We start from the raw sequence: 57,671 nt of genomic DNA on the forward strand, positions 1-57,671 counted from the left end.
ACTCAATTTTTTTAGCAACAGGCAAGATGCCTGTTCCACAATCACTCAATTTTTTTAGCAACAGGCAAGATGCCTGTTCCACAATCACTCAATTTTTTTAGCAACAGGCAAGATGCCTGTACTTAACCTTGGTGCAACACCAAACTATTAGCAGAAGGGCACAAATCTGCAAGTTCGCAAATATTGCAAGCCGGATTTCTCGCATTACAAACTGCCCTGCCGTGATAAACCAACCGAATCGACCAATTTTCCCAATCCGGCTGCGGCAACAATATCATCAAATCCCGCTCGATCCTTATAGGATCGGTATGTTCGGTCAATCCCAAACGCTGAGTCAAACGTTTGACGTGAGTGTCTACCGTCACGCCCATATTAATACCAAAAGCGTGAGCGAGAACAACATTAGCGGTTTTGCGGGCAACTCCGGGCAATTCTAGTAGCAGTTCCATCCGCTGCGGCACTTGATTGTTAAATTTATTGACGATCGCCTGACAAGCACCTTTAATATTTTTAGACTTATTCCGGTAGAAACCAGTCGATCGCACCAGACTTTCCAATTCTTCTAAATCAGCATTTGCCAAAGCCACCGCATCGGGAAAACGCTCAAACAAAGCCGGCGTTACCAAATTTACTCGATCGTCCGTACACTGAGCCGAGAGAATCGTCGCCACCAGCAACTGCACGGGAGTTTCGTAGTTGAGAGTGCAAGGAGCTTCTGGATAGAGGCGTTTGAGGCGAATCAGAATTTCGAGCGATCGTTGTTTTAAACTTAACTTTTTAGTCATTAGTCATTAGTCATTAGTCATTAGTCATTAGTCATTAGTCATTAGTCATTAGTCATTAGTCATTTGTTATTTGTTTTTAACTTCCAGGCTCTGCCCGGGAATCGATATCCAGAGGCTCTGCCTCACTTGCGGAGGAAAAAAAGGAGAGGGAAAAACAGGAAAATAGGAAAAGGGAAAAGTAGGGATAATTCTTCCTTCTTCCTTCTTCCTGAAATCCGTTACATCCGTTACATCCGTCGAGCGAATCCGTTGCCGAACTTCCTTCTTCCTGAAATCCGTTACATCCGTTACATCCGTCGAGCGAATCCGTTGCCGAACTTCCTTCTTCCCTCTTCCTTCATTTACTATTGCATGAAATTTCGCAAATCAAACCCAGCCAAATTAGCAGTATCGCGAATAATCAAGAAAACTCCCAAACCCAGCAACAACACCAAACCAGTCTGCATGACATTTTCCTGAATGCGGTTCGGCAGAGGCTTGCCCCGCAGTCCTTCTATTAACAGAAAAGCTAGCTGACCGCCGTCCAAAGCAGGTAAAGGCAAGATATTAATCACAGCCAAATTGACGCTAATTAACACCGCATACTGAAACAAACTCGCAGCATCCGATTTCGCAATCCCTGCACCAATCGCCACAATCGCCACAGGCCCGGACAACTTGTCGGCAGTCTGGCTGAAATTGCTAAGTAACTGCCCGAAACCTTGAACCGTCAGCACCACAATCCGCTCAAATTCTTTGGCGGCCTTGCTAAACGCCTCTACAAATCCGGCCCTCTGCCGCACCACAGTGCCGTTAGAAGTTAGCTGCACGCCAATGCGACCTTTGCCGTCGGGCGACTCTTCAGGAGTTACTGTCACCACAAATTTTTGTTCTTGGCGCTGAATTTCCAACGCTAGGGGTTGGTTGGGATGATCTTGGATTGCTGCGACCAATAATTTGACTGCTTCGCCGGAAGCGCCCAATTCCTTGCCGTCAACAGACAGAACAACGTCGCCCGATCGAATTCCCGCTTGTTTGGCGGCCGAACTGACTTCCGCAGCGACTTCCGGGACTTTAACTCCCGGTAGGTAGTTCATTTCTGCCGCGCCGACAGTACCCAATTGCACCACCAACAGGAAGTAAGCAAAAATTAAGTTGGCAATTACCCCTGCGCTAATGACGATCGCCCGATCGAGCACAGGGCGATTTTTGAGCAAATTCGGGTCATTTGGGGGAATTGTACTGTCGGGATCGTCGTCCGGGAAACCCACGAAACCTCCCAGGGGAAAGGCGCGGAGGGCGTATTCAGTTTCCGGGCCTTGGTACTTCCAGAGGATGGGCCCGAAACCAATAGAGAACCGGTTGACGTGGATGTGTTGAAGTCTCGCCGCCAAGAAGTGGCCGAGTTCGTGAACGACAATCAAGATACCTAAAACTGCGATCGCTGCCAAAACTGACATGAAGGATTCCACTAACACTTTTACTGGACTTTGATTTATTTTAATATCTTTTTAATATCGGTGGCTTCGGAGCGGCAATTTTCAGTCAAACTGGAAGATGGAGTTTTTGTCGGAAGTCCCGGCTGCTGCGATCGACCCGACGCTGCCAAACCGATCGCGCGATCGTACCTGAGTTTACCTCTAAAACCCATTCCCATTACCAATTCCCTATTACAAATTACCCATTACCAATTCCCAGTTACCCATTCGCCATTATGAAAGACACTTCTTTGAATATTATCGCTATTTCTATTTTTGCCATCACCGTTTCAATATTGTTGGGGCCCCTATTCAACTTGCCAGAAGCCGTACCTGCGATCGCCACTTTTTGCCTGTTGGGGCTAGCCACCCTCGACAGTTTCCAGTGGCAAGGTCAAGGCGGTACTATTTTATTAGATTGGCTGGGGGGAACTTCCAAACAAAAGCGCGATCGTATCCTTCACCACGAAGCCGGACACTTCCTAGTCGCCCACCTGTTGGGAATTCCAGTAACCAGCTACGCCCTCAACGCTTGGGAAGCATTTAAACAAGGCCAAACAGCCCAAGGCGGCGTCCGATTTGAAGACGAACAATTAGCATCTCAACTCCAAAGCGGCACTCTTTCTGCCCAACTTTTAGACCAATATTGTACCGTGTGGATGGCCGGAATAGTCGCCGAAAAATTTGTTTACGGCAGCGCACAAGGAGGAGCAGAAGACCGCACCAAAATTAGTGCAATTTTAACACAACTGCGCCGTCCAAGTTCCGAGATTCAACTTAAACAAAACTGGGGTTTGCTGCGAGCAAAAAACCTGCTAGAAAGCCACAAGTCAGCTTACGAAGCCCTAGTAGCAGCAATGGAACAAAGAGCAACTGTTGCCGAATGCTACGCCATAATCCAGCAAAATTTATAGGAAAAAGATTACGCACTCTTGCCTTATAAACCCGGTTTATATCTAGATTTCTCACAAATACAGGACTTACGCACCGCCTCAATATATAGTGTTTTGTAGGGGCAAACCCCCCGTGGTTGCCCCCATACCTGGAATGATTGCGTAAGTCCTAAAAGACAAAAAATTTGCGTAGAAACCGAGTTTAACAGCCTATTATAGGGATTAAACATTCATGTCAGAACCAAATATTTTCCCAACAACACTGCAAACAGCAAACCCAAATACAGAAAAATTGTTGTGGCTGTTCGGTTTGCGGATCGACCCCGGCACCGAAATACCAAATCTATATACTCTAATTGTCTATGGAGAACAAGAGCCGCCCTTAGTAGCCGGCGGTCAACTTGTATTTTTTACCCGTCCAGAACTAGCGATTAACGCTCTCCAATTGTGCAATATCGATGTCAGCGAACTGGGAAAGCCCCCCACACAAATAGACGCTATTTGCGACATTGCAGAAACGCTATACTTGCTCGATGCCGAAGATTTTGACGAGTCAGCTACTATCCTCAACTGTTTGAACGCGCTTTTCGATTTAGTGAAAGCTACTTTAATACCGATGCCAACTGAATACAAGCGCATACTTTATGATTTTGCCGACCATTTGAATATTGAGGAAGAGTTTGCAAGTTTTTTAGACACAGAAGATATTCAGCGCTCGGAAATTGTCAATGCTATTTTGTGGTGTGTGGGAGCAATTACAGCTAAATCTAGATTGCTGACCTAGCAATTTAAGATTTTATATTTTAGATTGTAGATTGGATATTTTGAATTTAAAGTAGTCCGGGAATATACCAAAGAAACCGGGTTTTTTACCATTGTTAAATTCTCTCATCCAGTATTTTGATAAAAAACCCGGTTTCTGCCTCTAGGATAATAGATAATATAGCAAAAGGAAATTGTGCCATGACTGTAACAGATGTACGCTTGTGGACTGTAGCCGAATACCGCCGGATGACCGAAACTGGCATTCTCAATCCCGATGAACGAGTCGAATTAATTGACGGGCAAATTATTTCAATGAGTGCAAAAAATCCTCCCCACGCAGCAACTAATCTCTGTGCAGCCGACTATCTGAGAAATCTGCTGGCAGGACTTGCTTTAATTCGCATTCAAGACCCGGTTACTCTAAGTATAAATTCAGAACCAGAACCCGATATTGCTGTAGTGCAAATCGACCCTCGGCTGTACCAAGATTTTCATCCCGCACCCGACAATATTTTATTATTAATAGAAATAGCTGACACGACTTTAGAAACAGACCGCAAGCGGAAAGCACCGGCTTATGCTAAGGCGGGAATTAGTGATTATTGGATACTTGATGTTAACACGCGGCAAGTTTATGTTTTTCGCGAACCGGGCGAGGCCAACTACCGACAAGAAACAGTATTTAATGAAGATGATGTTTTGTCAATGCTGGCCTTTCCAGAAATAGAAGTTCAGATTTCGCAACTGTTTCCTTAAGTCTGTGGGCTGCGGGTTTATCGATATCTTTAGCTACCGATCGATATTTCGGGTAAAACGCGCCCCTTGTATGGTGCGTAGCTGCTACGGTATCTACGAGTATTGTGTATATTGATATCGCTCGAATTACCAAAACGTTGTAGGGGCGGGTTCACAAACCATACATAACAATGACCGACAATTCATATAAACCCGCCGCCACCCCACCGTAAATCTGAACGTACATTTGGCTTGGAAAGTTGGGTGGGGGCGGGTTTTTGAGATTGTTTGTTTTGGGGCGATTATTGTTGGTGAACCCGCCCCAACAAATCTATCAATTACCAATTATCAATTACCAATTATTCAGAATAATCCCGATCGCTACAAAAAACTTAGTATTAGGGCGTAGCGTGAGTTATACTCCTACTGGAAAGACTGTGACTGTCAAAAAATCTCGAAATCAAAGTTTATGAGCAACACTTCCCCCCCTCAACCAGCAGCCAAAAACCCCGCAACACAAAAACTCAGTTTCTCAACAAAATTAGCTTACGGTGCCGGCGACCTCGGCCCGGCAATTACCGCTAATGTTTTGGCATTTTACCTTTTAATTTTCTTTACCAATGTCGCTGGTTTACCTGCCGGCTTAGCCAGCAATATTTTGGTAGTTGGCAAGGTTTGGGATGCCATAAATGACCCGATTGTGGGGGTTTTGAGCGATCGCACTTCTCATCCTTGGGGCCGCCGATATCCTTGGATAATATATGGTGGCATTCCCTTCGGCATATTCTTCTTATTGCAGTGGATTGTACCTAGCACTGATCACACAGTGTTATTTTGGTACTATGTTGCGATCAGCATTTTGTTCAACACCGCCTACACGGCTGTCAATCTTCCCTACACTGCCCTGACTCCAGAACTTACTCAAGACTACAACGAACGCACTAGCCTTAATAGTTTTCGATTTGCTTTCTCCATTGGCGGCAGCATCCTTTCATTAATCTTAGCCCTAATTATCTTTCGTGTATTTGAAAAGGACCCGAATCAACAATATTTAGTATTAGGTGCAATCTGTGCAGTTATCTCTGTCTTGCCTTTGTACTGGTGCGTTTTGGGAACTCGCAAGCACGTCGCAGCCCAACTATTAGAAAACGCAGAACTAGATAATTCTACATCCTTGCCACTGAAAGAACAGTTGCAGATTGCATTTAGCAATCGCCCTTTTTTGTACGTCATTGGAATTTATCTTTTTTCTTGGCTGGGAGTGCAGTTGACGGCTACTATTATTCCCTACTTTGTTGTTAACTGGATGCAACAGCCGCAGTACGTTTTTAGCTTGGTGGCGATCGCAGTTCAAGGCACTGCATTAATCATGCTATTTGTTTGGAGTAAAGTCAGCGAGAGATACGGCAAAAAAGCCGTATATTTTATGGGCATGAGTTTGTGGATTATTGCCCAAGCTGGACTGTTTTTCCTCCAACCAGGACAAGTATTGCAGATGTACTTATTAGCAGTCATGGCAGGTATCGGAGTTTCCACGGCTTATCTAATACCTTGGTCGATGATACCGGATGTGATCGAACTCGACGAACTGCAAACAGGAGAAAGACGCGAAGGCGTTTTCTATTCGTTTATGGTACTGCTGCAAAAAATCGGATTGGCAGGGGGTTTGTGGTTGGTAGGCCAAGCATTAGAAGGAGCTGGATTTCTATCTACAGTTCCGGGACAGCCTGCACCCGTACAGCCAGAGTCTGCACTGTTTGCGATTCGAGTTGCGATCGGGCCGCTGCCCACAATTGCTTTAATTGCTGGCATGATTCTCACATACTTTTATCCCATAACCCGCGAAGTTCATGCAGAAATATTGTTGAAGCTGCGAGAAAGAAAAGCACAAAATCAGTAAGCCTTAATAAGGAGTAGTTGGTAATTAGTCAAATCTAAAAATAACCAGTACCAATAGCTGATTCCAGCGAGATCAATAGCAATCCTCCCATCTTGTGCAAACTCTTTTTGTATTTAACAATGTGTCATCTTCTTATTGCATCGGTTAATTCAAAAAAAGTCCGTTGCGCGTTTACCGAAAGGATTGCTATAGCTTGCTCGGAGCGCGAATAAAAGCGATAGTTTTAGTAATAGCCCCGGAACCCATAAACCTAGTTTTTTTATGAAAATACATAAATCGCCCAGCGCCATCCGCCTCGGTAGAAAAACCGCGAAGGCTTGAGTTGTTCGAGATGTCGATCGAGCTTGAGAACACAAATCATTAAATTTTATGTCGGTAACGCACTATAGAGATGAGTTGGTGATATAATTTGCACGGTTAGTTAAGTCTATATACTTAATCAGTCATCCAGCTCCTCAAAAAGTTTATAATTAAAAGAAGAAACAGATTTTTATCGGAAATTGATTCGATTAGTTGCCGTTACAAAAAATCTGCTGAATGTGGCTAATTATATCTACATGGGAAATGCAAAACTTTTTAGCCGGTCAGTTAGCGTGTAAGTTAACAAGTGCTTCTGCCGTGGACTGCGAACCGAAAAATGGCATAGAGGGCAAACCAATACCAGCCCCAGCCGCGGCTGAGGTGTTCCGGTCAATTGTAAAAGTTTGGTAAAGTTATTGAACCCCCTGTCGCGAAGCTGAGCGACACCTGAAAAACTTTGCTTCGCCGCCCGGAAACCCCACATACAAGCACAAGGCAGCAGGCCCCAAAAGCAGTCTTATATAACTCTCCAGCAGTTGTAAAAGAACTTTTGGCGCTGGCATAGCATAGGGATTTAGTTATTTTTGTATACTATGTGAAAGTAGTGAGAACTATTAGAAGGAAGTGGGCTCGACCAACCAATAATTTCGTGTGATATCCTTAAGCCAATGCTCAAAGTATCAACCCGAAGGCTCGCAGAAGAAAGCTGATTTTACCCACAAAATATCCAAGAGGTCAACATGGAAAGAGAACAGGACGCTCATATCGTACCCATTAGCAACCAGAGCCGACAGGTGCAGCAATTTTCCGTTGACGAGGGAGAAGAGTTAAGCGCGCAGCCTCAGAAAGGATTGAATCTAAAGCCGTTGTTGAGGACTTTTCAGCGACAAGCCCTAATCATTATTGGGATTATATGTCTAGTAGGTGGTGCAGCTTATTATCAGATCAAGGGAGGCAAGAAAACATATCAAGGCGATTTTCGGCTGCTAGTGGAACCCGTGACAACGGAGGCCAGAATTGCTGATCCCTCTGCCCTCGCCAATCGCGCCGAGGGGGGGGCAGTGCCTAATCGAGATTTTTTTAGTTTGGACTACGCAACTCAACTTCAAATTCTCCAGAGTCCTCAGATGCTGTCGGCTATTGTTAAACAAGTCCAAAAACGATATCCAGAAGTTACCGAGGAAATTCTTCAAAAAGGATTAGTCGTTTTGCGGCTGGGAGAAAATCAGATGACGCTGACTAAAATTTTGGAAGTTCGCTTCATGGGGGCTGATCCTAAATTAGTTGAGTTCGTTTTACAAGAAACTAAAAAGAAATATTTAAAGTACAGTCTTGATGAACGCAAGACTCGCATTGGTGAAGGTGTAAAATTTATTGAAGACCAGCTTCCGGGACTCAATAAGCGCGTAAACAGCCTGAAATCGGAGTTACAGGTGATACAGGAGAAGCAAAAGATTACCAATCCTCAAGAACAAGGCGCGCAATTAATCCAGCAAGTTCGTACCGTAGAAACTTTAGAGTTAGAAACTCAAAGGCTACTGCAAGAACAGAAAACGCTGTACGCTAACTTGCAAAAACAATTAGATTTTACACCAAATGAAGCTATTGCCGCTTCAGCTTTAAGCGAAGAACCTCAATATAAAGAGTTGTTGACCAAGGTTAAGGAAGTAGAAGGTCAGATTGCTGTAGAAACAGCTCGTTTTAAATCAGCTAACCCTATAGTGGAAGCTTTAGAGCGCAAGCGGGCAAATTTAGTAGCTTTGCTCAACCAGCAAACTGATCGAATTTTGGGGCAAAATTTAGTAGGCACCCAAGCCAATTCTAAAGTTCAGAATTTTCAAAATTCTATTCGCATAGGCTTGATTAAACAATTGGTTGATACTGCTAACCAAGTTGAAGTCTTAGAAGCTCGCCGTCAGGCTATCAGCCAAACTAAAAACAATTTAAACCGACAAGCAACAGAATTCCCCACCATAGCCCGCCGCTACAACGAACTGCAACAGCAATTAGAAGTAGCCGCCCGCACCCGCGATCAACTTTTAAGCCAGCGGGAAACTCTGCGCGTCCAAGCAGCTCAAAGCCAAGTACCTTGGGAAATAATTTCTGAACCACGGATACCGCGAGATCCTAAGGGCAACATGATTCCAGTTGCCACGAAAGCTAAAAACAAATTGGTGATGGCAGTTGTTGGGGCGCTAGTTTTGGGTCTGGGAGCTGCTATCCTCATTGAAAAGTTCCGCAATATTTTCTACTGTGCTGATGACGTTAAAGATGGGGTTGAAGCGCCTTTATTGGGAGCAATTCCTCTTGACAAAAATGCTAGAAAATTGCAGCCTTCTATTGCTAATGCCTATGCTTATCTGGAAGGAAAAGAGGGTAATAAGAAAAATGCTGCGGAATTTATAGAAGCTTTTGACTCTCTTTATACTAATATCCGCTTTCTTTCTTCAAATCGAACGATTAGCTCTTTGGCAATTGGTTCGGCTACAGTTGGCGAAGGCAAATCTACCGTTGCTTTAAACTTAGCTCACGTGGCCGCGCTGGCGGGTCAGCGAGTGCTGTTAGTAGACGCGAATTTGCATTCGCCCAGCCTGCACTTGCTGTTGGAACTGCCTAATGTCAAGGGATTGAGCAACTTGCTCGACCATAAAAACGAACCAAATGAAATTATCCAGCGATCGCATCTAGTAGATAATCTTTTTGTATTAACTGCTGGTCTCCCTGTTCCCGGTACTGCCAGACGGCTGGCATCATCTGGGATGCAGTATGTAATGGAAGAACTTCAGGCAAAATTTGACTTAGTTATCTACGATACGCCGCCGCTGGCGGACAGTAAAGATGCGAATTTTTTAGCGGCGCGCACCGATGGCATACTGATGGTTGTAGCAATTCGCCAGGTTCCCTTTTCTTTAGTCCAAAAAGTTTTCAGTCAATTAGAAAATTTTGGCATACCATGCTTGGGCACAGTTGCGAATCATGCCCCTAAACGCAAGAAGTATCCAGCATCAAGATCATCAGTTGTTGAAGATAAAAATGAATATTTGAATTTGACACCAGCACCGTCTCGTATCCGCAAACTAGCTCCCAAAAAAGAGTGACACCCAACAAAGCTGAGGGAGCATCTCAATGAAAGCACCCAAGCTAGAAATTGCAGACAGGAGACAGGAGATAGGAGCCAGGAGCCAGGAGCCAGGAGGAAAGAGTCAGAAGGAAAGAGCAAGAAGAAGTGTTTTTACAAATATGAGATGCTCCCAAAGCTGACCCCCAAAAAAAGGATACAAGCCTCCGACAGGAGTCATGGAACTCCCAAAATTTTAGACTCTTGTTCAATCTCCCAGATTCGTCTGTGGAGTAAATCGAAAATCTCAAATCGTTCGACGCTCGCGCGACTTGACGCTCGCGCTCGCCGAACCTCTTAGGCCGAAGTCTAAAATCTAAAATCTAAAATCTAAAATTGACTGAGGGCGGGCTAATTTCCATCCGGGTTGGTAGGAAATGTGACTATAAAATTAGTCCAGCCATTCCTGCTTTCAACCTCAATTTTTCCCTGCAACTGTTCCACAAGTTTTTGAACCAAAGCTAAACCCAAACCTGTACCTCCTTGTTTCCAAGGATCGGCGTTGGGAACTCGATAAAATTTCTCAAAAATTCGAGGCAATTCCTCTATGGAAATCGACGATTGATTGCTGAGTGTAAATTGGATTTCTGAAGCCACAGCACTTGCTTGTCGCGAATTTGTCCTTTGTCCTCCTTGTTCGCCATCGCCGTTTTTGCACTCGACTTTCAGAGAAATTTCGCCGTCATTAGCCGTATATTTGCAGGCATTGTTGAGGAGTTCGGCTAAAATTCGTCCCAAACTAGCGCGGTTGGAACTGATCGTGGGGAGATGCCGGTCGCACTCTACTCGCAAATCCTGGTGGCGGTCGTGGGCCCGGGTGTAAAACGGGTCGATAATAGTAGGCAGCCAGACTTCTAAGTTTACTGGTTCGAGGTCGATCGGACAAGTTGCGGCTTCGAGCCGCTGCAAATCTAGCAAAGCATTAATCAAATCTGTTTCTCTAGTACATTCTGTTTCTAAAATTTCTAGATAAATCTGGCGTCGCTCTAGTGTGGGAGAAATTCTCAACATATGAATAGCCATTTTTATATTAGCTAAAGGCGTCCGCAGTTCGTGAGAAACTGTGCTGAGAAATTCATCTTTGAGGACGTTTAAATGCTGGAGTTCGTGAACTTTTTGCTGCAACTCGGCCGTGCGTTCTTGGACTTGGCGTTCGAGGTCGGTGTTGAGATTTTGGACTTGCTGATAGAGTTGGGCTTGCTGAATGGCGATCGCGATTTGAGTTGCCAGTTGCAGCAGCAAATCCACTTCCGAAGGTTGCCACTGACGGGATTGGGAACACTGATGGACACACATCATCCCCCACAAATTGCCGTCTTGCAAAATTGGTACAATCAAATAAGCTTTGATTTGCGCTTGCTGGAACCGCGCATATTTTTCGGCGAGCAAACAGGCTTGGTCGATGTCGGGGACGGCATAAATTTCCTGTTCTATCACCGAAGCAGATTCTTGCCAAATATTATCCGGCATGATTTCTCCTAAGATTGAAGGCCAATTTTCGGCAACGGATTCTGCCACTATAATGCCGTAATTGCTGGACTCTAAATGCAGGATTGCTACTCGGTCAGCTTGCAAAACTTGGCGAACTTCATCGACACTGGCGTTGAGAATTTCTTCCAGGTTTAATGATTGGTGAATCCGCAAGGAAATGTGATTTAACAGCCGATCGCGCTGCAATTGTTCGTGGAGTTTTGCAGTCCGTTCCCGCACCTGCTGTTCCAGTTTGGCGTTGCGGCTTTGCAGCAGTTCCACTTTTTCGGCTTGCAGTTGATAAACCGACTGCTGCAACTGTTTGACAACTCGGTACATTTCGGTGGGGTCGAGGACTCTGAGCAAGCTGGTCTGAGTAATAATTCCCAACAGTTCTCCCCGCCCCCCGCACACGACCAACCGCTGCACTTGTTGCTGCTGCATTTCTTTGTGCGCCGTCCATAGGGAATCGGAAGGTTGAAGAAATTGCAGGGGAGTTCTCATGACTTTTTGAGCTGGGGTTTGCTGGAAATTTAGTTCGAGAAACTGTGCCTGCACCAGGTCATATTCGGTAATTATTCCCAGGGGTTGGTGAAAGGAATAGTGAAAAATGGAGGTATAGTCATCTTTGGGCTTCTCCATTGTTAATTCTTTGTTTTTTGTAATCACTACGCAACTGACTTGATGCTCTGACATCAGTTCGGTTATGCTCAGCAGCGAGGCGGTGTGAGGCGCTGTAATTGGCGTAGTCATTAATTCTGCTACCCGCCGCAATTTAAGAATGTTTGAAGGCTGCAATACTTGGCGAATTCTTTCCCGTGTCAGCACTCCTAGCAAGTGGCGAAATTGATTGACGATCGGCAAATAGCGAATCTTGTGCTGGCGAAATAAGGATAAGGCGGTAAACACGTCTTGGTCATCGGATTCTGTGAGGGAAACCGACACCGGGGACATCACTTCGGAAATTGGTATTTTGTGCAGGGCTACTTTGTGCTGGTTGTCTATTGTGCCAGAAGCTATCAGCCTCACTAGGTCGGCGGGAGTTAATATGCCGATTAACAGTCCGCGGCTGGGGTTGTCGGATAAGTTGCCTGTGGTAATAGTCTGCTGGTTCTGCACGACGAACACGCAGCGGGCCCGCACCTTTTCCGGCGTGGATGTTTCGGTCATCCCCCCCCGGTCTGAGGGTACAGGTGTTTTGACGAGGGGACAACTGTTTTGCAACTGACTCATCAGGGCGATCGCCACTGCTAAGGAAGTTTCTGGCCCGGCAGTGAGGGGGTAGCGATCGATCGCTTGTTCTAAGGCTGAGGAGTAAAAGGGCGGGTGGTAGAACGGCATAGTGGATGGCAGGTTGTCAGAGGGCGGCTAACTATCGGGCAAAGCCTTAGGGAACGGCAGAAACACCTCGCCTGTGCTTGGGATTTAAATAATAAACTTTCTCATTGATTATTTCCACGCAATCTGAGCTTTAGATTAATCGTCTCACTAATCCGCAATCTTACTCATCTCAAATTCGCAGGGCGGTTTTTACTGCCTGCTTTTCCCCTGAGACTCCCCTATAATCAAAATAACCCGAATGTAAAGTTTTACTACAAGATTTATCCATAATGACAACTTTAAGCTTAGAGCAAATTGCAGCCAAGTTAGAAAGCCAAAATTCAGCCGATCGAATGGTGGCTTTGGCCAACTTGCGGAACGTGCCTGCTGCAGAGGCGGTGCCTTTGATTAAAAAGGTGTTGAACGACGAAAGTTTGCAGGTGCGATCGATGGCTGTGTTTGCTCTCGGGGTCAAACCGACAGCAGAGTGCTATCCTATTCTAGTCAAATTGCTAGAAACTGACCCGGATTACGGCATTCGCGCTGACGCTGCGGGTGCTTTGGGCTATCTCGAAGATATCAGAGCTTTTGATGCTTTGGTGCGGGCTTTTTACGAAGATACTCAATGGCTGGTGCGCTTCAGTGCTGCTGTTTCTCTGGGAAATCTCAAAGATCCCCGGGCCCGCGATGTGCTGCTAAAAGCTCTCGACAGCGAGCAAGTGGTGATCCAGCAGGCGGCAATTTCGGCTTTGGGGGAAATTAAAGATCTTGGGGCGATCGATCGCATCCTCAATTTTGCTCAGTCGGAAGATTGGCTGATTCGCCAGAGGCTGGCTGAAGCTTTGGGCAATTTGCCGAGTGTTAAGAGCGTTTCGGCTTTGAAATATTTAGAAAAAGATAGCAATTCTCAAGTATCTCAAGCGGCAACAATTTCTCTCGATCGCTTGTCGAAAGCAGAAGCGTGACATAAAACTTTTAGTATGTTAAAAAACCCGGTTTATTCAATAAACCGGGTTAATCCGTATGTTAGCAATCTTAATAAAATTTATAGAGTATTCAGTAAAACCCGAATGTATTATTTAAGCTGCGAGGCTAAATCGCAAGTTAAAATAGTTGTCGATCTCCTTTAACCCAAACTAACCATGAATCAAGCGCCCAATCCCTTTAACTCAAATCCCTCCAATCCGCTAGACCCCTTGGAGCAAGAAGTTGACGATCAAGGTGAAGCATTGCCGAGACAGTACCACCCGGCCACTAAAAAAACTCTGCAAAAAGTCTTTATCATTCTGGTAGTTGTCGGGGCAATTATTGGGGGAATTTTATCGATAGGGGTGATTTCGCTGATGCAAAAAGCCGGACTCACTGATGTGCCGGCCCGGGTACAGACTCCGAAGTAATCAAGTCCGAAGGATCTGTCGATTCTGAATGCACTGATTTTCTGGGATGAAGCTTGAGAAACTATGATGTTTTGTATGGATGTTTTCTAAATAATTGATGCTTAAAAATTCTACGGCTGCGCCCGATCGCATTTCACAGCGACAGATTTCGGAAAAACTTGTCTCTGCAGGCTTTCACGCTCTTTCTGACCCCCTGCGGATTCAGATTCTGGAGTTGCTGCGGGAACAGGAGTTGTGCGTTTGCGAATTGTGCGATCGACTTTCTGTCCCTCAGCCTAAACTCTCTTTCCACCTCAAAACCCTAAAAGAAGCCGGTTTAGTTCGCAGCCGCCAAGAAGGGCGCTGGATCTACTACAGCCTCAATTTAGCTCAGTTTATCGCCCTCGAACAGTACCTCGCCGAATACCGCCGTTTCAGCCAGATCCTGCCGGCGCGCCCCTGTTCGGACGCAGATTAACCCATCAACATTTCTTAATGTGTTTATGGGCTATTTGTCTTCCCTCATACTTGACATATCAAATTTTATTGATATGATTCCAGTGTACCCCTTAGTTATGGCATTGGGTGAGGTCAATGAACCCAGCAGAAAAGCCCAAGGTTTTCGCACTAAGTATAATTGCTTTGACCATAGGTGCGATCGGGCTTCTCAACTCCTGCGGACAAGTCCAGTCGCCAGAATCGCAAAGCATTAAAATAGACGGTTCCAGCACTGTGTATCCAATTACGGATGCGATCGCGAAAGAATATCAAAATACCAATCCCAAAAAAGCATCAATTACTGTTGAATTCTCCGGTACAGGTGGAGGATTTAGAAAGTTTTGTGCTGGCGAAACTGACATCAGCAACGCCTCGCGCCCCATCAGCCAAGGGGAAATGGAAGCCTGCAACAAAGCAGGCATCCGCTACTACGAATTACCTGTCGCATTTGACGCGCTCACAGTAGTAGTCAATCCCAAAAATAACTGGATAAAAGACATTACTGTAGCCGAACTAAAAAAACTTTGGGAACCCGCCGCCCAAGGAAAAATTACCCGATGGAATCAGATTAGACCTAATTGGCCAAATCGACCTATAACCCTTTACGGTGCAGGCAAAGATTCCGGTACATTTGACTACTTCACAGAGGCAACAGTAGGTACTGCGAAAGCCAGCCGCACCGACTATACAGCTAGTGAAGATGATAATGTTTTAGCGCAAGGAGTTATTAAAGACGAAAATGCTTTAGGTTACTTTGGATTGTCGTATTACGAAGACAACCAAAGTCAATTGAAAGCTGTAGGTATTGACCGAGGCAAAGGAGCAGTGTTGCCATCCCGCGAAACTGTAGAAAAAGCTCAGTATCAGCCCCTGGCACGACCTCTATTTATCTATGTCAACTACAACTCGGCTCAAAATAAAGTAGAACTACGCAACTTTGTAGAATTCTACATGAAGAAAGCTCCGACCTTAGTTAGTTCTGTGGGTTATATTCCTTTACCAAAAGAAGGATATCAACTAATTTATCAGCACTTTTACAATGGGAAGGTGGGCACAGTTTTTGGTGGTCAAGCTCAGCTTGACTTGACTATTGGCGAGTTATTGCGACAGCAGGCTAAATTTTAATTTTTTCTCATGAATTTTCACTTACCAGTTAACTAAAATGAACCATCCTCAAGCAACGAACTCACCTGTCCAAGCAGGAAGCAAGCTCAGTTTTTTTGAAAGATACCTCACCCTTTGGGTATTCCTTTGCATTTTAGGCGGTATTATTCTCGGTAGACTATTCCCCAGCGTCGCCGTCACCCTTGATGCTCTCAGCTTTTATCAGGTGTCAATTCCGACTGCCATTTGTCTATTTTTTATGATGTATCCCATCATGGTAAAAATTGACTTTACCCAGGCGGCTCATGCAGCGCGAACGCCCAAACCAGTGATCTTAACATTAGTCGTCAACTGGATCATCGCGCCATTAACAATGGTAGTATTTTCTCAGTTTTTCTTAGGTTGGCTATTTCGCCCCCTCATTACAGGCACCGAAATAATTCGTGGCAGTGAAGTTTCCATCGCTAGTTCCTACATTGCGGGTACAATATTATTAGGAATAGCCCCCTGTACCGCGATGGTTTTAATGTGGGGATATCTCTCCTACGGCAATCAAGGACATACCCTCGTTATGGTTGCTGTTAATTCCCTAACCATGCTGTTTTTATATGCACCACTAGGCAGATGGCTGTTAGCAGCAAATGATTTAGTGGTTCCTTGGCAGACAATAGTATTGTCTGTATTCATTTATGTCGGTTTGCCCTTAGCCGCCGGAATGTATAGCCGTTTCTGGATTTTAAAACATAAAGGGCGAGAATGGTTTGAACGAGAGTTTATGCAATATCTGAGTCCAGTTGCTACGGCTGCACTTTTGATTACGCTAATTCTTTTGTTTGCCTTCAAAGGAGAGTTGATTGTTAACAATCCTCTGCACATTCTTTTAATTGCTGTGCCTTTGTTTATCCAGACTAATTTCATTTTCCTAATCTCCTATGTAGCCGCTTTGAAACTCAATCTTTGCTACGAAGATTCAGCACCGTCAGCCCTGATTGGAGCCAGTAATAATTTTGAAGTAGCAATTGCTACGGCTGTGATGCTGTTTGGCTTAAACTCAGGTGCAGCCTTGGCTACAGTTGTCGGTGTTTTAATTGAGGTTCCAGTGATGTTAATGTTGGTAGAAGTCTGCAAGCGAACAGCATTTTGGTTTCCCCGAAAACCAGAAACAGCATCGCTGCGAGACCCTCGTTGTCTTCCCAATTCCCATTGCTAGAATCTCATGAACAAATTTACTCATACACCTCGAATTCTCTTTTTATACGGCTCGTTAAGAGAGCGTTCTTACAGCCGCTTGTTGGCGGAAGAATCGGCTCGAATTATTGAAGGTTTCGGTGCCGAAGTTAGGTTCTTTAATCCTCTAGAATTGCCGATTTATGGTAGCGTTCCCGATACGCATCCGAAGGTTCAAGAATTACGGGAATTGAGCCTATGGTCGGAGGGTCAAGTGTGGTCGAGTCCAGAAATGCACGGGAATATTACTGGCATTATGAAAAACCAAATTGACTGGATTCCTTTAAGTATTGGGGCCGTCAGACCAACTCAAGGCAGGACTTTGGCGGTGATGCAAGTCAGCGGCGGTTCCCAGTCTTTTAATGCTGTGAATACTTTGAGAATTTTGGGTCGCTGGATGCGGATGTTTACGATTCCGAATCAGTCTTCGGTTGCGAAAGCTTATCAGGAATTTAATGAAGATGGGACGATGAAGGATTCGCCTTATCGCGATCGCGCGATCGACGTAATGGAGGAACTGTACAAGTTTACCTTGCTGTTGCGGGAGCAAGCCGACTATTTGACCGATCGCTACAGCGAACGCAAGGAACAAGCAGCTAAAGAGGCGATCGCACTAGCAAATCGCGCCCTTGAAACATCTAACTAACAACCACCAACTAACAACTAACAACCAACAAAAACCATGAAAAAAGTAATGTTTGTTTGCAAAAGAAACTCCTGCAGATCGCAAATGGCAGAAGGATTCGCTAAAACCATCGGAGCCGGCAAGATTGGAGTCACCAGTTCCGGTTTAGAATCAAGCAGAGTTCATCCGACAGCAATTCAAGTCATGTCAGAAATCGGCATTGATATCACCGATCAAACATCCAACCCATTAAACGAATTCAATGCAGAAGACTACGATGCAGTAATTTCTTTGTGCGGCTGCGGCGTTAATTTACCCGAAGCGTGGGTATTGCGAGAAGTGTTTGAAGATTGGCAACTCGACGATCCCGACGGACAACCCATCGAAACTTTTCACCGCGTTCGAGATGAAATTAAAGCACGAGTTGAAACATTAGTTGACTCTCTAAAGTAAGATTAGTGTCAAAATTAGAATTCTTGCCTTGTCGGTTTTAACTCAGCTCTTGCAGTATTGTCAATAAGCCTTTTCTGAACAGGCAAGATGCCTGTTCCACAACAACAAAATTCCTCTTTTGTGGAACAGGCATCTTGCCTGTTATTGAGAATGGTGTAAGATGTCAGCTTTAACTGAGTTGTAGTATTGTCAATAAGGCTTTTCTGAACAGGCAAGATGCCTGTTCCACAAGAAAATTAATCTCCTGTGGAACAGGCATCTTGCCTGTTTCTAAGAATGGTGCAAGATGTGAGTTTCAATTAACTTTGTAGCGACCCGTTAAAATTTGTCGCTTTCGCATCCAAAGAATTAGTGCTAAATTATGAGAGGCGTTCCGCCGGAACGCCTCTAAATCCGTTGCGAGCAGAGACTAAAAAGTTTAGCACATGATTCAGACAGCAGTCACGCCTTTCAAAAACAAAATTCACTCAGCTTTAACTAAAAAGCAGATTACAGTTTTACAAATAAATCTCGGCAAACGCTGCAACCTCGCTTGCACTCACTGCCACGTTGAAGCTAGCCCAACACGAACAGAAGAACTTTCCCCGGAAATTTGCGACCAATTAATTGAAATCATTCGCCGCTTTCCTCAAATTGAAACTGTTGACCTCACCGGCGGTGCTCCCGAAATGCTTTACGGTTTTAAGCCGCTAGCGGAAGCTGCCAGGGGGGCAGGTAAAGAGGTAATTGTTCGTTCTAACTTGACGATTTACTTTGAAAAAGGTTTTGAAGATATTCCCGAATATTGCGCGCAGCACCAACTCAGAATTGTGGCGTCGCTTCCCTGCTACCAAGCTGACAATGTGGACAAAATGCGCGGCAACGGTGTTTTTGACAGTTCGATTCGGGCGCTGCAAAGGCTAAATCAGTTGGGATACGGGAAAAACTCAAATTTAATTCTGGATTTGGTGTACAATCCACAAGTGCCGGCAACAGACAAGTTTTCGCTAACACCGGAACAAGGCAAGTTAGAGCAAGATTACAAGGTTTATTTAGCCGAACATTTTGGGATTTGTTTTAATCAATTGTTCGCGATTACTAATTTGCCGGTGGGACGGACTAAGTTTCATTTGGAACATAAGAAACTTCACAAGCCTTATCTGGGGTTTTTGGAGGATAATTTTAATCCCGGTACTCTGGAACATTTAATGTGCCGCAACGAATTGTCGATCGACTATTTGGGCAATGTCTACGACTGCGATTTTAACCAAATGGAAAATCTGCCGGCGAAAACTGGCAGCGGGGAAAAGATAACTGTTGCTAAATTGCTCGAATCTGGCAGTTTAGATGTGATTCAAGAGGTGCAAACTGCTGCTTATTGTTACGGCTGTACGGCAGGTTGCGGTTCTAGCTGTGGCGGTACTTTGATTTGAGAAGGAAGAAGGAAGTTCGGCAACGGATTCGCTCGACGGATGTAACGGATGTCAGTCCGATGTCCGTCGGAAGAAAGAAGAAGGAAGAAGGAAGAAGGAAGAAACTATGCTCTTGGGCCCGATTCCCGATTCCCGATTCCCGATTCCCCATGCTTTTGGGCCCAATGCCCCATGCCCATATTATTGAGAGTGGAGAGTTTAGGTAATGAATGACTCGCGATCGCCCGATGAAAATCCGCCGCCATCAAATAGGTGGAAACTGATTTTAGGGATTGGTTTAGCTGTGGCTTTGATTGTGGCGACCAGGTTTTTCAACTTTCAAGGAATTCTGAAAAATGCCCTGGAGTCGATCGCGAGTCTCGGCCCTTGGGGCCCGGCAGCTTTTATTCTAATTTACATTGTCGCAACGGTTCTATTTATCCCCGGTTCTTTGCTGACTCTTGGTTCTGGCGTTTTGTTTGGAGTCGTTGGCGGTTCGGTTTGTGTTTCCATCGGATCGGTTTTAGGCGCAACTTGCGCTTTTTTGGTAGGGCGGTATTTAACTCGCGACTGGGTTTCCAAACAGATAGAGGGCAATCAAAAATTTAAGGCGATCGACTCCGCAGTTGCCTCTGAAGGATGGAAAATAGTGCTTTTGACGCGACTGTCTCCCATTTTTCCGTTTAATTTGCTTAACTACGCTTTTGGAGTCACGCAGGTATCTCTAAAAGATTATTTTTTGGCATCTTGGATCGGCATGATTCCCGGAACAGTCATGTATGTTTATATCGGTTCCCTGGCCGGGAGTTTGGCTGCACTCGGATCTAGCGGGCGATCGCGCACTGCTGCTGAGTGGACTCTCTACGGCATTGGTTTGCTAGCAACGATCGCCCTCACCGTTTATGCAACCCGCTTGGCTAAAAAAGCTTTAGACGAAAAAATTTCCTCCTGAAACATAAGCACAAATTGATAAAATTGTCAATAGAGTTTCGCTCAGACATTATAATACATTGCTAATCTAAAAAACTCCGTAGTTTCTCTGTGTTATTTACAATTATTTTGTTATACAAACGAGATAGATATTAAAGATATCGTAAAGCACAAACCTCAAATAGGTAAACCGAAGGTCGAAATATAAAATTGATGCCAAAATAGAAGGCGAGCGCCCAACCATAAGAAAAATTGTTTGCAGTCAGGAATGTAAGTCCTACCATTTTAAATTTTAAATTTTAGATTGCGAATGACTGATGACTACCAGGGTTTGAATCTTGGCTACAGTTGCATTCTTTTCTTAAACTGGTCTCACTACTTGCCTGATATTAATTCTGCGGAATGACGAAGACCGTTTGATGAAGTTGACTCTGAGGGAACATTTGATGATGCAAAACCCAGCAAATCAAGCCGGATCTGTGTCTGCGCCGCCGCCACAAACAAAAAAGCTGCGCCGCTTTTGGCAAAACATCAGCACTTCTGCTCAATCGCGGTGGCAGCAAGTGCATAGTCTTTGGCAACACAGACGGCAGCGCCGCCATTTGCTGACCCTGCTAATTCTGGGTACCACCGCTTTAACCATTAGCACAACAGCTTGCATCAGCTATTTTTTTGTACGCGGACTAATCCTTGACAATTTAAAGCAAATAGCACTATTAAAACTAGAAAAAGGCACCGATGAAATCGACCGCTGGCTAAGCAGCCGCAAAGCAGAAATAGAAACCATTGCTTACGATCCTACGGTTGGCACTCTCAATTGGCAATTAGTCGAACCCCGGTTGCAAGGAGAAATATACAGGTTAAAAGAGTATTTCATCCTGTCATTAATTCAACCCGACGGCTCATTTATCAATACTCTAGGCAACCGCGCGAACAGCAAAGACCGCCAACACTTTCAAAAAGCAATGGCCGGACAGCTCAACGTTTCCGACCCGCTGATCGGCCGCAGTACAAAAGTTTCTACGATTATTATTTCAGCTCCTATTTGGGCTTTACCTCCCGCTCCCAATCAAGTAATTGGAGTCCTATCGGGCAGCATTAAATTAGACCGAGTAACATCTGTCGCTAACAGCTTACTGTACGGTTCCGAAAGTTATGCTTTTGCGCTCAATTCACAAGGAGTGCCAATTGTTCATCCCAACAATAACTTAATCGGAAATATCGACCGGGAGGCCCCAAGCTTTTTACAGTCAAAAGACCCCGCACTCTCCACAATTGCGCGGCAGATGATCGACCGCCAGACGAACATCGAACTGGTAAAAATAGATAACAAATGGGTGTATGTGGCCTATGCTCCACTCAAGGAAGTTAACTGGTCGATGGCTTTAGTAATTCCCCGCGAAAATATTGAATCCAAACTGCAAGCATTAAATTTGCTGACATCCGTAGTCGCCGGACTGCTCGTCCCGGCAATGCTAGCAGCAATTTGGCTAATTTACTCCTCCGAAAATAATCGCGCTCAAGCGGAGCGAGAAGCCATGCTCAACCGGATTGCTGGACGCATTCGCGCTTCCCTGGAATTAGACAAGATTGTGCAAAGCACAGTCGAAGAAATAGTAAGTTTGCTGCACCTAGAAAGCGCGGCTTTTGGGTGGTACAAACCAAAAGAAAAAATGTTACAAATTCTATGGGAATGTTGCCAATCTGATTCTCCGATACAAACCATAAACTTTGCTCATTACTTTGTCGGAAATGTGCAAGTACAGAGTGGTCAAGGCGAGCCAATTATTCTTTCGAGCGACACTTCGGCGAAGGGTGTAACTCAACCGCAGGAACTTAAAGCTAATAGCTATTTAGCCGTACCTGTCCAGACTCAGAACCAGCCGCAGGGTTATTTAATTTGTAGCCACGCTACTCATTGGCTTTGGAGCAGAGAGGAAATCCAACTATTAAAAGCTGTAGCAGACCAATTGGCGATCGCCATTACTCAAGCTCACCTTTACAGTCAAACCCAAGACCAAGTAAAACTGCTTAATAGCGCCTTAAATGAACTGAAAAAAACTCAAACTCATTTAGTGCAGAGCGAAAAAATGTCATCCCTAGGTCAAATGGTAGCCGGGATAGCGCACGAAATCAACAACCCCGTTAACTTCATTTCGGCTAATTTGCCTCACACCAGCAAATATACTAAAGATTTATTAGAATTGGTGAGTTTATACAAAGAATCCTTCCCAGAGGTTCCCCAGGAAATCGCAGATTTTACCGAAGAAATCGAGTTAGAATTTATCGAGGAAGATTTGCCGCATATATTGGATTCTATGAAAATAGGAACCGAACGCATTCGCAGCATAGTTCTTTCTTTGCGTAACTTTTCTCGCCTTGATGAATCTGACAAAAAGCAAGCGGACATTCACGAAGGTATAGAAAATACCTTGCTGTTGCTCTCCAACCGCATTAAAAATAGAATTTATATAGTCAAGAAATACGGAAAAGTGCCTTCAGTTGAGTGCTATCCCTCTCAGCTTAATCAGGTGTTTATGAACTTGCTGAGTAATGCGATCGATGCTTTGAACGAGATCGATCGCCTGGATAAAATTATTACTATTTCCACGGGAGTAGTTCGCGAACATGGCGGTAAATTTCTGAAAGTGGCGATCGCCGACAACGGCCCCGGCATTCCCGACAGCGTTAAAGATCAAATTTTTAACCCATTTTTTACGACTAAAGAGGTGGGCAAAGGCACTGGTTTGGGATTAGCAATTAGCTACAAAATTGTAGTGGATGGACACGGCGGCAGCATCACAATTTCTCAACCTCCGGGCGGTGGCACGGAATTTTTGGTCAAAATTCCTATTAGTAACGGAAAGTAAGACTATTTTAGAGTTTAGATTTTAGATTTTAGATTTTCAATTTGGGAATGACTGATAATACAAGGTTTTGGATATTATCTCTAGTTGCATTATTTTTGGAAGCTGGTATCAGGAGGAAGTGGGAATGGAAGCCCTGGGAGTTTGTAACCGAGGTAAGGGATAGAGGTTCGAGGGAAGATGTTGGAGGGGACAAAAAGTTTTAATTAATGCTAAATTTACGCCCGTTGGCTAAAATTAGAAGAGTTTTTGTTAAAGGTGTTTTATGGCTGTTGGCAAGGATACAATTTTCGAGCGCTTTTTGTCGCCCCTGATGCGACTAGCGATCGACGAAGAAGCACTGAAACGACTCTACGAAGGTATCGACTGGGAAACAGCGGGCGATCGCTACCGACAACCCGATTTAGTTTATCCCGAATATTACAGCAGCCAAAACTTTCACGGCATTAAACGCGGCTACCTCAACCCCAGTGCCGCCGTTTCCTACGATCCCATCACGCAATATGTTTTGCCTCCCCACGAAACAGTCGTCAGGCAAGGCTTAATTGACGCTGTGCGGGTGAAACCGCGCCGAATCATCGATTTGGGATGCGGCACCGGTTCGACAACGCTCATGCTCAAGCAAGCCTTTCCCGAAGCGCAAGTTGTCGGGCTGGACTTGTCGCCTTATATGCTGGTAGTTGCCGAAATGAAAGCGCAAAAAGCCGGCTTAAATATCCAGTGGTTGCACGGAAATGCCGAAAGCGTTGCCTTTGGCGATGCTAGCTTCGATTTAGTCGCAGCTTCCTTGCTGTTTCACGAGACACCACCTGCTGTATCGCGGGCAATTTTGCGAGAAAGCTTCCGACTGCTGAAGGTTGGGGGACAAGTGGCAATTTTGGACGGAAACCAAAAAACTTTGCGGCAAACAGAGTGGCTGACTGATATCTTTGAAGAGCCTTATATTAAGTCTTACGCGGCTGGCAGCCTTGATGCTTGGGTGGGGGCGGCAGGATTCGCGGCGGTGCAAACTCACGAACACTGGTGGGTGAATCAGGTGACGCAGGGCGTGAAACCTTTGCCTGGGGAAGATTTGGAACAGGCAAAGGTGGCGAGGGGGTGGAATTGGGGCGATCGAACTCCTGATGTTGATGGCGATTTACCGGGCATTCCAGCTCCGGCTTGATTTATTGTTGAGGTGTATTTTTCGCCCTTTGGGGGCGGGTTTCATAGATGGTTAGTTTTAGGTTGAGATGGTTGGTAAAACCCGCCCCTACTAACTTGCTAATGACTGATGATTAATGACTAATGACTAATGACTAATGACTAATGACTCTAAAAGCAGTTTTATTTGATTTTAATGGCGTGATTGTTAATGATGAGCCAATTCACGAGAAAATAATCGATCAATTGATGCTCGATGAAAATCTCCAGCTCAAACGTGGGGAGTTTCGAGAAGTTTGTTTGGGAAGGAGCGATCGCGCTTGCATTACCGAACTGCTCAAGCGCCGAGGACGATATCTAACAGAAACATATCTCGATCGACTGCTGCGGCGCAAGGCCGAAGCTTACAAAGCTCAAATAGATACTTTGGAGAAACTGCCGATTTATCCCGGTTTGGCAGAATTTATTGACAAAATTCGGGTCGCCGGACTGAAAATGGCCGTAGTTAGCGGGGCCATGCGATCGGATATAGAATTGGTGTTAGATCGGGCAGGTTTGGCAGCAAAATTTGAGTTAATTGTTGCAGGCGACGACTTGAGGGCGAGCAAACCAGCACCCGACGGCTATCTATTGGCTGTGGAACTTCTCAACCAGAAATATCCCGACTTTAACCTGCAACCGATCGAGTGTTTGGCGATAGAAGATACTTTTGCGGGGATTGAAGCGGCGAAAAAAGCGGGGATTCAGGTGGCGGGCGTAACTCACACTTACCCGTTTCACATGATCCAGCGCCAAGCTAATTGGACGGTGGACTATTTTGCTGATTTAGAGTTGGATAGAGTGGCGGCACTTTGCTCGATCGCCCCCACTGAGCCGGCTGCGGAAAACACTTGACCTTTTTAGCAGTTACGTGCTAGTGTAAGTGACGGTCTGCGAACGTGAGAGCAAGCAAAACCTGTCAGCCTTTTAGATTCGGCAATCTCGCATCTAAAATGCTAAATTAAAACTCAATCAGGGGAATTAGCTCAGTTGGTAGAGCGCTGCGATCGCACCGCAGAGGCCAGCGGTTCGAGTCCGCTATTCTCCATAAATCAGGGGCATTTCTACAGGTGACGATCGTACTCCAAGCGAAGTGCGATCGTCACTTGCTTTGATACTCGCCTATGCAAGTGCGATCGACGCGGTTGCTGCCTAAGTTTTAACATCAATAACCTGTAAAGAGCGAGAAACCCGCTTTCTATGCAAGTGCGATCGACCCGGTTGCTGCCTAACAGGTAGCATCAATAAGATAATTTATGTAAAGAAACCGGGTTTCTAATGTCACACTAATTGCTGAAAAGACGTATTTTGGTGTCTAAACCCGGTTTGCCAAAAAAATCCGGTAAGTGCGTCATCTCAACCCTGATGTCATCAGTCAATCTAAAATCTAACAAGGTATCCGCCCGGTTTCTGCCGCAGTTGCCCTCAATCCCCACAAAACATTCATTTTGTCAAAAACAATAAGTTTTGTAGCTAAAAATACAACAGTCTGCTGGCGCGAGTCTTAATATCAAGTCACTATGTGTTATTATTCTCAATCATCAGACTCATCTGTTCAAGAGTAACAAGAAAAAATGACAAAGCGATTCGATCGGCGGAAATTTCTTTTATACGGTTCTGCTACCCTAACATCAAGTTTATTTCTAAAAGCTTGTAGAACTCCAACTCCAACAGCAACTCCCGCCGCTTCTCCTTCTCCAACTTCAACAGGAACACCAGCAGCAGCAGGTGGCGGAAACACGATCAAAGTAGGAATTTTGCATTCCTTGAGCGGCACGATGTCCATCAGCGAAAAAAGCGTTGTCGATGCCGAACAATTAGCGATCGAAGAAATTAATAAAGCTGGTGGCGTCCTCGGAAAACAAATCGAAGCAGTAATAGAAGATGGCAACTCAGACTGGCCGACTTTTGCCGAAAAAGCCAAAAAATTGATCGACCAAGATAAAGTTGTCACCGTCTTCGGCTGCTGGACTTCTGCTAGTCGCAAAGCAGTATTGCCAGTATTTGAAGAAAAAAATCATATGCTCTGGTATCCCGTACAATACGAGGGTCAAGAGTGTTCCAAGAACATCTTTTACACTGGGGCGGCGCCGAACCAGCAAATCGAACCAGCAGTTGACTGGCTGCTAGAAAATAAAGGGAAAAAATTCTTCTTAGTCGGGTCTGACTACGTTTTTCCCCGCACGGCAAATACCATTATCAAGGCACAGCTAGCAGCCAAAGGCGGCGAATTAGTTGGGGAAGATTACATTCCTTTGGGCGGGACAGAAGTCACGCCAATTATTACTAAAATTAAGGCCGCTTTGCCAGACGGCGGCGTCATTTTCAACTCTCTCAACGGCGACAGTAACGTAGCATTCTTCAAACAGTTGCAGGGTGCAGGTTTGGGCCCGGACAAATATCCGTCAATGTCGGTCAGTATTGCGGAAGAAGAAGTAAAGGCGATCGGCGTAGAATATCTTAAAGGCCATTACGCCGCCTGGAATTACTTCATGACTGTGGAATCTCCGGCCAATACAAAATTTGTGGAAGCTTTCAAGGCAAAATACGGCAAAGATAGAGTGACCAATGACCCGATGGAAGCAGCTTACATCATGGTTTACCTGTGGAAGCAAGCTGTCGAAAAAGCAGGGACAGCCGACGATTTGGAAAAAGTGCGGGCAGCCGCTTTGGGTCAAACCTTTGACGCGCCGGGGGGCACAGTAACGATGGATGTTAACCATCACCTTTCTAAATTTGTGCGGTTGGGCGAAGTTAGAGACGACGGTTTATTTAACATCGCTTTTGCTACACCACAAGCAGTGAAGCCGGTGCCTTGGAATCAATTTGTCGCTGAAACAAAAGGCTTTGCTTGCGATTGGTCAGACCCCGCAAAAGGTGGCAAGTTCAAAGCTTCATAAGTAGCTAATACCAATTTGGTTAACGTTGGTAACGTATCTTTTATCCCCCTAGGGTGTGTCTTTAAACCCGGAGATCCCCCCCAGCCCCCCTTATTAAGGCAGGGCGGTTTCATTCTCAAGAAAATCGCGATTTTGTAGGGGTAGTGCTACCCCTACTCCCCGTGCCTACCCCCTCCACAGACGACTTCACAGGCGTTTGGGACATGGGGGCAGCCACGGGGGGCAGCCCCTACAAGAGAATGAAACAGCCCTGCTTATTAAGGGGGGAGTAAGAGCATTCTTTCGTCAATCTCTACTCCCTTAATAAGGGGGGAGTAAGAGCATTCTTTCGTCAATCTCTACTCCCCTTAATAAGGGGGAACTGGACTCTTCAAAGTCAACCCCTACTCCCCTTCTTAAGGGAGATTTAGGGGGATCTAGACTCGGCTACAAGCGAAATATACAGAGGGTTTTAGTTCTAAGTTGACACCAATAGGGTAAAACCCGCCCCTAATTATCCCCGAACAAAGTTGATCGACTTGATGCAGGAGTAACAAAATTGGCGATATTAGATGGTTTATTTAACGGCCTTAGCATCGGCGCAGTTTTACTAATTGCCGCCCTGGGATTAGCGATTATTTTCGGGCTGATGGGCGTGATTAATATGGCTCATGGCGAGTTGATGATGCTAGGGGCTTATACAACTTTCGTAGTGCAAAATGTCTTCAAAGGTATCGGAGGATTTGCTTTTGAAACCTATATTTTATTTGCGATTCCCCTAGCTTTTTTAGTGGCTGCACTGGTAGGATTAATTCTCGAACGCGGAGTGATTCGCTATCTTTACGGGCGTCCACTAGAAACTCTGCTGGCAACTTGGGGCGTAAGTTTAATTTTGCAGCAGTTTGTCCGCAGCGTAAGTTGGGTTCTGGTAATTGGGATTGCGGTGTTTTGTTTGCTGTTTTTTGGCGGTTTGCGGGTGCTGAAATCGCGCCTAGATTTCGATCGCATTCGCAGCAAAATTATCGCCCTAATTTTGCCTTTATCTTTGGGTATTTCCTGGGCGGTGAGCGCGTTTTTAGGGCAAACTTACAAACTGGCAGTAACTCAACCTTGGTTTGGTGCTCAAAATGTGGATGTGACTGCACCGAAATGGTTGCGGGGCGGCATACCGCTGGGCAATTTTCAGTTGCCCTACGCCCGAATTTTTATTATTGTCCTCACCGGAATTTGTTTGGCGGGAATTTACCTATTTTTGCAAAAGTCTGTGTGGGGATTGCGGATTAGATCCGTGACGCAAAATCGCAGCATGAGTGCGTGTTTGGGAATTCCTACCGAACAAGTAGACGCGCTGACTTTTGCTTTGGGTTCGGGGCTGGCAGGTGTTGCTGGCTGCGCGATTAGTTTGATTGGTTCGGTAGGGTCAAATACCGGACAAAATTATATAGTCGATACGTTTATGGTGGTGGTTGTGGGCGGTGTCGGCAAGATTGTGGGGAGTGTAGTTGCTGCGATCGCGATCGGCACTGCAAATTACCTGATCGGTTCGGGAACATTAGCATTAATGTTCGCTCCTGTCAAGCCTTTAGCCGACTTCTTCACATTTTTCGCCACAACCAGCATGGCAAAAGTAATGGTATTCGCCTTAATTATGGCTTTTCTGCAAGTGAAGCCGGGAGGGATTTTCCCGCAAAAAGGGCGGACGGTAGAAAATTAAAAATTACAACTGCGAGTGTAGCGAAAAATGCAGAAAACACATCAAAAACCCTGGCTAAAAGAAGCGGCAATTGTCAGCGCGATCGCCCTCACATTCATCTTACTCCTCCCAGGAATACTCCCCGACGTTCGGCTAAATCAATTAGGGCGATTTTTAGCACTAGCAATTGCAGCCCTCGGCATAGACTTGATTTGGGGATACACGGGTTTACTTAGTTTAGGGCATGGGGTGTTTTTTGCGATCGGCGGCTACGCTTTCGCCATGCACCTAAAACTGCAAATTCCCCCAACCGCCAGCAGTCAATTGCCAGAATTTATGAACCTCTACGGCGTTACCGAACTCCCCTGGTTTTGGCAACCATTTTATTCATTTCCTTTCTCAGCATTAGCAGTAGTTCTCATCCCCGCCATCTTGGGCGCACTTTTAGGTTATTTAGTATTCCGCAATCGGATTCGAGGCGTTTACTTTTCAATTCTTACCCAAGCAGCAACCATTGTATTTTTCAATTTCTTTAACGGTCAGCAAAAACTGATTAACGGAACCAACGGACTCACCGACTTTAAAACCTTGTTCGGAGCCACAGTAAATGACCGAGATACTCAATATATTTTCTACATTCTCACCATACTATTTCTAGCAGCAACTTACGCCCTCTGCCGCTGGCTGACCAGCGGGCGTTTCGGCCGCCTGCTAGTAGCCATTCGCGACGACGAAGTGCGCCTGCGTTTCTCAGGTTACAATCCCACAGGCTACAAAGTTTTAGTCTTTGCAATTTCCGCCGGTTTAGCCGGGATTGCAGGCGCATTATTTACCGTACAAACCGGAATAATTTCGCCAAAAGCAATGGATATTGCCTTTTCAATTGAAATGGTAATCTGGGTCGCAGTGGGAGGCCGCGCCACATTATCGGGAGCAATATTGGGAACACTGCTAGTCAACTTTGGTAAAAGTTTCTTGAGCGAACAATTCCCCGAAGTTTGGCTGTTTTTCCAAGGTGCGCTATTCCTCATAGTAGTCACTGTGCTGCCCGACGGCTTAGTCGGATGGCTGCAACATCAAGGTTTCGGTCAAATCCGCAGGTTGTTCAGAAGACCTAAGTACGCATCTACTTACCCCAGCCTGGAACAAGACCCCCAAGTGCAGCTCGAAAAAGAAGAACTTGAACATTGAGTGAAAAAATATCGTGTAATTTAGAAGGAGGCTGACCTAAATAAATGTCACCTACAACAGACAAACAAAGCAATCGCCATAGACTTGGCAAACGCTGCGTTTATCTCTGTCTGAGGAAACGCAATATATATGTCCACCTACTTAGATATCCGTAGCAAGTAGCTTCGTTCTTTAACTTGAGGGGCAACATATGGCAGATATTATTGACTACAAAATCTACGGCGACGATTTGCAACTCATCGAGATTGAACTCGACCCCAAAGAAGGTGTTAGGGCTGAAGCTGGAACCATGACATACATGGAAGGCGACATCCAAATGCAAACATCCACAGGCGGCGGCTTATTTCAAGGTTTCAAACGAATGCTGACAGGAGCTGGTTTTTTCATTACCACCTTTGTCAACGCCGGAAATCGTAAAGCCCGCGTAGCTTTTGCCGCCCCCTATCCGGGTAAAGTAATTCCCCTTGATTTAGGCCAACTTGGCGGTAAATTTTTGTGTCAAAAAGACTCATTTCTCTGTGCGGCCAACGGCATTGACATTGAGGTAGCATTCACCAAGCGGCTCGGTGCCGGTTTCTTTGGTGGAGAAGGTTTTATTCTGCAAAAATTGCAGGGTGACGGGCTAGCTTTTGTTCATGCGGGAGGAACAATAGTTGAGAAAAATTTGGGAGTTGGCGAAGTGTTGCGAGCGGACACTGGTTGTTTGGTAGCTTTTGCGCCGACTGTAGATTACGATATTCAGTTTGTGGGCGGGTTTAAAAATGCTCTATTTGGCGGTGAAGGCTTGTTTTTAGTCAAGCTAACCGGGCCTGGAAAAGTGTATTTGCAAAGTCTGCCGCTCTCGAAGTTAGCTGAGCGAATTATGGCTGCTTCTCCACCTCCAGTGTCGAGCAGTTCTAGCAGTTTTACTTGAGAGTAAACTGCCAGCAAAAAGTAGTAAGTTGGGTGTCACGGAAGGGGAGACAATCTCCTTAATAAGTTAATAAGGGAGGATATTTGCCTTCCGCACCTACAAGAGCTATGGGTTGTTGTCCATTAGTGAGTGACTTGTTAATTATGAATGGAAAAGTATTAGAAATAGAAAACTTGACTGTGAGTTTTGATGGTTTTAAAGCCATCAACGGTTTAAATTTCAGCATGGATGCGGGCGAACTGCGAGTTATCATTGGCCCCAATGGTGCGGGTAAAACAACTTTTCTCGATTCAATTACCGGGAAGGTGCAGCCGACAGAGGGCAGGGTGTTATTTAAGGGACAAAATTTACGCAAGTTGTCGGAAGATAGGATTTCGCGCTTGGGAATTGGCCGCAAGTTTCAGACGCCGCGAGTTTACTTGAATTTAACGCCACGCGAAAATTTGGAATTGTCTTGCAGCCGCCATAAAAATGTTTTTTCGACTTTGTTCAAGCCTGCTTCGGCTGCTGAAAAACGCACGGTTGCGGGTTTGTTAGAAACAATTGGTTTAGTTGCTAAGGCTGATATTTCGGCTGGTTTGCTTTCTCACGGGGAAAAGCAATGGTTGGAAATTGGAATGTTGGTGGCTCAATCTCCTGATTTGTTGTTGGTAGATGAACCTGTGGCGGGTTTGACGGATGAGGAAACGATGTTAACTGGAGAGTTGCTGATTTCGCTGGCCGAAAGTCATTCGGTGTTGGTAATTGAACACGATATGGAGTTTGTGCGGCAAATTGCGCGGCAGGTGACGGTGTTGCATCAGGGTGCGGTTTTGTGTGAGGGGACTATGGATGAGGTGCAAAATGACGATCGGGTAATTGAGGTATATTTGGGAAAACCTGAAGAATAGTTATTAGTCAACAGTTATTAGTCAACAGTGAACAGTTAACAGTCAACAGTCAACAGTCAACAATTATGCTACAAGTCTCTAATTTGAATGTTTACTACGGCGAAAGTCACATTTTGCGCGATGTCGATTTAAGCGTAAATGCTGGGCAAATGGTTTGCTTGATCGGCCGCAATGGTGTGGGCAAAACTACGATGCTAAAAACGATTATGGGGTTGCTGCAACCGCGCAGTGGCACTATTGCTTTTGGCGGAGAATCTATTGCTTCTAAGTTGACTTACCAGCGGGCTAGATTAGGCATTGGTTATGTGCCTCAAGGGCGTGAAGTTATTCCACGTTTGACGGTTAAAGAAAATTTATTGTTAGGTTTGGAAGCGAAACCAAGCAAAACCAAAAATCCTGAAGTTCCTGATGAAATTTTTGAGTTATTTCCGGTTTTGAAAACTATGCTCGATCGCCTGGGAGGTGATTTGAGCGGGGGACAGCAGCAGCAGTTAGCTATTGCTAGGGCTTTGATGGGTGAGCCGCAGTTGCTGGTTTTGGATGAGCCTACGGAGGGGATTCAACCGTCTATTATTTTAGACATAGAAGCTGCGGTGCGCCGTGTGGTTGCTACTAGGGGAATTTCTGTTTTGTTGGTGGAGCAACATTTGCATTTTGTGCGGCAAGCTGACTGGTATTATGCTATGCAAAAAGGCGGAATTGTGGCTTCTGGAAGCACTAGCGAGTTGAGTGATGAGGTGATTCAGAGGTTTTTGGCTGTTTGATTTAGAAGGAAGGCACGACACGGATTTTGACGATGACAGCGAGCGCCTCAAAGAGCAAGAAGGGCAAGCGTTTAGATTGGAAAAATGGCCTATTCGTCTGGGTTCGCTTGGTATTCTGCGATCGCAGTTTGGATTTCCTCGGCGGAGACATTTGCTTGTTCTGATTTCGAGTAAATCAGGTGTAAAACAACTTGAGTCGGTGATTCAACTTGATAAATCAAGCGATAACCGCCGCTCTTACCAACTTGGGAATCACTGTTTTTAGCCCGGACTTTGTAAACGGTGTATTGAGTCCCTGTAATCTGGTTTCCTATGAAGTTTCCTTGGATAAGCTCATCAAGGACTGGCTGAATATCGGTTTGAATTTGGCGATACTTTTTAGCGAGTCCTTTGAGGCGACGTTTGAAGAGTAGCGTGAATGTGACTTGGACTGACATATCAGACATTGATACCGTCCCAGAGTTCCGATATGGGAAAGGTTTGTCCCGCTTTGGCTTGGTGGAGGGAGGCTTTCAGATCGGCGAGGATTTGCTCGTTGGAGTCGGTATCTGAGTCAAAATCTGAGTCTAAGTCTGGGGCGATCGCGGATTGTGTCCGACTGGTCAAAAATTCCAGAAATGCCAGCGTTTGCTCTAAAAGTGGCTCAGGAGTCCGTTCGATCGCTTCGAGAAGGCGTTGTTTAATCGGCGACATAAGACTACCTCTATTATTAATTATTTTTCCTGCCGTCTGGCATTGTTGTGCCGGCCATGCTTGCTCGATCGATACTAGCGCCATCTATATTAGCATTGCGGAGATTGGCATCGGAAAGATTGGCATCTCTCAAGTCGGAAAATCGCAGGTCTGCACCGTCTAGATTTGTCTTTGTCAAGTTAGCTTTTCTGAGGTTAGCGTTGCTGATTCTCGCTCCTACTAATTCGGCTCCGCTTAAGTTTGTGCGAGCTAGATTGGTGTTGACAAAATCTGAGATCTCGAAGCGACTACCGCTGAGGTTGGCATCTGATAAATCTGCTCCCGTAAGGATGGGATTTTTTAAGTTAATGTTAACTAATTTTACGGCTCGGAGGTCGCAGCGGGAGCAGCTTTGAGTTAGCAGCAGCGTTTCGACGTTGGCGTTGATTTGGTCGATTTGTTGCTGGGAGAAATTTTCGGCAAATTCTGGGGAGACGTAGCCGAGCTTTTTGGGGTCGTTTGCTTTTGGTTGGGGTGTTTGGATTGGGGGTGTTTGGATTTGTTGGGGTGTTTGGATTTGTTGGGGTGTTTGTGGTTGGGGTGTTGGGATTGTTTGGGGTGTTGGGATTGGTTGGGGTGTTGGGATTGATTGGGGTGTTGGGATTGGTTGGGGTGTTTCTATTTGCCCGATCGCACTTAGTTGCAGCCCCACCTTCGGCAGTTCGAGAGTTGCTGCAAAAATTACTAGGGCGATCGACATTATTGTGAGTTTTTTCATAAACAGCAAGAGTGCAAAAATACTATTGATCTTGTATGATACTCGGAAAAGCGAACGCCCTACATTGAGATAAATAAATCTCAACTTAGATAAAATACTTCGGAACCATCAGGTGTGCGAATTATCTTTTATATTGCTGTTCAACAGTCACTATGTAGCACTCAGTATTTAGCATTCAGTATTTAACAGTAAGCTATGAGAATTTTGTTAGTAGAAGATGACGATCGCATTGCCCAAGCATTAGCAGAAGCCCTCACAGACCAACATTATGCCGTAGACATAGCCGCCGACGGTCAAGAAGGTTGGAACTTTGCAGAAACTTTTACCTATGACTTAATTCTGCTAGATGTGATGCTGCCAAAAATAGATGGAATTAGCCTTTGTCAGCGCTTGCGCCGACAAGGTTTAAAAACCCCCGTGCTCATGCTAACAGCCAGAGACACCAGCAATGATAAAGTCATAGGACTAGATGCCGGAGCAGATGATTATGTCGTTAAACCCTTCGATTTGCCAGAATTAGCAGCAAGAATTAGAGCCTTACTGCGGCGGGGAAGTACAACTTTGCCACCAGTATTAGAGTGGGAAAATCTGCGTTTAAACCCGAATACCTGCGAAGTTACTTATCGCGATAATTTGCTGCATTTTACACCAAAGGAGTACAGTTTGCTAGAATTATTTCTGCGAACAGGAGGGCGCGTTTTAACACGGAGTGCTATCCTAGACCATATATGGGCTTTTGAAGACTCGCCAGGAGAAGAAACCGTAAAAGTTCATCTCCGGGGTTTGCGACAAAAACTGAAAGCAGCAGGCGCACCAGCTAATTTTATTGAGACTATTTATGGCATGGGTTATCGGCTCAACCAAAACCTCTAATCCCCAATTTCAAGCTTTGGGATGGCGTTTATTGCTATCTTACTTAACAGTGATGGTAGCTATTTTAGGAACTTCTGCTATTGCTGTTTATGAATTATTTGCCAGCAGTCTGTATCAAGAATTAGACCAGCGATTGGAGGTTTTGGCTCAAGCAGCTTCTCACAGTTTAGTTGCGATCGAAAAGCAGCATCTTTCAGAAAATCCCGAAAAAAAAGGCGATGAATCTGACCAAGAAAGTGAACAGCGCAATGATGATTTTCAAATTGAACTCAATCGCGAAAAAGTAACTAGCCAGTTAGACAAAGACGGAGACTTAGACATTCCCTGGCAAAATCTGCGGGAACCAGATCAATCTGTAGAATGGTTTAATGAAGCAGGTAAAATGTTAGGAAATTCCGGCAAGACTTTACCGCCTGTACCGATAAAATCGGGTTTCCAAACCATACAAAACGGGGAAATTCGGTCGGCAACAATTCCAGTTTACATTTCTTATGATGATAAGAAACAAGAATTAAAAGGTTATATTCGCACCAGCGAATCTACTAAAGAAGTCGAAGAAGTTCTCAGCAGACTCCGCTGGAATTTGGGTTATGGAAGTATTATTTTCCTGAGCTTGACTGCGGTTGGTGGTTTGTGGCTGACTAAGCAATCTCTCAAGCCAATTGAGGATAGTTTTCAGCAGTTAAAACAATTCACTGCTGATGCTTCTCACGAGTTGAGAAGTCCGCTGACGGCGATTAAAACTTCAGTGGAAGTTATGCAGAGTCATCCAGAGAGAATTCATGCAGCGGATGTTAAGAAAATGGCGGCGATCGCCTCTGCTACTAAACAGATGACTCTGTTAGTTGAAGACTTACTTTTATTAACTAGAATGGATGCACCAGCAGCCACGATCGCCCGCGAGTGGATAGCGGTGCCGTTAGATGAACTATTAGAGGATTTGCTAGATTTGTGGGAACTGCAAGCTGAAGAAAAGCAAATTATTCTCAAGTCAAATTTAGCCATTAATACGTCTGTAATGGGAGATGCTGCACAGCTAACTCGTTTGTTTTCCAACTTGCTCGGAAACGCAATTCATTACACACCAGCGGGCGGAAGTGTGACTGTTTCTCTGAGCAGACAGAACCGATCGGCAATTGTGAGTGTAGAGGATACCGGCATCGGCATTGCTCCAGAAGATGTCAAGTTAGTTTTCGACAGATTTTGGAGAGCAGATAGAGCCAGAAATCGCCGCGAAGGGGGTTTGGGGATGGGATTGGCGATCGCCCAAGCAATTGTCCAAAGCCACCGAGGAGACATTAGCGTTACCAGTCAGCTAGGAATAGGTAGCTGTTTTCAAGTAAAATTCTCCTCAGTAGCTTAAGAGTTGATATTAATAGAAAACCTTAACTCTTCTTCCCAGATTCTCCTTGTTCACCGCTTTCTCCTTGTTCACCTTTTTCTCCACTTTCCCCGCCCCTGGAAGCTGTCATTGTGACATTACTATCTGTCAAGTAAAGTTCAGAAGTGAAACTACTTTTTTTCCGGGGTTTTGGTTTTTTTCCTTCGCCGCTTTCTCCTTGTTCGCCGCCACGGCTAGTCATTAAGACGATCGGTTTAACCGGCTTGCTGTTGCTCATCGATGAATTAGCAGCATTACTTAAAAGAGAAATAGGGGAAAATTGATTAACACTGCTATCATTCTGGGATGCGATCGCACTAGCAGCTACAGATGTTAAAACGCAAGCTCCAATGCCGAGCCAAATCTTAGTTTTATTTTGCATCTTTCAAAAAGCCTTATTCTGGGTGATTACTGCTACTATCCCAAAAAAAAGTAAAGAACTCGGAAAGAACCAAAAATATCTAAAAATTGTTTGCACAGACATTACCTTATTGCTGCTACAATGCGAGTCCATTAGCAACCTGTAGGAGTGTCCAAAATGATTATCTGTATGGCAAATCTTCTGACTTCAGAGGAATTAGGATTAATTGTCGATCGCCTAAAAAATGCTGAATTTGTCGATGGGAAGTTAACAGCAGGTTGGTACGCCCAACAAGTAAAAAATAATTCTCAACTAAAAAATGATGCGGCTCCAACTCAGGAACTCAGAAATTTAGTCAATCAAGCACTAAAACGCAATTCTTTATTCCAAATAGCGGCGCGCCCTAAAGCAATTCGTCCCATTATGTTTAGTCGCTATCAAGGAGGAATGTACTACGGGACACATATTGATAATGCGATTATGGGAGATGAAGAACTAATGCGATCGGATTTATCTCTCACTCTATTTCTCAGCGATCCTGCAACTTATACGGGCGGGGAATTAGTGATTGAAAGTACCCAAGGCGAACAAGTTTTTAAACTTGATGCTGGTTCAATGGTTGTTTATCCTACTACAACTTTACACCGGGTGGAACCTGTAACTGAAGGTGAAAGACTAGCGGCGGTGACTTGGGTGCAGAGTTTAGTTCGGGATGCTCATAATCGAGAAATTCTCTTTGATTTGGATACGGTTCGCGATACCCTTTTTCAGAAGTCGGGAAAGACAGCGGAGTTTGACTTGCTATCCAAAAGCATTGCTAATTTGCTGCGAAAATGGGCTGACGTTTAGGTTGAGCAGGACTTACGCAAGAGACCAAGGGATAAGGGCAACCACGGGGGATTGCCCCTACATTCACACGAGATATAGATGTCGTGCGTCCAGGACTATTTAGGAGGTTTTGGAGGCGGATGAAATACATTTTAGGTCTTTCCGAGTTCTTTACTTTGTTTTGTCACAGTAATTGTAGATGACTTAAACAACAAGGATCTAACAGATGAGCAACCAAACTAAAATTTGGACAGGCGTGGGACAGTCTTATGTGACACAAGACAATTCTATCGATGTCGATCGAGTATCATCGGAGAGATACCAACTCTCAATTGGCGAAAGTGGGGAAAGTGGTGACAGCAATTCTGGCTACGAAAGTGGGGATGACAGCCGTTACGAAAGTGGTGACAGCAATTCTGGCTACGAAAGTGGCGATGACAGCCGTTACGAAAGTGGCGATGATAGCCGTTACGAAAGTGGCGATGACAGCGGTAACAACATTGGTAACAGCAATTCTGGGTACACAAGTGGCGATGACAGCCGTTACAACATTGGCAACAGCAATTCTGGGTACACAAGTAGTAGCAACGATGATGTATACAAAAATGGTGACAGCAATTCTGGGTACATAAGTAGTAGCAGCGATGATGGATACCAAAATGGTTATCAAACTGGTACTTCAGGGAGTGTTAGTAATTATGGATACGAAAGTGACGGCCATTTCTACGAGAATGAAATTAAAGGTACAGATAGTGATGACAGCTTGACAGGAATTCTTGGCAATAATATTGCTTTAAAAGGAGGCAAGGGCAATGATGTTCTGACTGGCAGCAATGGCAATGATAAACTAGAAGGCGGCAAGGGTTTTGACGCACTTAGCGGCGGTACAGGAAATGATATCGTTGATGGAGGGAAGGGTAAAGATATTCTGACCGGCGGCATGGGTTTGGATTTATTTGAGCTGGAAGGGCGAGGGGCTGCAAATATTTTCGATCTCGCTGATATCATCACGGACTTTCAAAAAGGCGCAGACATACTGAAGTTGAAAGATGGCTTAGGAATTTCTAACATTAATATCACTCAAGGAACTGGAATTTATGCTAGCGATACTCTGTTACAGATAGCAAGTACGGGTCAATATTTGGCAGTGTTGAAAGGAGTTAATGCTGGAAATATTAACGCGACTGATTTCACTTTTTCATAATGCTAGGATTTGCGCCGAAGCCGGGTTTCTCACAACAGGACTTACCCACTTCGACCAAAGAAACCGGGTTTTTTACCGAATCTGCGGGTAACAACGAAATATTTTCGCAAAAAAACCCGGTTTCTGCCTACCCGTTAGTCCAAAACTATACAAAAGCGAAATATTTTCGCAAAAACCCGGTTTCTGCCTACCCGTGCGTCCAAGACTATCTGATTTGTCAACAACAAAACCTCTAAAAAATAGGAGAATAAATAGATGGCTAGCCTTAATTTTCGCAAACTTCACCGCCAAGTTGCACCGATTATTTTTATCCCTTTACTATTGAGTGCATTAACTGGTGTTACCTATCGGCTCGCACAAAGTTGGTTTGGTATAGAAGATGATGCTGCCGAGATTTTTATGGTAATTCACCAAGGAAGCTATCTCGGAAAGGAACTCAGACCATTTTATGTGCTTTTGCTGGCTTTGGGAGTGATTGGGCTGATAGTCACTGGTTTGACGATGACCAAATTTTTTGGTCGCGCACGCCCTGAAAGACCAGGTGCTAAACTTGATTTTCGTAAGGTTCACCGTATTGCTACACCGATTATTGTCTTGCCTTTAGCAGTCAGTACGGTTACAGGTGTAATCTACCGAGTTGGCAGAAGCTGGTTTAAGATGCCGAAAGAGGTAGGAGAAGTTTTTTTGAATATCCACCAAGGAGAATATTTGGGAGATTTTTTGATGCCAATCTATGTGCTTTTTGTGGGTATTGGTGCGATTTTGCTGCTGGTAACAGGAATCAATATGACTGGTATTTTTCGGAAACGTCGCCCGCAAACAACAGAGGAAGATAGCTAATACCATTTTTTTTTCGGGAATGACTGATGAAGATCGTGGTTTGAATCCTCTCTACAGTTGCATCTTTTTTGGGGAACTGGTATACAATAATTATCTGGTCACTGACCTTTAATTAAGATGATGAATAGAGGTATTGAAACGGCAAAAAAAAGTCTAAACTCAAAAAATGTATGGGACAGTCGGCTACAAGGAAGCCGCACCAGTGCATTTCTCAGTGAAGTATTAAGTAACAGCGGTCACTTTTTAATTCTGAAGAGTTTATCAGACTTGATATTAGCTGGTTTCTTCAAATTTATCACAGATCCAACTGAATATTTACTGATAGTAGCAATGCTTGTTCAGGCTTGGTATCTGTCGAACTCGAAATGCCACCGTTTTTGGGGAAACCTGATCTGCGTTGGTATTTATACGCTGATTGATGTGCCGATAGACGGGCTAGATTTTTTCCAAAATTTTAGTCACATTGTCTTTTGGTTATTTTCTCTGATGATTGCTACTTTGCAAGGATTGCGATTCCATTGGGCTAAGGGTATTGATTATTGGCTGATTCCACTGGAAAGTTTGGTAAGGGCTCTGATGGTGGTAGCTTTTTATGTTGTGATTGGGATGAAATCTCAATATTTAATTGCTAATCTCGAATTAATTGTGACATTTGCGGGGACGGCAACGCATTGGTTTCTTAGTTGGAGTATGGTGTTTATCGGTTTGCTTTTAGGGTTGCAGTCGGTACAGCTTGTCAAACAGAGAAAGCAGCTACAAAAAACTGCTCAACTACTGGGAAATATGGCAGAATGGGGAATGGGAAGTCATGTAGTAGACACAGCGCTTAATAATCCAGCAGGTTTGGCTTTTCAAAAGTGCGATCGCACGATTTTATTTATGGATATTCGCGGTTTTACAAGTTGGTGCGAAAAAACTTCTCCTGAGACAGTTGCAGCGGTTATCAATGAATATTACCGCTGTGTTGAACCATCAGCTTCTCAGTTTCAGCCTTTAAGAATAACATTTACAGCCGATGAAGTTATGGCGATTTATGCTACGCCACAGCAGGGAATTGCTGCGGCTAAATCTATGAGTAAAGCTGCTTTAGAAATGCTTGAATTATATGGAATTGGTGCGGGATGCGGGGTGCATTGCGGGAGCGTTATTGAAGGGCTATTTGGCGGTGAAGATGTTCGGACTTATACGGTGATTGGTGATGTTGTCAATACAGCCAAACGCTTAGAAAGTGCCACGCCTGGTGGTGCGATTACTATTTCTGATGCTGTTTATCAAAGGATGTCACAACATCTAACGGTGGAACCTTGCGAACCGATCGCGGCCAAAGGTAAAACAGCAGCTTTAATTGCATGGCGGTTAATATAGCTAGCCGTCAGGGATTGCGAACACAGAGTAAAAAAGGGCGATATATTCAATCAGAAAACTCTGATTATATCCTCTAGTTAAATAGATCTAAATTTAGATAAAAAACTTCTGTACCGTCTGGCGATCGAATTAACTTTTCTACGGCGTTAGGGAGTTGATCTTGGCGGTACAATTCGGGAATTTCGCAGAAGTTTTCTTCGGATATTTCCAAGATTTTTGGCATATTAGGAACCGGAATTCCCAGGCGATCGCTCTTATTTAAACTGCAAACAATCAGGTAGTTGTTGTCGGGAATAGTCCGGATGCTGGGAAATATTTTAGATAAACTAATCAGCGTAATTAGTTCTTCTTGGTGTCGCACTAAACTTTGACCGCTCTCTAAAAAACCGTAGGGAGTAAAGTCTTTAACAATACGCAGCACTCGTTCTATAGGAACAGCATAGTAGACGTTCCCCAATTCAAACGAAACAAATTTTTTAGGGGCAATTCTAACAGTGGCTTGTTTGTTGCTCCGAAAGCGGCGATTGTAATTGGCGTGAGTCATTCGATTTTAGATTTTAGATTTTAGATTGAAGATTATTGGATTTTAGATTTTAGATTATTCGATTTTAGTAGGTGAGTCGGGTGCGTAGTTTCCACTATTATTCGCGTATTCACTTACTTTTTGCCTAAGTTTTGTTTGAGATTAGAGATTATTTGATAGCAAATTTGAGATGGTGGATTAAATTATTGATTGGTGGATTAATTTGGGGATAGCTTGTAAAAGTTGGGCTTCGCTGTAAGGTTTCGTGAAATATTGATTTGCGCCTAATTCCATTGCCATTTGCCGATGTTTTGCCCCGCTACGGGATGTCAGCATGGCTACAGGAATCTTAGCAAACCGCTCGGTCGATCTGATCGATCGCAACAATTCAAATCCATCCATCCGAGGCATTTCAATATCCACGATCGCCAAACTGCAATCAAGACCATTTTGCAACTTTTCCAGGGCATCCACACCGTCTTTAGCCTGTACCACCCGGTAGCGAGCACGAGTCAGCGTCAGAGACAACAACTGGCGAATTGTATAGGAATCATCCACTACCAAAATCTGCGGTGACTGACTCGAACTCGCCGGCATCTCCTGCACTTTACCGGAGACAGCGGCGATCGAACTATTTACCCCAGGTTGGCCCACCAAATCATCCACATCCAGAATATTCACCACGCGCCCGTCCCCCAAAATCGTAGTCCCCAAAACGCCGCGAGGCTTGGATAGAGGCGGCGGCAAAGGTTTAACCACAATTTCCTGCTGACCGATCAGCCGTTCCACGGCCACCGCCAGCATTCCTTCGGTAGAAGCCAAAACCAGGACAGGAATTTCCTCTTGGGTCAAAGGATCAGGAGAGGGGGCATCCGGCCCGACGACGCTGTATTCGAGCAAATCTTGCATTCTCACCAAACGAATAAATTCCTCCCGCCACCACAGCATTGGTTGATTGCCGGCAATGTGAACTTCCGAGGCTTTAATGTGCAGAATTTCCTCGACTGCATCCAGCGGCACTGCTATTTTATTGTGATCTGTCTTCACCATCAAAGCATCAGTAATCGACAGCAGCAGCGGCAGTTTGATAATAAAACTCGTACCTTTTCCGAGGCGAGAGTCTACCTTCACAGTCCCCCGCACAGTCCGCAAATTTGTTCGCACCACGTCGAGTCCTACTCCCCGCCCCGAAAGGTCGCTGACCCCTTCTGTAGTGCTGAAACCCGGCCAAAACAGAAAATCGTAGAGTTCGGCAATGGAAAATTCTTGAGCTTGTTCCTCCGTCGCCAAACCCTTTGTGACAATTTTACGGCGAATCATTTCCGGGTCAATGCCTTTGCCGTCATCGGCGACAGTAATAATAGTTTGGCCGCCTTGGTGGCGGGCTTCTATTTCTATTTGACCGCTGGCCGACTTGCCGCTTGCTTTCCGAACTTCTGGCATTTCGATGCCGTGGTCGAAAGCGTTTCTCACTAAGTGTATTAAGGGGTCGCGCAAAGCATCGAGCAAACTTTCGTCAATTTTGGTATCTCTTCCCACTAGCAGCAGGTTGACATCTTTATCGTATGTGAGGCACATCTCCCGCAGGGCTCTGGGCAAGTGATCGACGGCGCGACTGAAACTTACGACTCGCAACTGCATGACGCGGCTGCGTAGTTGTTCGGTAATGCGGCGCAGTTGGTCGGTACTGCGCTCGAATTTCATGGCTAAGGTGTCTAATTTGGTGGCGGATTGAGAAATTGCTTGGGCAGTTTCGATGACTTCTGCGGCTGTCGAGTGGAACTCTGTATAACGATCCATCTCTAAGATATCGAAGTGAGCATGAACCGGAGAGGATTTGCCGTTAGCAATCATTGGGAATTCTGTTTCTGCTGCAAGTTTTCCCACTCCAGAGTTTCCGTTTCCCCCTCTCCACTCTGCAAAGCTCAGTCTGTCGTATTCTTCTCGCAACTGACCGCCGAATTGGTTTAAATCTACGATACTGCGGCGGATGCGCTTGACTTCGCCGCGCAGTTCGGATTCTTGAAGTTCTAAATTTGTACGGTTGATGACTAATTCCCCGACTAGATTCACCAATTCAGTTAAGCGTTCTAAGTCTACCCGGATTGTCGGTCTTTGCGGGTTGGGGACTGGGAGAGTCGGGGAGGGGGAGATTTCGGGGAGAGTGGGAGAGGGGGAGAGGGGGAGAGTGGGAGAGGGAGAGTCGGGGGGAGTGGGGGAGATTTCGGGGATGTCGATCGCCCTTCCTTCCAATATTTGTTGGCGTGCGGTTTGCAAGTTTTGGGCGATCGCCCAACCGTGGGATTGCAACCGTTGTACAGTCAAGTCGGGAGAGTCAATCAAATCTCTGAGGGCTGCGGCGACTTTGCCAAAATCCGGCAATTGCAGCATTCCAGCCAAACCGGAAAGTTGGTAGTAAACCTGGTTGAGGGCGGTGACGCTTGTTGCCAAATCTGCCTCGGAAGCTTGGGAAAGCTCGGTTTCTAGGCGATTGAAGAGTGTCGGCACTTGGTGTTCAAAAATCTGTTTCAGGGTTTCCGGGGCGGGCGATTGGCTGACTGCGAGGACTGGCTGCTGTTCTGACTTGCCGTACTTGGCCTGGAATTCCGAGAAAATTCGGGCGATCGCCTCCAAGTTTTCGGTTTGATCCGGAGTTGTGACATCGGAGTGTTGAACTGATTCGATCGTAATCTTTTTGAGAGCATCCACCCCCTGCAGCAAAACACTCACAGTAGTCGGTTCCAGGGCCGCCAAGTCTGTGCGATCGCGCAAAATGACAAAACAGTCCTCCAGCGTGTGAGCCGCCGCCGACACGTTTTGAAAGCCCAACATCGAACCCGCACCTTTAATCGAGTGAGCCGCCCGAAACATTTCTTTAACTGCCGCTTGTCGCTCTTTCAAACCCGCAGCTTCCATCGCCAGCAGATTCGTCTCCATTGACTGGAGAAACTCTTCGCATTCTGCGGTAAAAGCATCTATTAATTCGTTTAAATCGTCATCATTCATATTAAATTAGTCATTGGTTAGCAGTCATTAGTCATTAGTCAGTTCTTAGATTATGTCCGGTTCATTTCAACCCGCACCACTCAAATAATCTGGTGAAACCGGGTTTCTTCCTAGATTTATCGTACTCAACCCAAATTTTTCGGAGAAACCCGGTTTCTTGCCCCAACGACAGAAATGCGAGCGCACTTTTTGCGTTGGGAGAGGGGGCGGGTTTATGCAGATTGTCGGTAATAATTCAAGATTTTTGATGAACCCGCCCCTACAGAATTGTGGTATTTAACCGGATTTAATATGACCAATGACTAATGACTAATGACGAATAACTAACTGCGGAAATTCGCCACCGACTTTTGCAATTGGCCCAGAGAACCAGACAACTCGTCCAAAGATGCTTTGACATCCGCACCTTTTTGTGCGGTAGTATTCGCAATCTCGTTGACTTGCTGCATACTGTTAGCAATTCCCTCAGCCGAAACAGTTTGCTTGGCAGATGCAATAGTAATATTCTGCACCAAAGCATTCATTTCTCGACTAACTTCGATGATGGCATTGAGGTGAGTTTTAGCTTCGCTTGCTAGCTTAGTGCCTTCCACTACCTCCAGCGTCCCGGATTCCATTGCCTTCATCACGCGGCTGATTTCTTCTTGAATTGTACCGACAATTTCCGAGATTTCCTCCGTAGCGCCGGCGGATCTTTCTGCTAATTTCCGCACTTCTTCGGCAACAACTGCAAAGCCTAAACCTTGTTCGCCGGCTCGCGCCGCCTCAATAGTAGCATTCAAAGCTAATAAATTAGTTTGCGAAGCAAGTTGAGAAATCGAAGTCACAATTTTGCCAATTTGCTGCGAAGATTCGCCCAAACGCTTCATCATTTTCGAGGTAGAGGCGATCGTCAACCGGAGCCCGTTAATGCCTTCGACAGCTCGATCGACCGCCATACCGCCGACTTCAGCCGTTTGAGAAGACTGCTGAGCCACTGTTTCCGCCCGCACCGAAACATCTCGCACGTCACGGATCGAATTCACAATCCGCTCGATTTCGCGCATGATGGCAGATATTTTTGCTGCCTGAATTTCTGCCTGTTGGGTGAGTTGACTGGTATTATTAATCGACTCGCCGGTGGCAGATGTTACCTGTTCGGCTAAAGTTTGAATTCCTGTTACCACTTTCCGCAGAGAACCGATTAAGAAGTTGAAAGAGTCGGCGACAGCACCTAAAACGTCGTTAGTCACTTCCGCCCTGACTGTCAAGTCGCCTTGAGCCGCGCCTTTAATTTCTCCCAACAATTTAAGGACTTGCTGCGTCAGAGAATCAGCTTCAGCTTTACGTTCTGCTGCCAATTTTCCTAGTCGTTCTTCTGCCTCTTTGCGCTCGGTGATGTCAAAGCGGATGGCGATATATTTGACTATTTGGCCGCTGGTATCAAAGATGGGGGAGATCGTCGAATCTACCCAATAAAACGAGCCATCTTTGCGTCGGTTTTTGACTTCCCCTTTCCACACCAAACCGCGAGAAATTTTCACCCACATTTCTTCAAAAAATGATTGGGGATGGTAGCCTGAATTGACGAGGCGGTGGTTGCGGTGCAGGAGTTCTCCCATGCTGTAACCGGAGATTTCAATGAATCGGTCGTTGACGTAGGTAATGATGCCTTGGAGATCAGTTTCGCTGACGATCGCCGATTCGTCTAGGGCATTTTGCCGCGTTTTGAGTTCTTGCAGCAAACGTTCCTGTGCCTCGGCCAACTGCTGCATTCGCTGCTGGGATGCTCTTTGTTCGGTGACATTGCGGCAAACGACTACGCCGCCTTTAAGCGCCCCCGTTTCGTCTTTGAGCGGCCGACCGTTAACTTTCACCCACACGCCGTCAGGCTTGCGTGCGTGGCGGGTGAAAAGGTCTACATCGTCAACTACTTCTCCTCGAACCGTCCGCGCTAAAGGTATTTCGGCTGGGGGATAGGGAGTTACGGTATCGGGCAAGAATAAACCGTATTTTGCCGACCATTCGTTGGGAAGAGTGTCTGTCGCACCCTTGCCAAAGATATCTTCGGCGGCGGGGTTGAATAAAAGAAAATTGCTATTTTCGTCGGCAGCAATTATGCCGTCGCCAATGCTGTTTATTAGCAGTTGCAAGAGATTGCTTTGCTGCCGAAATTGGCCTTCGGATCGGGCTAATTGGGCTGTTGTTTCTTGTAATTGATTAAGTGCCTGTTTGCTTTCGGTAACGTCGCGAGCGACTGCATACATGAGCTTTTGTTCGGTTTCAGGTCGCACTTTCCACGACAGCCACCTGTAGGAACCGTCTTTGCAACGGTAGCGATTTTCATAAGACTTTAATTCGGAGCCGCTGGCTACTTTTTCCGCTTGTTCGAGGGTTGATTGGCGATCGTCTGGATGGACTAAATCGATATAATAGTTGTCTTCGAGTTCAAGCGCCGCGTAGCCGAGTGTCTTTTCCCAAGACGGATTGATGCGCTTGAATTTGCCTTCAAAATCTATAATACAAACCAAGTCTAGGGAAAGGGTAAAAAATCGATCGCGCTCTACTTCTGCTTTTTTGCGATCGGTAATTTCGATCGCCACAACCCCGATACCGATGGGTTTGCCGTCAGATCCGGGCAAAGGAAAGTATGACGCCAGCCAATCTCGCAGGACGCCCGGTTCGTTGAAGAGTGATCCCGACACCTCAAGGTTTAACAACGGTTGGTTGGTGGCGAGAATCTGCTGCAACATCGGCACTTGGGTATCGCTCATTTCGGGTAGAACTTCCCTCACCGTCTTACCGAAGTGTTCGGCAACTGAGACGCCGGTGGTTGCCGCTAATTTCTCGTTGACTTGCACGAAGCGCAACTGCTCGTCAAAAATACACATTGAGGTGGGGGCGGCTGCGAAAAATGCGTCAAAGCGACTTTGACGCACAACTAATTCTCGTTCTAGGGCTTTGCGATCGCTGATGTCACGGCCTTCTGGAATGAGCATCAAGACTTTGCCGCTCTCGTCTGTAATGGGTTTGATGGAGAAGTCAACGGTCGCCACTGCACCGTTGGCAACTAGCACATCCACTTCGTAACGGACTACCTCGCCGGCTGCGGCTGCGGCGATCGCTTCTTGTATCTGTTGCTTGGTTTCCGGGGAAATCTGCCACCACAGGGTTTCGGAAAACGGAGTGCCTATGATTTCTTCGCTCCGAAGGCCTGCGGCGGCCAAGGCTGTTTGGTTGGCTTCCAAAACGGTGCCGTCCGGTTTGAGCAGACCTATGAATTGGAACGATTGGTCGAAAATGGCTCGGAATAGTCTTTCGCGATCGCGCACCATCTCTTCTGCGCGTTTGCGATCGCTGATGTCGCGAGTAACTGTTGCGAACCCCATAGGCTCATCGGTTTCTGGGTGTTTGACTGTAAATAGGGTGAAGTCAACCGGAAAGTCTTCGCCGGTTTGAAAGTTCCTCAAACGGAATTCACCCTGCCAAAAACCGTCTCGCACAGTAGCCGGCACGATTTCTTCTTTGAAAATTTTACCATTTTCTACTGAGAAGAAGTCATACATACTTTTGCTTTTGACTTCTTCAATATTTAGCAATCCTGCTAGTTTCATTCCCGCGACATTCAGGTATGTTGCCTCTCCCTCCATGGTGGCCGTGCCGATAAAATCCGAGCTACTTTCTACGAGCGAAATCAATCTTTGCTTTTCGATTTCGGCTTGCTTGCGCTCCGTGATGTCGTTGTTAGTTTCTAAAATTGCTTTCGGTTTTCCCTGTTCGTCTCGCTGCAAATTCCAGCGACTGAATACGGTAATTTTGGTAGCAGAATTGGTGGTGTCAATTACTTCTCCTTCCCAATAATCCTGCTCTTCTAACTGTGCCGAAATAGCTGCTAAAGGCTGGGGGAAAATGGTGTGCAATAGAGTATGGCTGATTTTCCCCAAGGCTTCTTTTTTTGTCCAGCCGTACATCCGTTCGGCTCCCTGACTCCAATAATTAATCGTGCCGTCCATATCCCGAACGATCAAGGCCTCGCTGGCGAGGTCGAGCATTTGCAAGTTCTGCTGCAAGGCTTGTTCTACGCGCTTGCGTTCTGTAATGTTGCGGGCGATCGTTGAGAGAAATTCAATTTCTCCCTTCTCGGATTTGTGAGCAATAATTACTTGAGAAACTGGTATTTCTTCGCCGTCTAAACTCTGCCAAACTGTCTCGCCACTCCACACCCCGTCCCGGCAAGCTGCGGGGATGCCGACGTTCACAACAGTGTCGATACTTTTGGGGGATGTCAGGTCAGAAATGCTGATTCCGGTTAAATCTGCGTCAGAGCCAACTCCCAACATTTCTCTGGCTGCGCGGTTGATATAAATGGTGCGCTGTTGGGTGTCGGCGATGCCTACCCAGTCTGTTGTGGTTTCTAAAATTGCTTTGAAACGCAATAGTTCTTGTTCAGATTTGCGGCGCTGTGTGATGTCGCGCGCCAAGCCGAGCATTCCTAAAATATTGCCTTCTGCATCCTTGAGGGGCAATTTCTGGGTGTCGAAGGTGTGTACTTTGCCGTCGGCTAAGGTGGCTAAGTCGTTGGAGGCAGGCGCGAGGTGGTTGTCGGCCCGGAAGTTTTGGATTTGGTTCTGGGAATCGGTTTCGGCGTGGAAGTTGGCGAAGATTCGATCGACCGATATGCCGATTTCTGCGTCGTCTTTGCCGATAATTTCTGCTTGAGTTTTGCCGAAGGCGGCGGCGAAACCAGCATTGACTAGGGTGTAGCGCAAGTTTCGATCTTTGACAAAAATGCAGTCTGGCGTAGCATCAATGACTGTTCGCAGCAAGTTTTGGGAGCTTTCTACTTCTGCCAGTGTCTGCCGCAGTTGTTCTTCCATTTCCACGCGATTGGTGATATCTCTAATCGCGGCAACGAGAAATTGTCTGCCGTCGGCATCTACAAAGGTAGATTTTTTGGCGGAGACAAAGCGGGTGTTTCCTGCTGGGTCTGTAATGGTTTTTTGGACTTCGATGCTGGTATTTGTCAACAAAACTAATTCGTCTTTTTCTCGATATTTCTCTGCTTCCTCTTTGGGCAAGAACTGGTCGTAGGATTTGCCAATTAGTTCTTCTCTGCTATGACCGAGGTATTGACAAAAGGCATCATTTAATATGATCCAGCGGTGCTGTTGGTCTTTGACATAAATCGGGTCGGGGATGCTGTTGAGGATGTTGTTTAAGAATTGTTCTGAGGCTTTTAATTGCTCTTGGGCTGCGGTGCGATCGCGAATTTCCTGTTCCAATTGGGCGTTAGTTTGCAGGATCTGCTCGGTTCTTTCATTCACTCGCTGCTCTAGTTCTGCGGTTAGCTGCTGCAATGCGGCTTCTGTCTGTTTGCGCTGGGTAATGTCGCGGCCTTCGGCGAGGATTTGAAATACTTCTCCTGTTTCATTTAACAGCGGCTTAAACGACACGTCAATTACTGTCACATGGTTGTTGGGGCCGGTGATTTCGTATTCTTCGCGGACAAACTTGCCGGCAGAGACTTGTTTAATGTTTGTTTTTAGGCGCTGCTGATTGGTTGGAGATGATGCCCACCCTGGTGTCAGCCAAAATTTCAGCCCCAGCAGTTCTGATGCTTGGAAATCGCCCAATTCTAGCGCCGTCTGATTTGCTTCGATCAGAGTACCGTCTGGCTCCAATAATGCGATCGCTTGAAAAGCTTGGTCAAAAATTGCGTGAAATTGCTGGGTAGTTTCGCTCAGTGCTTGTTCTGTTTCTTTTTTAGAGCTCAGGATTTGCTTGGAACCTACTAAGAATCCGTAGCGGTTGGACAAACTCAAAAAAACGAGTGCCGCCATTACAGTTATCCAATCGAACACACTTTGTGCCACCGGAGAGTGTGGCAGCCCTAGGTATTCGGCGGCGTGGCCGCTGTGGCCGAAAGCGCAGCTCCAAAATATGGCTGCTGTGGCTGTGGCGAAGATGTCGAACCCGAATTGACGGTTTCGCCACAAACCTAAGCTGATTATCCAGGCGATGGCAAAGTAAGACACACAAATGATGCAATTAGCAGTTCCAGCTACCACCGATTGGGAAAAGTCAGGCAATGTCAGGGTGAAAGTCGTTGCGAGCCAGGTATAGAGAAGTTCGATCATAAAATTAAGGATGGGCAAATCGGATGCGGGCGATCGTTAGTTAATATTATTGATGCACAGCCGTTGCAGACTTATCTTTATTGTTGATTTTTACCAGCGTTCGGAATGGGCGATCGCTTCTACATCGACAATCATTAGCAAGCGTCCTTCGGAATTGTACAGACCTTTTAAGAATGGAGCTAGGTCGGGACTGACATCTAGTGCTGAGACAATGCGATCGGGATTGAGAGGTAAAACTCCTTCGACGCGGGAGACGGCTAATCCCAGGCGCATTTTCGAGAACAATCTCACGTCTCGTGGATCGGGCGCTTCTACCACTAAGATGCGGCTGTTTGGGTGGTAGGTGTCAACCGACTCAATACCGACAAACAGTCCAAAGTCTGCTGTTGCTAAGATTTCGCCCCGCAAGTTGGTTAATCCCAGCAAAAATGGCTGGGTGTTGGGAACCAGGGAAATCGGTTGTTCCTTGAGGGAAAGGACTTCCCGCACTGCCTCTAATTCTATGCCGAACAGACTGCCTCCTTGACCGAACAGGAGAAATTGCTTTGTTGCACTTGTCTGATTCCCCCCAGCGGGGGGAGCCGTTATTTTCATGGCTTATTTTTAGTTTCTAGTGTAGCTTACAAATTAAAGTTTTGCTTTGACCCTAAAGCCGATCGCCCATCGAGTTTTTCAGCATCACTTTGGGTGCCTCAAATGTTTCCGTTAAATAAATCCAGGCTGGGCAAATAAGCTGGTTTTTATCATTAAACATAAACTTTTATGGAATTCAAAAACCCAGTTTATTAAAAAAAAAACGGGGTTTGTCGGTATAATGTTTTTTGGGAAGCCGCCGATGGCTTATATTCGGTTTACGCTGAAAGCAGGCGCTGCACTATGTGGACGAGTTGTTGAGGTTCAAAGGGTTTGCTGACGTAAGCGTCGGCCCCTAAATCAGTTCCCCAAGCTTTATCGATCTCGGTGTTTTTATGAGTACAAAATACTACGGGCAATTTGGCAGTTGTGCGATCGCCCCGCAATTCTCTGATCACTTCAAACCCGTTCATTCGTGGCATCACTACATCTAAAACGACCAAAGCCGGAGGGGTTTTGCGGATCAGGGCGATCGCTTCTTCGCCGTCACCTGCCCGCATCACATCCAATCCGGCATCTTGAAGAATGCGGCAGATAATTTCTAGTTCGCTCTTAACGTCGTCCACTACTAAAATTTTGGACATGATTCCCCACTTCCTTGCTGTTATTGACAGCGGACTATGTTTATTTAGAAGCTGACGCGATCGGCGGCGATGAGACTAGACCGCTTTGCGGACAAATTAATGTACTTCCAAATACATTATATAGCCGATCGTAGGGCTGAAGGTTAGCTGTCAGCGATAAAAAGCGATAAAAATTTACTTTACTAACGGAATCGCTCTGAATAAATTAATCGGCAATTAGTAATTGATTCGTGGTAATTCGCTGTTTTGAAACCAACTGCTCTCAGTAGAAAGCTCCCTAGCCAGACCAAAGCCGGATATTCTACGTATTTTTTTTAGCTTGATTCCCAATAATCTAGTTTGGGACAGTGCCTAAATGAGGGTGGCTAAAATATTTAAGTATCGGAAGTAACAGCAATTTAAAAGGAGCTATAGCGGTATTACTACAGGTATTAAAATAAGTTTTTTTCGTTAAAATACAGCACAATATCGCTGAGCAAGCGCTATTATTTAATTAATGATACAAGTCAAATTTTCGGATTGTAACAATGACATTTAAATAATTTTATTGTGTGGGATTTATAATTGGGGGGCAAATTCAATGGATCGCGCGACAGTCCCATTTTACCCAGTAGAGGAGTTTTGGGTTCACCAAAACTGCTACGAGTGGGCGATCGCCATCCTTGAGCTTGATTGTGGGCCCAGCCGAAAAGACTGCTGCAAGATGCCGTCAATCGATTTTAGATTTTAGAATTGAAGAAAGCGCTCCCACTGATAAATCTGGGGGCTGGTGATGAGCAGTCGGAGGTTTTTTCTCGCTTCACGGATGAATCCGGCGGCCCCGGACGACATGGCTTGATTGTCAAATTAGTCGGAGAGAGAGAGACGGCGATCGGCTATAATAAAGGGCTAGAGGAAAAGAACACCGAAAACCCGAAAATATGGTTGCCATCCAAAGAAATCTCAACATTGCCGCCCTAGAAGCAGAATACAGTCAAAAAACACCGCGAGACATTCTCAAATTTGCCCTAGAAAATTTTGACAATATCTCCATTTCTTTCAGCGGGGCTGAAGATGTAGTTTTGATCGATATTGCCTCAAAAATAACCAAGAATTTCCGCGTTTTCACCCTAGACACCGGACGATTGCACTCAGAAACTTATCAGTTTTTGGATCAAGTCAGAAAACATTACGGCATTAAATTAGAAGTAATGTTTCCCGATGCAGCAGAAGTACAAGCCCTAGTAGAAGAAAAGGGATTGTTTAGTTTTTATCAAGACGGTCACAAAGAATGCTGTGGCGTGCGGAAAGTCAAGCCGCTGCGCCGCAAATTGAATACTCTCGATGCTTGGATTACCGGTCAGCGCAAAGACCAAAGTCCCAGTACCCGCAACGGTATTCCGGTTATTGAAGTTGACACTGCGTTCTCAACTCCTGACCATGAATTAATTAAATTCAACCCCTTAGCAAACTGGTCTTCTGCAGAGGTTTGGGAATACATTCGCGCTTTGGATGTGCCTTACAACAAGTTGCACGAACGTGGTTTTGTAAGTATTGGTTGCGAACCTTGTACAAAGCCGGTATTGCCGAACCAACACGAACGCGAAGGTCGCTGGTGGTGGGAAGAAGCGACCGTAAAAGAATGCGGTTTGCACGCTGGTAACGCACAAACCTAGTAGTAAATCACTCAAGGAGTAAGGTGCGCTAGGCTCACCAAACAAATAGTAGGGTGCGCTAGACGCACCTTACTCAAGAATCAATGCACTTCACATAAATCGTAGCCGAAGAATTCGCAATTAAAATAAACACAAATTAAGCTGAGCTGGGCCTAGAACTTTGATAGAATGAGCAACATTCAGAAAAGTTTTTAAAGTAGGTACTATATGCTCGCATCAACTAGCGAATTGCTGAACACGGCCTTGAGAAGTGGTTATGCGATCGGCGCTTTTAACGTCTACAACCTCGAAGGAGTAAAAGCCGTCATCAATGCGGCCGAAGCGCTGCACAGTCCTGCTATACTGCAACTTCACCCCAGTACCCTCCAATACGGAAAATCGCCTTTAGTCGCGCTGTGCATCAAAGCGGCTCGCAAATCTTTAATGCCGATCGCAGTACACTTAGATCACGGCCCCTCAGAAAAAGACATTCACCTCGCCCTAGCCGCCGGCCTCAAATCAATTATGGCAGACGGTTCTTTTTTGCCATACGAACAAAACTTAATATTTAGCCGGGAAATGACTAAATTATGCCACGCTAACGGTGCGGCAGTTGAAGCAGAAATCGGCAGAATTAGTGGCCGGGAAGAAGGTTTGACAAGCGAGGAGAAAGCCGCAAGGATGACCGATCCGGTAGCAGCAGTAGAGTTTATCAAAGAAACTAAGGTGGATTTTTTAGCCGTAACAATTGGTAACGTTCACGGCAAATATTTGAGCGAACCGAAACTCGATTTTCCGCGTCTGGCCAAAATCCGGGCTGCTGTTTCAGTGCCGTTAGTGATGCACGGTGCTAGCGGTTTGCGGGAGTCAATGATTCATCAATGTATTAAATTGGGAGTCTCTAAATTTAATGTGAATACGGAAATTCGCGAAGCTTATATGGACGTGTTAAAAAGTAGCATTTCTGAGGCAGATCCGGATTTGTTGGAAATAATGGAAAAAGCTATCGATGCCATGCAATCGGTCATTTCTGACAAACTGCAACTTTTTGGTTCTGTCGGTAAAGCTTATTTGCATCATTCTCCCTACAGGAATGACTTAACCGCAAAGAGTACCAGCAACAAACAAACAAGCGGCAACCAATCAAGTTTCGATCAAATGTTAAAGCCTGTGTATAGTGAGGCTTTCTGTCTTCTTGTGAAGTAAAAAAAAATTAAAGTCCTGACTGCGAACCAGTTTTTATATCATGTCCGATCGAGTTACCGCGATTAAAAGGGCGGGTTTTTGAGATTGTCAATTATTGGCAGATATTTTTCGTAAACCCGCCCCTACCGTATTAGGGGTAATCGACCGGACATACTATTAGTCAGGACTTCAGTCTTCTCTAACCGTTTAAAAATCGATCGGGATCGATGCCAGATTCCCGCAGCCGCCGAATTAAAGACTGCAATTGAGCTTCCGCTTGTTGAGCCCTAGATTCCGCTGACTCTGCCCGCGGCCGTTGCTGTTCCGCTTCAGTCAGAATCCAATTGCCATCAACATCATACCAGCGCAACCACAGTCGATCGATTCCCTGAAACTCCCCTTGCCACAAACCCAAGCCCAAACTTAGGCCAGCAATCCACACTCGCGGATCGGGCAATTCTAATTCTTGATAGTGTCCGCCCTTCAATTCAAAGACTCGCAATTTGTTAGTATAGCGGCTGAAAACGGCATAAACAGGAACCCGCAAAATTTGCTCGTAAACCTCCCATTTTCTCGGCGGTTCCTCCTTCGTCTCGGCCTCCAAAACTTGCCCGTTACCCGCAGTGTTTCCCGACTGAGGTGGCAACTTTTCTTCATCGGTATTGTCGCCTAAATCTTCTTTTTCCGTTCCCGGCGAAAGCAGTTCTACAATTACAAAAGGATTCACGCCTTCCTGCCAAGTAACATAACTCATCCGCAGTTCGGAGCGATCGTAAAGTCGGGGAACTCCCACAACTCCAAACTAATCCGGCAGCTTGTGCCACAAAGTGTGATGCACGTCATAATAAAGGTTCATGTCGGTGCCGCTAAATATCTCAGAAGCCGGATAATTCCGAGGGCGAAACGTCAGGCTCAACAACTGCGGCTGCAAATCGTGAAATTCGTCAGGCAAACCAGGTTCCTCCGGGTCTTCGCTAGGTAAATCGTACATCGTCGGCAGCGTTTCTCTGGGCGATCGCGGCGGATCGGTTTGCGGCACAGGATATTTAAAAGGAAACATATAATATTGAGCAATGACTCCATTTATGCTAACATCATGGGAACATCCCAATGATGCTTTCACAGGAGTGCAAGCCGGAGAGCTAGAAGCGAGATATATCGGCTTTGCTGTGCGGGACGAGGGCACTCCTAGAAAGCGATTTTAACAAAAATGGGATGATTCCCTTTTCTTCGTCTCTTCTGTGAAGTTAATCTAAAATCTAAAATCTAAAATCTAAAATCTAAAATCGACTGATCCGAAATTCTGCACTATGATCGACATTCCTCAACTGATTGCTCAAGAACTTTCCATTAATCTGTCTCAAGTAAACAATGCTCTGGAACTTTTTGCAGAGGGAGCAACAATTCCGTTTATTGCCCGCTACCGCAAAGAACGCACGGATTTGCTGAATGAAATTCAGTTGCGGGATATCTCCGATCGCTTCACCTATCTGACGGAAATTGAAGAGCGCAAAAAGTCTATTTTAGATACGATTAGCTCTCAGGGGAAACTCACTGAAGAACTGCAAGCTAAAATCGAATCGTGTTTGCAAAAAAACGAACTCGAAGACCTTTATCTGCCTTACAAACCCAAGCGGCGGACGCGAGCGACAATTGCTAGGGAAAAAGGTTTGGAACCGCTGGCAGAATTTATCAAGTCTCTGAACTTACCGACGGCTAAACCAGCAGACTTGGATGCGGAAGCTGCTAAATATATTTCGGAAGAAAAGGGAGTGAAGACAGCAGAAGAAGCTCTCAAAGGTGCTGCGGATATTTTGGCGGAAGCGGTTTCGGAAAAAGCAGAATTGCGGGCTTATTTGCGAGAATTTTTGATGAAAACAGGAGTTTTTGTCTCGAAAATTAAAGAGGATTTCCCGGAAGGAAGCACTAAATTTGAAATGTACCGCAATTACCAAGTTGCAGCGAGAAGCGTTCAGTCGCACAATATGTTAGCGCTGTTTCGCGGAGAAACGGAAGGGGTTTTAGATTTGGAATTGGCTTTTGATGAATCCGCCGTGATGGCTTATTTGGAAGCTCAAGAAATTAGAACTAGGATACCGTTCGTTAAAGAGTTTTATCGATCGACTTTGAAGGATGCCTTCAACCGACTGATGAAGACTTCGTTAATTACAGAAGTGCGATCGCACAACAAAGCCGTCGCTGATATCGAGTCCATCGCCACTTTTGAAACCAACCTGCGCGAGTTGCTGCTGTCGGCGCCGGCGGGAATGAAACCCACATTGGCGATCGATCCGGGATTTCGCACGGGGTGCAAAGTTTCCGCCCTCGATGAAACCGGGCAATTTTTAGAATATCAAGCAATTTTCCCCCACCAAGCGGCCGCTCAGCGACAACAAGCGGGTAAAATTGTCAAGCATTTAATTGAAAAATATAAAATTGAATTAATCGCGATCGGCAACGGTACAGCTTCCCGCGAAACAGACGAATTTGTTTCGGAAGTTTTGGCCCAAATGGACAGGAAACCGATTAAAGTCATGGTGAATGAATCCGGTGCATCGATTTATTCAGCAAGCGAAGTGGCGATCGCCGAATTTCCCGATCTCGACATCACCGTCCGCGGCGCAGTCAGCATCGGACGGCGCTTGCAAGACCCCCTCGCCGAACTCGTGAAAATCGACCCGAAATCAATAGGAGTCGGTCAATACCAGCACGACGTTGACCAAAAACTGCTCAAAAAGAAACTCGATGAAACAGTCGAAAGCTGCGTTAATTATGTCGGAGTTGACTTAAACACAGCATCCAAAGAACTGCTGACATTTGTATCGGGAATGACGGCAACAGTTGCCAAAAATATCGTTAATTACCGCAACGAAAACGGCGCATTTAAAAATCGCCGTCAACTCCTGAAAGTTCCCAAACTCGGCCCAAAAGCTTTTGAACAAGCAGCCGGGTTTCTCCGCAT

The 57,671-nt window shown here is 45.5% G+C and carries 50 protein-coding genes and 1 tRNA gene (1 of these 51 running past the window's edge); 35 read left to right on the top strand and 16 right to left on the bottom strand.

Annotated features, from left to right (window positions below; genetic code table 11):
• Positions 1–122: 122 nt before the first annotated feature.
• The 3 genes from nth to QUB10_RS05650 form a co-directional block, all read right to left on the bottom strand.
• Positions 123–785 carry an endonuclease III gene (nth, locus tag QUB10_RS05640; RefSeq protein WP_333200319.1) on the bottom strand — a complete coding sequence of 221 codons (663 nt, stop codon included), beginning with the start codon at positions 783–785 and terminating at the stop codon, positions 123–125.
• 344 nt (positions 786–1,129) lie between these two features.
• Positions 1,130–2,224 (bottom strand): RIP metalloprotease RseP, encoded by a 1,095-nt coding sequence (gene rseP, locus QUB10_RS05645; RefSeq protein WP_333200322.1) that lies wholly within the window; start codon positions 2,222–2,224, stop codon positions 1,130–1,132.
• 35 nt (positions 2,225–2,259) lie between these two features.
• A complete protein-coding gene (locus QUB10_RS05650; RefSeq protein ID WP_333200324.1) occupies positions 2,260–2,421 on the bottom strand; it encodes a hypothetical protein in 162 nt (53 codons plus the stop codon).
• A gap of 57 nt (positions 2,422–2,478) precedes the next feature.
• On the opposite strand from QUB10_RS05650, the gene QUB10_RS05655 reads away from it, so the two are divergent.
• From QUB10_RS05655 to QUB10_RS05675, 5 genes are all read left to right on the top strand, one after another.
• On the top strand, positions 2,479–3,156 hold the full coding sequence (locus QUB10_RS05655; protein ID WP_333200326.1) for an ATP-dependent Zn protease: 678 nt from the start codon (positions 2,479–2,481) through the stop codon (positions 3,154–3,156).
• 211 nt (positions 3,157–3,367) lie between these two features.
• Positions 3,368–3,919: a hypothetical protein gene (locus QUB10_RS05660; protein ID WP_333200328.1), complete on the top strand. Its 552-nt coding sequence runs from the start codon at positions 3,368–3,370 to the stop codon at positions 3,917–3,919.
• Between the two features lie 179 nt (positions 3,920–4,098).
• On the top strand, positions 4,099–4,656 hold the full coding sequence (locus QUB10_RS05665) for a Uma2 family endonuclease (protein WP_333200330.1): 558 nt from the start codon (positions 4,099–4,101) through the stop codon (positions 4,654–4,656).
• Positions 4,657–5,104: 448 nt separating this feature from the next.
• Positions 5,105–6,535 carry an MFS transporter gene (locus QUB10_RS05670; protein ID WP_333200332.1) on the top strand — a complete coding sequence of 477 codons (1,431 nt, stop codon included), beginning with the start codon at positions 5,105–5,107 and terminating at the stop codon, positions 6,533–6,535.
• 1,040 nt (positions 6,536–7,575) lie between these two features.
• Positions 7,576–9,933: a polysaccharide biosynthesis tyrosine autokinase gene (locus QUB10_RS05675; RefSeq protein WP_333200334.1), complete on the top strand. Its 2,358-nt coding sequence runs from the start codon at positions 7,576–7,578 to the stop codon at positions 9,931–9,933.
• A 371-nt stretch (positions 9,934–10,304) separates the two neighbouring features.
• Here the strand turns inward: QUB10_RS05675 and QUB10_RS05680 are convergent, their stop codons facing one another.
• Positions 10,305–12,764: a CBS domain-containing protein gene (locus QUB10_RS05680; protein WP_333200336.1), complete on the bottom strand. Its 2,460-nt coding sequence runs from the start codon at positions 12,762–12,764 to the stop codon at positions 10,305–10,307.
• Positions 12,765–13,033: 269 nt separating this feature from the next.
• Between QUB10_RS05680 and QUB10_RS05685 the strand changes: the two genes are divergently transcribed.
• The 19 genes from QUB10_RS05685 to urtE all read left to right on the top strand — a co-directional run bounded on the left by QUB10_RS05685 (position 13,034) and on the right by urtE (position 32,726).
• The gene (locus tag QUB10_RS05685; RefSeq protein WP_333200339.1) at positions 13,034–13,708 is read left to right on the top strand and encodes a HEAT repeat domain-containing protein; all 675 of its coding nucleotides are present in this window, start codon (positions 13,034–13,036) and stop codon (positions 13,706–13,708) included.
• Positions 13,709–13,885: 177 nt separating this feature from the next.
• Positions 13,886–14,140 (top strand): hypothetical protein, encoded by a 255-nt coding sequence (locus QUB10_RS05690; protein WP_333080186.1) that lies wholly within the window; start codon positions 13,886–13,888, stop codon positions 14,138–14,140.
• Positions 14,141–14,237: 97 nt separating this feature from the next.
• Positions 14,238–14,597, top strand: a complete 360-nt coding sequence (locus QUB10_RS05695; protein ID WP_333200341.1) for a metalloregulator ArsR/SmtB family transcription factor — start codon at positions 14,238–14,240, stop codon at positions 14,595–14,597.
• A 116-nt stretch (positions 14,598–14,713) separates the two neighbouring features.
• Entirely contained in the window at positions 14,714–15,742 is a 1,029-nt protein-coding gene (locus QUB10_RS05700) for a PstS family phosphate ABC transporter substrate-binding protein (RefSeq protein ID WP_333200343.1), read from the top strand.
• A gap of 37 nt (positions 15,743–15,779) precedes the next feature.
• Positions 15,780–16,931, top strand: coding sequence for an ACR3 family arsenite efflux transporter (gene arsB, locus QUB10_RS05705; RefSeq protein WP_333200345.1), 1,152 nt, complete (start codon positions 15,780–15,782; stop codon positions 16,929–16,931).
• Positions 16,932–16,937: 6 nt separating this feature from the next.
• Positions 16,938–17,594 carry an arsenical resistance protein ArsH gene (gene arsH / locus QUB10_RS05710; RefSeq protein WP_333200347.1) on the top strand — a complete coding sequence of 219 codons (657 nt, stop codon included), beginning with the start codon at positions 16,938–16,940 and terminating at the stop codon, positions 17,592–17,594.
• Positions 17,595–17,630: 36 nt separating this feature from the next.
• The gene (gene arsC / locus QUB10_RS05715) at positions 17,631–18,026 is read left to right on the top strand and encodes an arsenate reductase, glutathione/glutaredoxin type (protein ID WP_190732266.1); all 396 of its coding nucleotides are present in this window, start codon (positions 17,631–17,633) and stop codon (positions 18,024–18,026) included.
• A 425-nt stretch (positions 18,027–18,451) separates the two neighbouring features.
• Positions 18,452–19,438 (top strand): arsenosugar biosynthesis radical SAM (seleno)protein ArsS, encoded by a 987-nt coding sequence (gene arsS / locus QUB10_RS05720; RefSeq protein ID WP_333200350.1) that lies wholly within the window; start codon positions 18,452–18,454, stop codon positions 19,436–19,438.
• 205 nt (positions 19,439–19,643) lie between these two features.
• Positions 19,644–20,369, top strand: a complete 726-nt coding sequence (locus QUB10_RS05725; RefSeq protein ID WP_333200352.1) for a TVP38/TMEM64 family protein — start codon at positions 19,644–19,646, stop codon at positions 20,367–20,369.
• Between the two features lie 424 nt (positions 20,370–20,793).
• Positions 20,794–23,217: an ATP-binding protein gene (locus QUB10_RS05730; RefSeq protein ID WP_333200354.1), complete on the top strand. Its 2,424-nt coding sequence runs from the start codon at positions 20,794–20,796 to the stop codon at positions 23,215–23,217.
• A 262-nt stretch (positions 23,218–23,479) separates the two neighbouring features.
• Positions 23,480–24,379, top strand: a complete 900-nt coding sequence (locus tag QUB10_RS05735) for a class I SAM-dependent methyltransferase (RefSeq protein WP_333200356.1) — start codon at positions 23,480–23,482, stop codon at positions 24,377–24,379.
• A 143-nt stretch (positions 24,380–24,522) separates the two neighbouring features.
• Entirely contained in the window at positions 24,523–25,251 is a 729-nt protein-coding gene (locus QUB10_RS05740) for an HAD family phosphatase (RefSeq protein ID WP_333200358.1), read from the top strand.
• Positions 25,252–25,371: 120 nt separating this feature from the next.
• Positions 25,372–25,444: transfer RNA gene (locus tag QUB10_RS05745), tRNA-Ala, on the top strand.
• Positions 25,445–25,970: 526 nt separating this feature from the next.
• Complete coding sequence (urtA, locus tag QUB10_RS05750; protein WP_333145649.1) at positions 25,971–27,296, top strand: urea ABC transporter substrate-binding protein; 1,326 nt, start codon at positions 25,971–25,973, stop codon at positions 27,294–27,296.
• Between the two features lie 538 nt (positions 27,297–27,834).
• Entirely contained in the window at positions 27,835–28,989 is a 1,155-nt protein-coding gene (locus QUB10_RS05755) for an ABC transporter permease subunit (protein ID WP_333145652.1), read from the top strand.
• Between the two features lie 27 nt (positions 28,990–29,016).
• Positions 29,017–30,159, top strand: a complete 1,143-nt coding sequence (urtC, locus tag QUB10_RS05760; RefSeq protein ID WP_333145654.1) for an urea ABC transporter permease subunit UrtC — start codon at positions 29,017–29,019, stop codon at positions 30,157–30,159.
• 190 nt (positions 30,160–30,349) lie between these two features.
• Positions 30,350–31,072 (top strand): TIGR00266 family protein, encoded by a 723-nt coding sequence (locus tag QUB10_RS05765; protein WP_333145656.1) that lies wholly within the window; start codon positions 30,350–30,352, stop codon positions 31,070–31,072.
• A 143-nt stretch (positions 31,073–31,215) separates the two neighbouring features.
• The gene (gene urtD, locus QUB10_RS05770; protein ID WP_333101927.1) at positions 31,216–31,962 is read left to right on the top strand and encodes an urea ABC transporter ATP-binding protein UrtD; all 747 of its coding nucleotides are present in this window, start codon (positions 31,216–31,218) and stop codon (positions 31,960–31,962) included.
• 65 nt (positions 31,963–32,027) lie between these two features.
• Entirely contained in the window at positions 32,028–32,726 is a 699-nt protein-coding gene (urtE, locus tag QUB10_RS05775; protein ID WP_333200360.1) for an urea ABC transporter ATP-binding subunit UrtE, read from the top strand.
• Between the two features lie 89 nt (positions 32,727–32,815).
• Here urtE and QUB10_RS05780 read toward each other — a convergent pair whose 3' ends face one another.
• Genes QUB10_RS05780 through QUB10_RS05790 form a run of 3 tightly spaced genes read right to left on the bottom strand, consistent with a single transcriptional unit; the run spans position 32,816 to position 34,176 of the window.
• Positions 32,816–33,163: a type II toxin-antitoxin system mRNA interferase toxin, RelE/StbE family gene (locus tag QUB10_RS05780; RefSeq protein ID WP_333101930.1), complete on the bottom strand. Its 348-nt coding sequence runs from the start codon at positions 33,161–33,163 to the stop codon at positions 32,816–32,818.
• Position 33,164: 1 nt separating this feature from the next.
• Positions 33,165–33,419 carry a hypothetical protein gene (locus QUB10_RS05785; protein WP_333200362.1) on the bottom strand — a complete coding sequence of 85 codons (255 nt, stop codon included), beginning with the start codon at positions 33,417–33,419 and terminating at the stop codon, positions 33,165–33,167.
• Between the two features lie 16 nt (positions 33,420–33,435).
• Positions 33,436–34,176, bottom strand: coding sequence for a pentapeptide repeat-containing protein (locus QUB10_RS05790; protein ID WP_333200364.1), 741 nt, complete (start codon positions 34,174–34,176; stop codon positions 33,436–33,438).
• 195 nt (positions 34,177–34,371) lie between these two features.
• On the opposite strand from QUB10_RS05790, the gene QUB10_RS05795 reads away from it, so the two are divergent.
• Both QUB10_RS05795 and QUB10_RS05800 read left to right on the top strand, forming a co-directional pair.
• Positions 34,372–35,049, top strand: a complete 678-nt coding sequence (locus QUB10_RS05795) for a response regulator transcription factor (RefSeq protein WP_333200366.1) — start codon at positions 34,372–34,374, stop codon at positions 35,047–35,049.
• Positions 35,015–36,412: an ATP-binding protein gene (locus QUB10_RS05800; RefSeq protein ID WP_333200368.1), complete on the top strand. Its 1,398-nt coding sequence runs from the start codon at positions 35,015–35,017 to the stop codon at positions 36,410–36,412. Before QUB10_RS05795 ends, QUB10_RS05800 begins: the two co-directional genes overlap by 35 nt.
• Positions 36,413–36,434: 22 nt before the next feature.
• Here QUB10_RS05800 and QUB10_RS05805 read toward each other — a convergent pair whose 3' ends face one another.
• On the bottom strand, positions 36,435–36,812 hold the full coding sequence (locus QUB10_RS05805) for a hypothetical protein (RefSeq protein WP_333200370.1): 378 nt from the start codon (positions 36,810–36,812) through the stop codon (positions 36,435–36,437).
• A 156-nt stretch (positions 36,813–36,968) separates the two neighbouring features.
• Between QUB10_RS05805 and QUB10_RS05810 the strand changes: the two genes are divergently transcribed.
• From QUB10_RS05810 to QUB10_RS05825, 4 genes are all read left to right on the top strand, one after another.
• On the top strand, positions 36,969–37,640 hold the full coding sequence (locus tag QUB10_RS05810) for a Fe2+-dependent dioxygenase (protein WP_333200372.1): 672 nt from the start codon (positions 36,969–36,971) through the stop codon (positions 37,638–37,640).
• 205 nt (positions 37,641–37,845) lie between these two features.
• Positions 37,846–38,823 carry a calcium-binding protein gene (locus tag QUB10_RS05815; protein ID WP_333200374.1) on the top strand — a complete coding sequence of 326 codons (978 nt, stop codon included), beginning with the start codon at positions 37,846–37,848 and terminating at the stop codon, positions 38,821–38,823.
• Positions 38,824–39,078: 255 nt separating this feature from the next.
• On the top strand, positions 39,079–39,663 hold the full coding sequence (locus QUB10_RS05820) for a PepSY domain-containing protein (RefSeq protein WP_333200376.1): 585 nt from the start codon (positions 39,079–39,081) through the stop codon (positions 39,661–39,663).
• A 120-nt stretch (positions 39,664–39,783) separates the two neighbouring features.
• Positions 39,784–41,028 (top strand): adenylate/guanylate cyclase domain-containing protein, encoded by a 1,245-nt coding sequence (locus QUB10_RS05825; protein ID WP_333200378.1) that lies wholly within the window; start codon positions 39,784–39,786, stop codon positions 41,026–41,028.
• A 73-nt stretch (positions 41,029–41,101) separates the two neighbouring features.
• Here QUB10_RS05825 and QUB10_RS05830 read toward each other — a convergent pair whose 3' ends face one another.
• From QUB10_RS05830 to QUB10_RS05855, 6 genes are all read right to left on the bottom strand, one after another.
• Positions 41,102–41,572 (bottom strand): chemotaxis protein CheW, encoded by a 471-nt coding sequence (locus tag QUB10_RS05830; protein ID WP_333200380.1) that lies wholly within the window; start codon positions 41,570–41,572, stop codon positions 41,102–41,104.
• A gap of 177 nt (positions 41,573–41,749) precedes the next feature.
• A complete protein-coding gene (locus QUB10_RS05835) occupies positions 41,750–44,557 on the bottom strand; it encodes a hybrid sensor histidine kinase/response regulator (RefSeq protein WP_333200382.1) in 2,808 nt (935 codons plus the stop codon).
• Between the two features lie 323 nt (positions 44,558–44,880).
• Positions 44,881–50,673: a PAS domain S-box protein gene (locus QUB10_RS05840; RefSeq protein ID WP_333200384.1), complete on the bottom strand. Its 5,793-nt coding sequence runs from the start codon at positions 50,671–50,673 to the stop codon at positions 44,881–44,883.
• Between the two features lie 90 nt (positions 50,674–50,763).
• On the bottom strand, positions 50,764–51,267 hold the full coding sequence (locus QUB10_RS05845; RefSeq protein ID WP_333156088.1) for a chemotaxis protein CheW: 504 nt from the start codon (positions 51,265–51,267) through the stop codon (positions 50,764–50,766).
• Between the two features lie 257 nt (positions 51,268–51,524).
• The gene (locus tag QUB10_RS05850; RefSeq protein WP_333058429.1) at positions 51,525–51,890 is read right to left on the bottom strand and encodes a response regulator; all 366 of its coding nucleotides are present in this window, start codon (positions 51,888–51,890) and stop codon (positions 51,525–51,527) included.
• 506 nt (positions 51,891–52,396) lie between these two features.
• Positions 52,397–52,603: a hypothetical protein gene (locus QUB10_RS05855; protein ID WP_333156089.1), complete on the bottom strand. Its 207-nt coding sequence runs from the start codon at positions 52,601–52,603 to the stop codon at positions 52,397–52,399.
• A 19-nt stretch (positions 52,604–52,622) separates the two neighbouring features.
• On the opposite strand from QUB10_RS05855, the gene QUB10_RS05860 reads away from it, so the two are divergent.
• The 3 genes from QUB10_RS05860 to QUB10_RS05870 all read left to right on the top strand — a co-directional run bounded on the left by QUB10_RS05860 (position 52,623) and on the right by QUB10_RS05870 (position 54,730).
• On the top strand, positions 52,623–52,850 hold the full coding sequence (locus QUB10_RS05860; protein WP_333156090.1) for a hypothetical protein: 228 nt from the start codon (positions 52,623–52,625) through the stop codon (positions 52,848–52,850).
• On the top strand, positions 52,811–53,545 hold the full coding sequence (locus tag QUB10_RS05865; RefSeq protein ID WP_333156091.1) for a phosphoadenylyl-sulfate reductase: 735 nt from the start codon (positions 52,811–52,813) through the stop codon (positions 53,543–53,545). The genes QUB10_RS05860 and QUB10_RS05865 overlap by 40 nt, the downstream gene beginning before the upstream one ends.
• A gap of 207 nt (positions 53,546–53,752) precedes the next feature.
• Positions 53,753–54,730, top strand: coding sequence for a class II fructose-bisphosphate aldolase (locus QUB10_RS05870; protein WP_333200386.1), 978 nt, complete (start codon positions 53,753–53,755; stop codon positions 54,728–54,730).
• 178 nt (positions 54,731–54,908) lie between these two features.
• Here the strand turns inward: QUB10_RS05870 and QUB10_RS05875 are convergent, their stop codons facing one another.
• Both QUB10_RS05875 and QUB10_RS34195 read right to left on the bottom strand, forming a co-directional pair.
• The gene (locus tag QUB10_RS05875) at positions 54,909–55,502 is read right to left on the bottom strand and encodes a Uma2 family endonuclease (protein ID WP_445300434.1); all 594 of its coding nucleotides are present in this window, start codon (positions 55,500–55,502) and stop codon (positions 54,909–54,911) included.
• 9 nt (positions 55,503–55,511) lie between these two features.
• On the bottom strand, positions 55,512–55,769 hold the full coding sequence (locus QUB10_RS34195) for a hypothetical protein (protein WP_445300435.1): 258 nt from the start codon (positions 55,767–55,769) through the stop codon (positions 55,512–55,514).
• Between the two features lie 13 nt (positions 55,770–55,782).
• Here QUB10_RS34195 and QUB10_RS05880 point away from each other — a divergent pair, with 13 nt between their 5' ends.
• Positions 55,783–55,914, top strand: coding sequence for a hypothetical protein (locus tag QUB10_RS05880; RefSeq protein ID WP_333156094.1), 132 nt, complete (start codon positions 55,783–55,785; stop codon positions 55,912–55,914).
• Between the two features lie 105 nt (positions 55,915–56,019).
• Positions 56,020–57,671: the 5' portion of a Tex family protein gene (locus QUB10_RS05885; RefSeq protein ID WP_333200388.1), read on the top strand. 559 nt of this gene lie beyond the right edge of the window; only the first 1,652 of its 2,211 coding nucleotides appear in the window; the start codon lies at positions 56,020–56,022; its stop codon lies off the right edge, out of view.

Source organism: Microcoleus sp. B5-D4 (assembly GCF_036705145.1).
Classification (GTDB): Bacteria; Cyanobacteriota; Cyanobacteriia; order Cyanobacteriales; family Microcoleaceae; genus Microcoleus.

Excerpts from the sequence above, each read along its gene's own strand:
- QUB10_RS05835 (WP_333200382.1), bottom strand. The coding sequence starts at position 44,557 with ATGAATGATGACGATTTAAACGAATTAATAGATGCTTTTACCGCAGAA.
- QUB10_RS05655 (WP_333200326.1), top strand. The coding sequence starts at position 2,479 with ATGAAAGACACTTCTTTGAATATTATCGCTATTTCTATTTTTGCCATC.
- QUB10_RS05780 (WP_333101930.1), bottom strand. The coding sequence starts at position 33,163 with ATGTCAGTCCAAGTCACATTCACGCTACTCTTCAAACGTCGCCTCAAA.
- QUB10_RS05810 (WP_333200372.1), top strand. The coding sequence starts at position 36,969 with ATGATTATCTGTATGGCAAATCTTCTGACTTCAGAGGAATTAGGATTA.
- QUB10_RS05730 (WP_333200354.1), top strand. The coding sequence starts at position 20,794 with ATGATGCAAAACCCAGCAAATCAAGCCGGATCTGTGTCTGCGCCGCCG.
- QUB10_RS05845 (WP_333156088.1), bottom strand. The coding sequence starts at position 51,267 with ATGAAAATAACGGCTCCCCCCGCTGGGGGGAATCAGACAAGTGCAACA.
- QUB10_RS05815 (WP_333200374.1), top strand. The coding sequence starts at position 37,846 with ATGAGCAACCAAACTAAAATTTGGACAGGCGTGGGACAGTCTTATGTG.
- rseP (WP_333200322.1), bottom strand. The coding sequence starts at position 2,224 with ATGTCAGTTTTGGCAGCGATCGCAGTTTTAGGTATCTTGATTGTCGTT.
- QUB10_RS05700 (WP_333200343.1), top strand. The coding sequence starts at position 14,714 with ATGAACCCAGCAGAAAAGCCCAAGGTTTTCGCACTAAGTATAATTGCT.
- QUB10_RS05695 (WP_333200341.1), top strand. The coding sequence starts at position 14,238 with ATGCTTAAAAATTCTACGGCTGCGCCCGATCGCATTTCACAGCGACAG.
- QUB10_RS05870 (WP_333200386.1), top strand. The coding sequence starts at position 53,753 with ATGCTCGCATCAACTAGCGAATTGCTGAACACGGCCTTGAGAAGTGGT.
- QUB10_RS05850 (WP_333058429.1), bottom strand. The coding sequence starts at position 51,890 with ATGTCCAAAATTTTAGTAGTGGACGACGTTAAGAGCGAACTAGAAATT.
- QUB10_RS05820 (WP_333200376.1), top strand. The coding sequence starts at position 39,079 with ATGGCTAGCCTTAATTTTCGCAAACTTCACCGCCAAGTTGCACCGATT.
- QUB10_RS05675 (WP_333200334.1), top strand. The coding sequence starts at position 7,576 with ATGGAAAGAGAACAGGACGCTCATATCGTACCCATTAGCAACCAGAGC.
- QUB10_RS05735 (WP_333200356.1), top strand. The coding sequence starts at position 23,480 with ATGGCTGTTGGCAAGGATACAATTTTCGAGCGCTTTTTGTCGCCCCTG.
- QUB10_RS05795 (WP_333200366.1), top strand. The coding sequence starts at position 34,372 with ATGAGAATTTTGTTAGTAGAAGATGACGATCGCATTGCCCAAGCATTA.
- QUB10_RS05800 (WP_333200368.1), top strand. The coding sequence starts at position 35,015 with ATGGCATGGGTTATCGGCTCAACCAAAACCTCTAATCCCCAATTTCAA.
- QUB10_RS05790 (WP_333200364.1), bottom strand. The coding sequence starts at position 34,176 with ATGAAAAAACTCACAATAATGTCGATCGCCCTAGTAATTTTTGCAGCA.
- arsC (WP_190732266.1), top strand. The coding sequence starts at position 17,631 with ATGAAAAAAGTAATGTTTGTTTGCAAAAGAAACTCCTGCAGATCGCAA.
- QUB10_RS05840 (WP_333200384.1), bottom strand. The coding sequence starts at position 50,673 with ATGATCGAACTTCTCTATACCTGGCTCGCAACGACTTTCACCCTGACA.
- QUB10_RS05865 (WP_333156091.1), top strand. The coding sequence starts at position 52,811 with ATGGTTGCCATCCAAAGAAATCTCAACATTGCCGCCCTAGAAGCAGAA.
- arsB (WP_333200345.1), top strand. The coding sequence starts at position 15,780 with ATGAACCATCCTCAAGCAACGAACTCACCTGTCCAAGCAGGAAGCAAG.
- QUB10_RS05725 (WP_333200352.1), top strand. The coding sequence starts at position 19,644 with ATGAATGACTCGCGATCGCCCGATGAAAATCCGCCGCCATCAAATAGG.
- urtC (WP_333145654.1), top strand. The coding sequence starts at position 29,017 with ATGCAGAAAACACATCAAAAACCCTGGCTAAAAGAAGCGGCAATTGTC.
- QUB10_RS05650 (WP_333200324.1), bottom strand. The coding sequence starts at position 2,421 with ATGGGAATGGGTTTTAGAGGTAAACTCAGGTACGATCGCGCGATCGGT.
- QUB10_RS05690 (WP_333080186.1), top strand. The coding sequence starts at position 13,886 with ATGAATCAAGCGCCCAATCCCTTTAACTCAAATCCCTCCAATCCGCTA.
- urtA (WP_333145649.1), top strand. The coding sequence starts at position 25,971 with ATGACAAAGCGATTCGATCGGCGGAAATTTCTTTTATACGGTTCTGCT.
- urtE (WP_333200360.1), top strand. The coding sequence starts at position 32,028 with ATGCTACAAGTCTCTAATTTGAATGTTTACTACGGCGAAAGTCACATT.
- urtD (WP_333101927.1), top strand. The coding sequence starts at position 31,216 with ATGAATGGAAAAGTATTAGAAATAGAAAACTTGACTGTGAGTTTTGAT.
- arsH (WP_333200347.1), top strand. The coding sequence starts at position 16,938 with ATGAACAAATTTACTCATACACCTCGAATTCTCTTTTTATACGGCTCG.
- arsS (WP_333200350.1), top strand. The coding sequence starts at position 18,452 with ATGATTCAGACAGCAGTCACGCCTTTCAAAAACAAAATTCACTCAGCT.
- nth (WP_333200319.1), bottom strand. The coding sequence starts at position 785 with ATGACTAAAAAGTTAAGTTTAAAACAACGATCGCTCGAAATTCTGATT.
- QUB10_RS05805 (WP_333200370.1), bottom strand. The coding sequence starts at position 36,812 with ATGCAAAATAAAACTAAGATTTGGCTCGGCATTGGAGCTTGCGTTTTA.
- QUB10_RS05880 (WP_333156094.1), top strand. The coding sequence starts at position 55,783 with ATGACTCCATTTATGCTAACATCATGGGAACATCCCAATGATGCTTTC.
- QUB10_RS05785 (WP_333200362.1), bottom strand. The coding sequence starts at position 33,419 with ATGTCGCCGATTAAACAACGCCTTCTCGAAGCGATCGAACGGACTCCT.
- QUB10_RS05825 (WP_333200378.1), top strand. The coding sequence starts at position 39,784 with ATGAATAGAGGTATTGAAACGGCAAAAAAAAGTCTAAACTCAAAAAAT.
- QUB10_RS05680 (WP_333200336.1), bottom strand. The coding sequence starts at position 12,764 with ATGCCGTTCTACCACCCGCCCTTTTACTCCTCAGCCTTAGAACAAGCG.
- QUB10_RS05740 (WP_333200358.1), top strand. The coding sequence starts at position 24,523 with ATGACTCTAAAAGCAGTTTTATTTGATTTTAATGGCGTGATTGTTAAT.
- QUB10_RS05665 (WP_333200330.1), top strand. The coding sequence starts at position 4,099 with ATGACTGTAACAGATGTACGCTTGTGGACTGTAGCCGAATACCGCCGG.
- QUB10_RS05685 (WP_333200339.1), top strand. The coding sequence starts at position 13,034 with ATGACAACTTTAAGCTTAGAGCAAATTGCAGCCAAGTTAGAAAGCCAA.
- QUB10_RS05670 (WP_333200332.1), top strand. The coding sequence starts at position 5,105 with ATGAGCAACACTTCCCCCCCTCAACCAGCAGCCAAAAACCCCGCAACA.
- QUB10_RS05660 (WP_333200328.1), top strand. The coding sequence starts at position 3,368 with ATGTCAGAACCAAATATTTTCCCAACAACACTGCAAACAGCAAACCCA.
- QUB10_RS05765 (WP_333145656.1), top strand. The coding sequence starts at position 30,350 with ATGGCAGATATTATTGACTACAAAATCTACGGCGACGATTTGCAACTC.
- QUB10_RS05830 (WP_333200380.1), bottom strand. The coding sequence starts at position 41,572 with ATGACTCACGCCAATTACAATCGCCGCTTTCGGAGCAACAAACAAGCC.
- QUB10_RS34195 (WP_445300435.1), bottom strand. The coding sequence starts at position 55,769 with ATGTTTCCTTTTAAATATCCTGTGCCGCAAACCGATCCGCCGCGATCG.